The 53,286-nt window shown below is 38.7% G+C and carries 52 protein-coding genes and 1 tRNA gene; 15 read left to right on the top strand and 38 right to left on the bottom strand.

What is annotated here, in order from left to right; translation table 11 throughout:
- The 3 genes from ACVRZH_RS04510 to ACVRZH_RS04500 form a co-directional block, all read right to left on the bottom strand.
- Positions 1–287 (bottom strand): phage terminase large subunit (locus ACVRZH_RS04510; protein WP_447454129.1); only part of this gene is annotated, 287 nt, incomplete at its 3' end.
- The gene (locus ACVRZH_RS04505) at positions 274–753 is read right to left on the bottom strand and encodes a terminase small subunit (protein ID WP_447454128.1); all 480 of its coding nucleotides are present in this window, start codon (positions 751–753) and stop codon (positions 274–276) included. The genes ACVRZH_RS04505 and ACVRZH_RS04510, both read right to left, overlap by 14 nt.
- 85 nt (positions 754–838) lie before the next feature.
- A complete protein-coding gene (locus ACVRZH_RS04500; RefSeq protein ID WP_447454127.1) occupies positions 839–1,207 on the bottom strand; it encodes a hypothetical protein in 369 nt (122 codons plus the stop codon).
- A gap of 22 nt (positions 1,208–1,229) precedes the next feature.
- Here ACVRZH_RS04500 and ACVRZH_RS04495 point away from each other — a divergent pair, with 22 nt between their 5' ends.
- Positions 1,230–2,057 (top strand): Fic family protein, encoded by an 828-nt coding sequence (locus ACVRZH_RS04495; protein WP_447454126.1) that lies wholly within the window; start codon positions 1,230–1,232, stop codon positions 2,055–2,057.
- A 125-nt stretch (positions 2,058–2,182) separates the two neighbouring features.
- Positions 2,183–3,262 (top strand): site-specific integrase, encoded by a 1,080-nt coding sequence (locus tag ACVRZH_RS04490; protein WP_447454125.1) that lies wholly within the window; start codon positions 2,183–2,185, stop codon positions 3,260–3,262.
- 46 nt (positions 3,263–3,308) lie between these two features.
- Here ACVRZH_RS04490 and ACVRZH_RS04485 read toward each other — a convergent pair.
- The 5 genes from ACVRZH_RS04485 to ACVRZH_RS04465 all read right to left on the bottom strand — a co-directional run bounded on the left by ACVRZH_RS04485 (position 3,309) and on the right by ACVRZH_RS04465 (position 6,753).
- Positions 3,309–3,395: transfer RNA gene (locus ACVRZH_RS04485), tRNA-Ser, on the bottom strand.
- Positions 3,396–3,438: 43 nt separating this feature from the next.
- Entirely contained in the window at positions 3,439–4,074 is a 636-nt protein-coding gene (gene trmB / locus ACVRZH_RS04480) for a tRNA (guanosine(46)-N7)-methyltransferase TrmB (protein WP_447454124.1), read from the bottom strand.
- Positions 4,071–4,865, bottom strand: coding sequence for a cell cycle regulator CcrZ (gene ccrZ, locus ACVRZH_RS04475; protein WP_447454123.1), 795 nt, complete (start codon positions 4,863–4,865; stop codon positions 4,071–4,073). The genes trmB and ccrZ overlap by 4 nt, the downstream gene beginning before the upstream one ends.
- A 124-nt stretch (positions 4,866–4,989) precedes the next feature.
- Complete coding sequence (locus ACVRZH_RS04470) at positions 4,990–6,024, bottom strand: ABC transporter permease (protein ID WP_447454122.1); 1,035 nt, start codon at positions 6,022–6,024, stop codon at positions 4,990–4,992.
- A gap of 3 nt (positions 6,025–6,027) precedes the next feature.
- Positions 6,028–6,753, bottom strand: a complete 726-nt coding sequence (locus tag ACVRZH_RS04465) for an ABC transporter ATP-binding protein (protein WP_447454121.1) — start codon at positions 6,751–6,753, stop codon at positions 6,028–6,030.
- A gap of 71 nt (positions 6,754–6,824) precedes the next feature.
- Between ACVRZH_RS04465 and ACVRZH_RS04460 the strand changes: the two genes are divergently transcribed.
- Complete coding sequence (locus tag ACVRZH_RS04460; RefSeq protein WP_447454120.1) at positions 6,825–7,244, top strand: HIT family protein; 420 nt, start codon at positions 6,825–6,827, stop codon at positions 7,242–7,244.
- Positions 7,241–7,555 (top strand): hypothetical protein, encoded by a 315-nt coding sequence (locus tag ACVRZH_RS04455; protein ID WP_447454119.1) that lies wholly within the window; start codon positions 7,241–7,243, stop codon positions 7,553–7,555. Before ACVRZH_RS04460 ends, ACVRZH_RS04455 begins: the two co-directional genes overlap by 4 nt.
- Positions 7,556–7,602: 47 nt before the next feature.
- Here the strand turns inward: ACVRZH_RS04455 and lytR are convergent, their stop codons facing one another.
- The 3 genes from lytR to tsaE are packed head-to-tail and all read right to left on the bottom strand — an operon-like array spanning position 7,603 to position 9,821.
- Entirely contained in the window at positions 7,603–8,850 is a 1,248-nt protein-coding gene (gene lytR / locus ACVRZH_RS04450; RefSeq protein ID WP_447454118.1) for a glycopolymer--peptidoglycan transferase LytR, read from the bottom strand.
- Positions 8,851–8,857: 7 nt separating this feature from the next.
- Positions 8,858–9,385 (bottom strand): GNAT family N-acetyltransferase, encoded by a 528-nt coding sequence (locus ACVRZH_RS04445; RefSeq protein ID WP_447454117.1) that lies wholly within the window; start codon positions 9,383–9,385, stop codon positions 8,858–8,860.
- Positions 9,378–9,821 carry a tRNA (adenosine(37)-N6)-threonylcarbamoyltransferase complex ATPase subunit type 1 TsaE gene (gene tsaE / locus ACVRZH_RS04440; RefSeq protein ID WP_447454116.1) on the bottom strand — a complete coding sequence of 148 codons (444 nt, stop codon included), beginning with the start codon at positions 9,819–9,821 and terminating at the stop codon, positions 9,378–9,380. Before tsaE ends, ACVRZH_RS04445 begins: the two co-directional genes overlap by 8 nt.
- A 120-nt stretch (positions 9,822–9,941) precedes the next feature.
- Here tsaE and mutY point away from each other — a divergent pair, with 120 nt between their 5' ends.
- Positions 9,942–11,096: an A/G-specific adenine glycosylase gene (mutY, locus tag ACVRZH_RS04435; protein ID WP_447454115.1), complete on the top strand. Its 1,155-nt coding sequence runs from the start codon at positions 9,942–9,944 to the stop codon at positions 11,094–11,096.
- 105 nt (positions 11,097–11,201) lie between these two features.
- Here the strand turns inward: mutY and ACVRZH_RS04430 are convergent, their stop codons facing one another.
- The 7 genes from ACVRZH_RS04430 to manA all read right to left on the bottom strand — a co-directional run bounded on the left by ACVRZH_RS04430 (position 11,202) and on the right by manA (position 19,294).
- The gene (locus ACVRZH_RS04430) at positions 11,202–12,245 is read right to left on the bottom strand and encodes a SepM family pheromone-processing serine protease (protein ID WP_447454114.1); all 1,044 of its coding nucleotides are present in this window, start codon (positions 12,243–12,245) and stop codon (positions 11,202–11,204) included.
- Positions 12,229–12,723, bottom strand: a complete 495-nt coding sequence (gene coaD, locus ACVRZH_RS04425; protein WP_447454113.1) for a pantetheine-phosphate adenylyltransferase — start codon at positions 12,721–12,723, stop codon at positions 12,229–12,231. Before coaD ends, ACVRZH_RS04430 begins: the two co-directional genes overlap by 17 nt.
- A complete protein-coding gene (gene rsmD, locus ACVRZH_RS04420) occupies positions 12,713–13,261 on the bottom strand; it encodes a 16S rRNA (guanine(966)-N(2))-methyltransferase RsmD (RefSeq protein ID WP_447454130.1) in 549 nt (182 codons plus the stop codon). The genes coaD and rsmD overlap by 11 nt, the downstream gene beginning before the upstream one ends.
- Before the next feature lie 156 nt (positions 13,262–13,417).
- Entirely contained in the window at positions 13,418–15,919 is a 2,502-nt protein-coding gene (gene leuS, locus ACVRZH_RS04415) for a leucine--tRNA ligase (protein WP_447454112.1), read from the bottom strand.
- Positions 15,920–16,041: 122 nt separating this feature from the next.
- Positions 16,042–17,502 (bottom strand): NCS2 family permease, encoded by a 1,461-nt coding sequence (locus ACVRZH_RS04410; protein ID WP_447454111.1) that lies wholly within the window; start codon positions 17,500–17,502, stop codon positions 16,042–16,044.
- Between the two features lie 205 nt (positions 17,503–17,707).
- On the bottom strand, positions 17,708–18,316 hold the full coding sequence (locus tag ACVRZH_RS04405; protein WP_447454110.1) for a DUF1361 domain-containing protein: 609 nt from the start codon (positions 18,314–18,316) through the stop codon (positions 17,708–17,710).
- Between the two features lie 33 nt (positions 18,317–18,349).
- Positions 18,350–19,294, bottom strand: a complete 945-nt coding sequence (manA, locus tag ACVRZH_RS04400; RefSeq protein WP_447454109.1) for a mannose-6-phosphate isomerase, class I — start codon at positions 19,292–19,294, stop codon at positions 18,350–18,352.
- A 150-nt stretch (positions 19,295–19,444) separates the two neighbouring features.
- Here manA and ACVRZH_RS04395 point away from each other — a divergent pair, with 150 nt between their 5' ends.
- From ACVRZH_RS04395 to ACVRZH_RS04365, 7 genes are all read left to right on the top strand, one after another.
- Positions 19,445–20,257: a Cof-type HAD-IIB family hydrolase gene (locus ACVRZH_RS04395; RefSeq protein ID WP_447454108.1), complete on the top strand. Its 813-nt coding sequence runs from the start codon at positions 19,445–19,447 to the stop codon at positions 20,255–20,257.
- A 576-nt stretch (positions 20,258–20,833) separates the two neighbouring features.
- Entirely contained in the window at positions 20,834–21,823 is a 990-nt protein-coding gene (locus ACVRZH_RS04390; protein WP_447454107.1) for a PTS sugar transporter subunit IIB, read from the top strand.
- A gap of 63 nt (positions 21,824–21,886) precedes the next feature.
- On the top strand, positions 21,887–22,693 hold the full coding sequence (locus tag ACVRZH_RS04385) for a PTS mannose/fructose/sorbose transporter subunit IIC (protein ID WP_447454106.1): 807 nt from the start codon (positions 21,887–21,889) through the stop codon (positions 22,691–22,693).
- Between the two features lie 15 nt (positions 22,694–22,708).
- Positions 22,709–23,620: a PTS system mannose/fructose/sorbose family transporter subunit IID gene (locus ACVRZH_RS04380; RefSeq protein ID WP_447454105.1), complete on the top strand. Its 912-nt coding sequence runs from the start codon at positions 22,709–22,711 to the stop codon at positions 23,618–23,620.
- Positions 23,621–23,745: 125 nt separating this feature from the next.
- The gene (locus tag ACVRZH_RS04375; RefSeq protein ID WP_447454104.1) at positions 23,746–24,120 is read left to right on the top strand and encodes a DUF956 family protein; all 375 of its coding nucleotides are present in this window, start codon (positions 23,746–23,748) and stop codon (positions 24,118–24,120) included.
- A gap of 208 nt (positions 24,121–24,328) precedes the next feature.
- Positions 24,329–25,600: a serine--tRNA ligase gene (gene serS / locus ACVRZH_RS04370; RefSeq protein ID WP_447454103.1), complete on the top strand. Its 1,272-nt coding sequence runs from the start codon at positions 24,329–24,331 to the stop codon at positions 25,598–25,600.
- Positions 25,601–25,611: 11 nt separating this feature from the next.
- Positions 25,612–25,824, top strand: coding sequence for a hypothetical protein (locus ACVRZH_RS04365; protein ID WP_447454102.1), 213 nt, complete (start codon positions 25,612–25,614; stop codon positions 25,822–25,824).
- 73 nt (positions 25,825–25,897) lie between these two features.
- Here the strand turns inward: ACVRZH_RS04365 and ACVRZH_RS04360 are convergent, their stop codons facing one another.
- The 6 genes from ACVRZH_RS04360 to ACVRZH_RS04335 form a co-directional block, all read right to left on the bottom strand.
- On the bottom strand, positions 25,898–27,541 hold the full coding sequence (locus ACVRZH_RS04360) for a zinc ribbon domain-containing protein (RefSeq protein WP_447454101.1): 1,644 nt from the start codon (positions 27,539–27,541) through the stop codon (positions 25,898–25,900).
- A 223-nt stretch (positions 27,542–27,764) separates the two neighbouring features.
- Positions 27,765–28,694, bottom strand: a complete 930-nt coding sequence (locus ACVRZH_RS04355; RefSeq protein ID WP_447454100.1) for an ATP-binding cassette domain-containing protein — start codon at positions 28,692–28,694, stop codon at positions 27,765–27,767.
- Positions 28,695–28,703: 9 nt separating this feature from the next.
- The gene (locus tag ACVRZH_RS04350) at positions 28,704–29,756 is read right to left on the bottom strand and encodes an ABC transporter ATP-binding protein (protein WP_447454099.1); all 1,053 of its coding nucleotides are present in this window, start codon (positions 29,754–29,756) and stop codon (positions 28,704–28,706) included.
- Between the two features lie 8 nt (positions 29,757–29,764).
- Positions 29,765–30,691, bottom strand: coding sequence for an oligopeptide ABC transporter permease OppC (gene oppC / locus ACVRZH_RS04345; RefSeq protein ID WP_447454098.1), 927 nt, complete (start codon positions 30,689–30,691; stop codon positions 29,765–29,767).
- Complete coding sequence (locus ACVRZH_RS04340) at positions 30,691–32,190, bottom strand: ABC transporter permease (protein WP_447454097.1); 1,500 nt, start codon at positions 32,188–32,190, stop codon at positions 30,691–30,693. Before ACVRZH_RS04340 ends, oppC begins: the two co-directional genes overlap by 1 nt.
- Before the next feature lie 70 nt (positions 32,191–32,260).
- Positions 32,261–34,231, bottom strand: coding sequence for a peptide ABC transporter substrate-binding protein (locus ACVRZH_RS04335; protein ID WP_447454096.1), 1,971 nt, complete (start codon positions 34,229–34,231; stop codon positions 32,261–32,263).
- A gap of 281 nt (positions 34,232–34,512) precedes the next feature.
- Between ACVRZH_RS04335 and pbp3 the strand changes: the two genes are divergently transcribed.
- Positions 34,513–35,751, top strand: coding sequence for a D-alanyl-D-alanine carboxypeptidase PBP3 (gene pbp3, locus ACVRZH_RS04330; protein WP_447454095.1), 1,239 nt, complete (start codon positions 34,513–34,515; stop codon positions 35,749–35,751).
- A gap of 178 nt (positions 35,752–35,929) precedes the next feature.
- On the opposite strand, the gene ACVRZH_RS04325 is transcribed toward pbp3, so the two are convergent.
- The 9 genes from ACVRZH_RS04325 to ACVRZH_RS04285 all read right to left on the bottom strand — a co-directional run bounded on the left by ACVRZH_RS04325 (position 35,930) and on the right by ACVRZH_RS04285 (position 45,546).
- Entirely contained in the window at positions 35,930–37,249 is a 1,320-nt protein-coding gene (locus tag ACVRZH_RS04325; RefSeq protein WP_447454094.1) for a DUF1958 domain-containing protein, read from the bottom strand.
- Positions 37,250–37,366: 117 nt separating this feature from the next.
- Positions 37,367–38,782 carry a Fe-S cluster assembly protein SufB gene (gene sufB, locus ACVRZH_RS04320; RefSeq protein ID WP_447454093.1) on the bottom strand — a complete coding sequence of 472 codons (1,416 nt, stop codon included), beginning with the start codon at positions 38,780–38,782 and terminating at the stop codon, positions 37,367–37,369.
- A 40-nt stretch (positions 38,783–38,822) separates the two neighbouring features.
- Complete coding sequence (sufU, locus tag ACVRZH_RS04315; protein ID WP_447454092.1) at positions 38,823–39,257, bottom strand: Fe-S cluster assembly sulfur transfer protein SufU; 435 nt, start codon at positions 39,255–39,257, stop codon at positions 38,823–38,825.
- Positions 39,244–40,476, bottom strand: coding sequence for a cysteine desulfurase (locus ACVRZH_RS04310; protein WP_447454091.1), 1,233 nt, complete (start codon positions 40,474–40,476; stop codon positions 39,244–39,246). Before ACVRZH_RS04310 ends, sufU begins: the two co-directional genes overlap by 14 nt.
- A 2-nt stretch (positions 40,477–40,478) precedes the next feature.
- A complete protein-coding gene (gene sufD, locus ACVRZH_RS04305) occupies positions 40,479–41,741 on the bottom strand; it encodes a Fe-S cluster assembly protein SufD (RefSeq protein WP_447454090.1) in 1,263 nt (420 codons plus the stop codon).
- Between the two features lie 22 nt (positions 41,742–41,763).
- A complete protein-coding gene (gene sufC / locus ACVRZH_RS04300; protein ID WP_447454089.1) occupies positions 41,764–42,534 on the bottom strand; it encodes a Fe-S cluster assembly ATPase SufC in 771 nt (256 codons plus the stop codon).
- A 109-nt stretch (positions 42,535–42,643) separates the two neighbouring features.
- Positions 42,644–43,804, bottom strand: coding sequence for a glycosyltransferase family 4 protein (locus ACVRZH_RS04295; RefSeq protein ID WP_447454088.1), 1,161 nt, complete (start codon positions 43,802–43,804; stop codon positions 42,644–42,646).
- Positions 43,805–43,811: 7 nt separating this feature from the next.
- Positions 43,812–44,537 carry an adaptor protein MecA gene (mecA, locus tag ACVRZH_RS04290; RefSeq protein WP_447454087.1) on the bottom strand — a complete coding sequence of 242 codons (726 nt, stop codon included), beginning with the start codon at positions 44,535–44,537 and terminating at the stop codon, positions 43,812–43,814.
- Positions 44,538–44,703: 166 nt separating this feature from the next.
- Complete coding sequence (locus tag ACVRZH_RS04285) at positions 44,704–45,546, bottom strand: undecaprenyl-diphosphate phosphatase (RefSeq protein WP_447454086.1); 843 nt, start codon at positions 45,544–45,546, stop codon at positions 44,704–44,706.
- A 344-nt stretch (positions 45,547–45,890) separates the two neighbouring features.
- On the opposite strand from ACVRZH_RS04285, the gene ACVRZH_RS04280 reads away from it, so the two are divergent.
- Complete coding sequence (locus ACVRZH_RS04280) at positions 45,891–47,456, top strand: ABC transporter substrate-binding protein/permease (RefSeq protein ID WP_447454085.1); 1,566 nt, start codon at positions 45,891–45,893, stop codon at positions 47,454–47,456.
- On the top strand, positions 47,449–48,192 hold the full coding sequence (locus tag ACVRZH_RS04275) for an amino acid ABC transporter ATP-binding protein (protein ID WP_447454084.1): 744 nt from the start codon (positions 47,449–47,451) through the stop codon (positions 48,190–48,192). The genes ACVRZH_RS04280 and ACVRZH_RS04275 overlap by 8 nt, the downstream gene beginning before the upstream one ends.
- Before the next feature lie 120 nt (positions 48,193–48,312).
- Here the strand turns inward: ACVRZH_RS04275 and ACVRZH_RS04270 are convergent, their stop codons facing one another.
- The 5 genes from ACVRZH_RS04270 to ACVRZH_RS04250 form a co-directional block, all read right to left on the bottom strand.
- On the bottom strand, positions 48,313–49,215 hold the full coding sequence (locus ACVRZH_RS04270) for an SPFH domain-containing protein (RefSeq protein WP_447454083.1): 903 nt from the start codon (positions 49,213–49,215) through the stop codon (positions 48,313–48,315).
- A gap of 197 nt (positions 49,216–49,412) precedes the next feature.
- Complete coding sequence (fakA, locus tag ACVRZH_RS04265) at positions 49,413–51,080, bottom strand: fatty acid kinase ATP-binding subunit FakA (protein ID WP_447454082.1); 1,668 nt, start codon at positions 51,078–51,080, stop codon at positions 49,413–49,415.
- A 2-nt stretch (positions 51,081–51,082) separates the two neighbouring features.
- Positions 51,083–51,448: an Asp23/Gls24 family envelope stress response protein gene (locus ACVRZH_RS04260; RefSeq protein WP_447454081.1), complete on the bottom strand. Its 366-nt coding sequence runs from the start codon at positions 51,446–51,448 to the stop codon at positions 51,083–51,085.
- 143 nt (positions 51,449–51,591) lie between these two features.
- Positions 51,592–51,780, bottom strand: a complete 189-nt coding sequence (gene rpmB, locus ACVRZH_RS04255) for a 50S ribosomal protein L28 (RefSeq protein ID WP_001140949.1) — start codon at positions 51,778–51,780, stop codon at positions 51,592–51,594.
- 246 nt (positions 51,781–52,026) lie between these two features.
- Entirely contained in the window at positions 52,027–52,908 is an 882-nt protein-coding gene (locus tag ACVRZH_RS04250; RefSeq protein ID WP_447454080.1) for a class II fructose-bisphosphate aldolase, read from the bottom strand.
- Positions 52,909–53,286 lie beyond the last annotated feature (378 nt).

The following is a 53,286-nucleotide window of genomic DNA, read 5'->3' as shown; positions in this document are numbered from 1 at the left end:
GGGCTTACTGTCATCTTAAAGCGACTTGTCAGACCAAAGACTCTTAACCCCCACTGAATTTGATTATAGACACTATCTCTAATTGTATTAGCTACCTTTCGAATAATGACAATGTTTGCCGTTTCCCCTTTTATGATGTATTTAATCATCATATAAATCAATTTAAGTGTAACAACTGATGACTTAAAAGAGTTACGCCCGCCTTTCAGGATATTGTAGGGCCTTTTAGACACCCAAACACTCTTGAAATGAGGATTTACATTTTTCTGAATATCAATTATCTTCATCTTCAACCTCCCATCTATCAGCAATCGTTATAGTTTCATTCTCCATCTGTGTATCCATCAACTGTGATCTCAACTTCTCAAGCTCTAGCTCTAGTTTTTCAGACTGTTTAGCCGTTGGGTAGCGTTTCAAGATTTCAGTGATGGCTTTAATAACTGTTGCATTGTCGGCTTTTTTCGTGTGTTTTTCTACTTTCCCTGTTGTTGGATTGAGTATCAAGACCTCCTCATCTCTCTTACCTCTAGCAATCTCAGAAAGAATGGACAGCGCCTCTGTGGCATCCATGATGTTTGATTTATGTAATTCATCCATCTGTTCTTGGATATATGATTTTATGCCAACATTTGCCAATAATTTATGAGACTGACTTCTAGCATAATTTTCAGAGTAACCAGCTTTTAATGCTGACTGTTCAATGTTTCCTGTCTTTATGTACTCATCTGCAAAACGCCTTTGTCTTTCATTCATTTACTACCTCCTTCCCAACAAAAAAATCACAAGCATTACTACTCATGATTTCATTTTATTGTATATCTTTAGGGAATTTTTACGATTATTTTATCAATGGAATATGTTTGTATGTTGAAACAAAGTAATCATCAAACCATTTATTGATGTGTACATATGCTGGGCTTGAGGTTAAGAACAATATATTTTGACAAGCACCAATGACATTTAATCTTTCATATACATAAACTTCCTTTATAGCTTTTAACATTTTTGGGTCTGACTTAGAGATGTAATTGCTTGTTACTAATTTAAGATTGACTAAAAAAGCTGACTGTTCCAAGTCCTGTTCTAAAAAAGCATTATGGATTTTCTGTTCTAAAACCGTTCTATGAGGACTTTTCTTATCCCTTAAAAAATACCACTTGAGCCAATTGATTTCTCTACGGTGAATAACAGAAAGGCGCTCTAACATTAAACACTTATCTACTATACGAATGTATAGAGACATACTATCTAATGAGTTCTTAAAAATCTCTACCCTAGAGGATATAAGAAAAATTTATGACCAACTGACAACTGGAGAAATCGCAATAGAAGATTCTTTAGATGGGCAACTCTTTCGCTCTAAATTTGTTTCAATTACTAATAACAATGATAAAATCGAACATATTGCCCCATCTACTGAACCAGCCATCACCAATATGCTTAACAGTTGGTTAACGTTCATTAATAATCGCAGATTTCCATTTCTCATCAAAGCTTCCTTAGCTCATTACTTCTTTGAAAATGTCCATCCCTTTTATGACGGAAATGGGAGAACGGGTAGGTACATTTTATCCAAATACCTTTCAAGAAAACTCGACAAATTCTCAGGGTTGATTATTAACAAAAAAATCAACGAGAACAAAACAAGTTACTACAAAGCTTTTTCTGATACAGGACATTACTTAAACCGTGCTGACGGCACTATGTTTGTTCATATGATACTCAAATACCTTATCAAAGGACAAAACGAAATTATAGCAGTCCTATCTGATAAAAAAGCAGGGCTAAGCTTCTATCAAGACAAAATACGTCATTTAAAACTGACTTTACCTCAATCTGAGGTACTTTATCTAATCCTACAATCTCAACTATTCACAGACAATGAACTTGAGGTCTTAACCCAATCAGAACTATTAGAAATTCTAAAACATACCGAATATTCACAACGCTCTATCAAGCAAGCTTTAAAAGACTTAGAAGAAGCGGATTTCATATACAGAATTTACAATAATCCTATAAAATACCTCATCTCTAAATCTTTTTTTAACCATAGCTAAAAAAATCCCTCACACTCTCCATCGCTAAATTTTGAGTGTAAGGGTATCAACGTATAGTAAAAACCTGCTTTGCAGTAGGTCTCTTTACTATACCCATTTTAACAAAAAAGTGAGGTAAATACAATATGGCATTTTATCGAAAACTAGATTCTGGTTGGGAATATCGTATTACTTATCGAGATAACCACGGTAAGAAACGTGAAAAGTCCAAGCGTGGATTTAAAACCAAGGCACTGGCTAAAGCTGCAGCTCAACAAGTAGAACTAGGACTAAATACTACTTTTGCTGATTTGCTGGATATTACTGTCTTAGATTACAATAAACGATGGGCTGACATTTATAAAAAACCTCATGTTACCCTAAAAACATGGCAAACTTACAAAAAGAATTTCAAGCACATGGAAAAGTTATTTGGAAATCGTAAGCTAAAAAGTATCACCCATACCTTTTATCAACAAATTCTCAATGAATTTGGCAAGACAGTAGCACAATCAACACTTGAAAAATTCCACTACCAAATCAAAGGTTCCTGTAAAATGGCTATCCGAGATGGTGTCATCAGAGACAACTTCGCTGAAGGTGCCATTGTCAAAGCACAAAAAGTTGGAAAAGCAGAATCTGAAAAATTCATGGAGGAAGATGAATATCTAAATTATCTCAACTTTGCGAAAGACAAAATTAAGCATGCATCATATCTGACCACCTTCCTAATCGGTGTAACTGGACTACGCTTTGCGGAGGCTCAAGGACTGACTTGGAAAGATGTTGATTTTGAAAATGGCTATATTGATGTCAATAAAGCATTTGACTACTCTATTTCTCAAGACTTCGGACCAACAAAAAACGAACAGTCCATTCGACAAGTCCCTATTGATCGTAACAGCTTAAAAATACTAAAAAACTATAAAGAAAATTACTACCAAGAAAACAAGTTAGGTCGTATCTGCTTCGGTACGTCAAATAACGCCTCAAATAAGGCCATAAAAAAAGCGACTGGGGGAAATTATACCAATCACTCTTTAGGGCACACATATGCCTCTTATTTAATCGCTCAGGGCGTGGATTTAATTTCTGTTTCCAAACTGCTTGGCCACGAAAATCTCAACATCACCCTCAAAGTTTACGCTCACCAGATTGAAACACTGAAAAATAAAAACGATGATAGGGTAAAAGACATTTTTCAAAACTTGCATTTTGACGGGTAAAAAGCGGGTGAAACCCCCTTAAAGCCCATGAAATCAATAGGATAAAAGGAGAGGAGGGGATTCGAACCCCCGAGCCCCGTTAAGGACTACACGCTTTCCAAGCGTGCGCACTCGGCCACTATGCGACCTCTCCATAAAGAGTAGGATCTCCTACTCAAATCTTATTATAAAGGCTGTTAAAACTTAGCTTCTACACGATAGATCACTTGCCCTTTTTTAGAGAAGCGTTCTTCATATTCAGTCATGACATTATCAGCATAGTCACTAGCGTGAAGGTCTAACCAAACCTGTTTAAGTGTCATACCATATTGTGAAAAACTCGCCAGACTATATTCAAACAAGCCTCTGTTGTCTGTCTTGAAATGTATCTCACCATTTTCAGGTAAAATGTGCTTATAGGTATCCAGAAACGTTTTATAAGTCAAACGGCGTTTTTCATGACGTGTTTTAGGCCAAGGGTCAGAAAAATTTAAATACATCAAATCAACTTCACCTTCAGCAAAATAGTTGGTCAGACTAGATCCATCAACCAACAAGAGCTTAATATTGGGCAGATTAGATGCCAACACCTTATCTAAGGCATAACTCAATACAGAACGTTGAATATCAATGCCAATATAATTGATATCTGGATGCTTAGCAGCCATACCTGTTATAAAACGTCCTTTCCCAGAACCAACTTCAATGTGGACTGGATTGTCATTACCAAAGACCTCTTTCCAACGCCCTTTCGCTTCCTCTGGTTTCAAAATCACATACTGAGGATTATTATCAAGATGCTCTTCGGCGCCTTTTCGTTTTCTTACTCTCATGTTAACTTTCTAAAGTTTTCTCTAAATTTTCGTAAATCGTAAATTTCTTGATTGACATGCTCCATATCACGAATTTCAAAGAATTTTAAAATTTGTGACAAGAAGGATAGTTGCCCATACCAGTATACTTTACGCAAGACTAAGTCATTGTATTTGTAGCCATAAAAACTAAGCCATTCTCTCCAAAAACGCTGAGGAACATAGTGACTGAGTAAATGTGCCACGTCATACATACGATCTGTCAAACGTACAGAATCCCAGTCAACCAGATAAATCATGCCACTAGTTGTAATCACCCAATTGCTATGACGGACATCCCCATGAACAATTGTTGCATGATCAGACTTAAATTCTGGTAAGCTACGCTTCAATTCATTCACGATTGACTGTAAATAGGAATTTTCTTGAAGTTGCACAGGGGCGTTTTTTTGCCAGTCAACCAATAAATCATAAGGATTTTCAATGTGATAATTGAGTTGTAACAATTGATTGACCAAAGGGCGTGAGGTATGCATTCGCTGTAAAATTTGTGTGATTTGCTTGCTATTCATATCTGCTCTTGTCAGCAAGCGTCCATCTAACCACTCTTGAGCGCTCATCGTATCACCATTACTTAAACGCTTTGTCCAAAGCAACTGAGGTGTGATTTGCTCCTTAGCTAAAGCAGTCAAAATAGGAGTGGTATTCATCTTCACAAAGACACGCTCACCACTTGGATAAGTACCTATATAAGCCTGTCCACTTTTTCCTTTCAAGGGTTGTAAGGTTAATTCTTGTTCAGAAACTGTCATAGGCCCTCCTCCAATCTTACAAACTAGGAAACACTTGACTTGCCCAAGTAACTGAGTTTATTCTCAAAGTCATTTTGTGGCAATCAAAATATTTACTTATTTTATTTTACTTTTTTTATATTCCTTAGTCAATCATCTTCTTCAACTTATAAGGCAAATAGAGATAAAGAATGCTCATCATTCCTAAAAAGAACAAGAGTAAAGGCAACAAAGACCATAACCAGACCCCTTGAATCACAACCAGTATCATACCAATCCATCTCAGAAATAGTAATAAATTCGCCTTTTTTAATGCACTATCTGTCGGAAAAAGTTGTGTCATGTACTGATAATCGTAATGTCCATACAAGACTAGCAACTGAAAAAGTAAGAGATAGTTAAAAAGCAAGGCTAAACCTGCAGCAATCATGACTTGCTTGATAAAAGCAATGGCTAACAGACTTAATCCTGTCAAACGCAGTGCCAAGGACAAATAATCACCACTTCTTAAAAAAGCCTGTGTGTAAAGGGTAAACCATACCCTGTCCTGTCTTTTAGGAATGGCAGTGATAACTCTATCTAAATAAGCACGGCGTTTAGTGCTTGTCGATACTCCCTTGACCGTCGTAAATAAGGCAAAAAACTTCAAAATCACTTGCTGACGTTTTTTTTCACCCAGAATAGCTTTATCCCAATCAAGCCTTTTTTCTATCATTAACTGCTGCAACCTGCGTTGAAACACAAGCCACTTTAAACATAGCTGGACAAAGACCAATACGAAGATATAGAACCAATTCCATCCTAAAGCTAATAATATGGGTAAAATTAAAGTCGTTACAAGGACTTGTAGCGTACCCCAAAAGATAAAAGCTCTTTTTCGAGCCAGTTTTAACTCATCTAATAAAGCTTCTTCTTTTGGCAACAAAAATAACTTATCCGACGGTTCAACAAAAGTAGCAAGACGTCCAAAACTCAAACAGACACCTAAAACAGCTAATAAACAAAGATAAACCGGCAATGTTTGTTTGGGGAAATGCGTCAATAATTCTCGATATTGAAACAAGACAAACCCCAATAAAAACATGACAACCAAAACAAAGTGGTCATTCAAAACATATTTCAGATATTTCAAGCATAGCTCAACAAATCTGGTGCGTCGCTTCTGAAAGATTGTTTGCATCTCTTACACCTCTCTTGTTAAAGCCATATAAATATCATTCAAACTCGCAGCCTCTTGCCCAAATTGTTGACGTAGTTCAGAGAGAGTCCCTTGAGCTCTAACTTCTCCTTTGTGCAAAATGACGAAACGGTCGCACATTTTTTCTGCAGAATCAAGCACATGTGTACTCATCAAAATTGCTTTCCCTTTGGCTTTTTCAATTTCTAATAGACCAATTAAATCAGCAATTGCTAGAGGATCTAACCCCAAAAACGGTTCATCAATGATAAACAAACTCGGTTCAACAATAAAAGCACAGATAATCATAACCTTCTGCTTCATCCCTTTTGAAAAGTTAGCCGGAAACCAATCCAATCGATCCGTCAAACGAAACATCTCCAAGTAAGGTTGAGCTCGCTCTAAAGCTATGTCTACAGGAATATCGTAACTCATGGCAACTGTTTCAAGATGTTCTTTGAGGGTCAACTCGTCATAAAGACTAGGGGTCTCCGGAATGAAACCAATTTTTTGACGATAACCTTTGACGTCAGTAGCCAAACTCAGATCATCTATCGTGATACGACCGTCATAAGGGGTTAGTAGCCCAATAATTTCACTAATTGTTGTGGATTTACCTGCACCATTTAGACCAATCAAACCAACCAGCTCACCATCTCGAACATCAAAACTAATGTTTTTCAAGACAGGAATATTAACATAACCTCCTGTCACATTTTCAATTTTTAACATGACCTTTTTTCCTAACTTTGATATACTATACTTACATTATATACTAAAAAAAGGAAACACGGGGAAAGAAGATGGATAATTGTATTTTTTGTAATATTGTTGCTGGCAACATTCCTGCATCTAAAGTTTATGAGGATGATAAGGTTGTCGCTTTTCTAGATATTACCCAAGTAACTAAAGGACACACACTGGTTATCCCTAAAGAACATGTCCGTAATATTCTTGATATGGATAGTCCAACAGCTAGTCACCTCTTTTCTGTTGTTCCAAAGATTGCGCGTGGTCTTCAAAAAGCCACTGGTGCTAGTGGCTTAAATGTGTTAAACAATAACGAAGAAATTGCTGGACAAACTGTTTTTCATGCCCATATCCATCTTCTACCACGTTTTTCAACTGAAGATGGTTTAGCAGTAACTTTCAAGACAAACGAGCCTGATTTCACCCTTTTATCACAACTATCTCAAAACATCGCTAACGAGGTGACAGAATGAAACTCACTAAATTACTTAAGCTAACTCTTCTGGGAGCTGGTGCTTATTATCTCTACCACAATCGCCAACACATCAAACAAGGTTGGGATAGCACAAAATCCGAAGCAGCCGACACAAAGAAGACCTTTCAGGCTGCTCAACAAAGTTTCAATCAGATAAAACAAGACGCCAATACGATATTGCAACAACAACCGTTATTGTCAGAAATAGGGGAGGACTTAACCTATCACTTTCAGTCATTTAACAACGAAACACAAGCACGACTCGCTGAAATCCAGTCAGTGCTAGACAAGCATCAGTCAACAGAATAAAGCAAAGGAGAGGTGAACTAAGATTCAACCTCTCTTTCGTATTTATTTTATTGAGGCAGTCCAGGAGTTGCAGGGACTTCACTTGTCTCAACTACTGGAGCTCCCGTTTCAGCTGGAACTATCTCTGGTGTGACCACTGGGGTTGTTGTCTCTGGAGCTATCACTGGTGTCTCCACAGAAACAGGAGGAGCGACCTGCCCATTGCTGACACTCACATCTGATGGTATAACAACAGGAGATGCTTCGGGATCACTCGTCTCAGAACGCAAAACCGCTTGTTCGCTATCATAAAAGTGATCGTAAAGAACTGCTGTCGTTTTTAATTTCTTTAGTCGTTCCTGACCTAAAGCTTTTCGGATATCATTTTGTACATCAAGCAAATGTTTTTCAGTAACTAACTGATAACTACCACCATCGATAGTCGCATCTTCGCCGTATAACTGTGCATTTTTAATTTTTTTCAAAGCATCCTTGTAGCTCAGCAACTGAGGAATTGTGCGACTGGAGATTTCAATATCTGTCTGCATATTTCGACTAACTGCTGACAAAATTTTGCGATAACGGCTAACGCTATCCAGTGCTAAAATTTTAGCCATGATTTTCTGAATGACTTCACGTTGACGTTTTTGACGACCATAGTCACCTTCAGGGTCATCATATCTCATCCGTGCATAGACCAACGCTTGTTCGCCATTGATTTTATGGGTACCTGGTTCAACTGTTGCTTGAAATTCAGGTTCCCAATCACTGATTTTAATCGGGAAGTCGAAATGATTGGTAACAGTGATACCTCCTACTGCCTCAACAAGTTGAATCAAACCTTCCATATTGATCATCATGTACTTATCAATTTTGATGTTCAATAAATCTTGCACGGTAGCAATAGCCATTTCAGCACCACCCGAAGCATAGGCTGCATTCAACTTGGCCTCAACACCAGTCATTTCATTCTCTTTATCACCAGATAACTTGATTAAAATATCCCTTTCCAAACTGGTTACCGTTGTTTGTTTGGTCTTAGGATTAACCGTTACCAAAATCATCGAGTCACTATTGCCGACCCATTTTTCTTTACGCTCATTCGAACCTGTGTCAACACCCATAAGGAGTATGGTAAAGGGTTCTGTTTGGGCAATAGCTTGACTGACTTGATTACCTGTCCTGAACTCTTTGTAGGTTTTGGATAATTCTGAGGTTGAATAATGATAAGCTGTCGTCACATAAATACCTATTGCAATGGCTGTGATCATTATCAGAGCAGCTAACATTAACATTATTTTTCTACCAATACTCATACATCTTTTAATCTATCAGCCTACCCATCAGATAGACATCCAGAAACTCCCCATTCTTTGTTTTTGCACCACGCTTTTTGGTACCCTCAACGGTAAAACCATATTTTTGATAAATATGAACGGCTTTTTCATTACGCACCTGAACTGTGAGCTCTAAGCGACGAATACTTCCAGAGGCTTCTGCCCAAGCAATGGCTTCTTCAAGTAAAATTTGCCCGAGACCATGTCCCCAATACTCTTGTCTCACTGCTATAAACACATCACCAATATGATTAACGCGATAGCGTTGGTCAGCAGAAATATTTAATACTCCGACAACCAAATCATCTATCGTTGCAATAAGACACACTTGATTATAACTATTTTGTCTTTGAATCAAACTATCTGCAAGTTGGTCAACGGTTAAATGAAAAGAACCTTCATCAGCACTGAGATACTCTGTTTCAGACGCAACCTGAGTTAATAAATCGTGGAGACCTTTGGCATCTGTTGCCTCAGCTTCTTTGAAAATCACTTCCTGAGCTTTTTTAGCCATTTTCAACCTCCTCTACTAATGCTTTAGACTCTTTCCCTGTTGCCCTGAAGGATAATGAACGACCATCATCTGTCTTAGTTAGTGTAATTTCTAAGTAATCATTTGGTAAGGCATCACCTAACAGTTGCCCCCATTCGATAACCGTTACACCCTCTGCATAAATAAAATCATCTAAGTCAATAGAGTCAGGATCATCACCTAATCTATAGACATCTAAATGATAGAGAGGTAGGTTGCCCTCATATTCTCTGACAATCGTATAGGTTGGGCTTTTGATCATTTGTTGAACACCTAAGCCTTTACCAATCCCCTTCGTCAGCGTGGTTTTACCGGCACCCAAATCACCAGTTAAAACAATAACTTGACCAGACCTTACTTTTTGACCGATCAAGGTCCCTAGCATTATTAATTCATCTTCATTTCTTGTTTCAAACATACTGGTATTATATCAAAATAAAAAAACTTCTGCCATGTTTTTTCGACAATTCAAGTCAATCAAATCTCCTACAAAATGTTAGTTTTGTCTTTATCAGTGTCTCTATGGTATGATAGTTTTATGAAAACTTACGATTTTGAACAATACGGCATTACGATGTGGGATACACCTAAAATCCAATCCTTTCGGCGAACATTACTAGCCTGGTATGATAAAGAAAAACGCGATTTGCCTTGGCGTCGTACAACTGACCCCTATCGTATCTGGATTTCTGAGATCATGCTGCAACAAACACAAGTTGTGACTGTCATCCCTTACTATGAGCGTTTCTTAGAATGGTTCCCTACAGTGTCAGACCTTGCCTATGCTCCAGAAGAAAAATTACTCAAGGCTTGGGAGGGGTTAGGCTACTATTCTCGCGTTAGAAACATGCAAAAAGCAGCTCTACAGATTATGGAGGACTTTAATGGTGTTTTCCCCTCAACGCACACAGACATCAAATCCCTAAAAGGTATCGGGCCCTATACTGCCGGCGCCATCTCCAGTATTGCTTTCAACCTGCCAGAACCTGCTGTGGACGGTAATGTCATGCGTGTTATAGCACGACTCTTTGAAGTCAATTATGATATCGGTAATCCTAAAAATAGACACATTTTCCAAGAAATTATGGAAGTCTTAATAGACCCCGATAGACCTGGGGATTTTAATCAAGCGCTTATGGACCTAGGAACAGACATTGATTCTGCCAAAAATCCGAGACCCGAAGAAAGCCCAATACGCTTTTTCAGTGCTGCCTACCTCAATGGCACAATGGCTAAATACCCTATTAAAAAACCAAAGAAAAAACCGAGACCTATTCACATTCAGGCTTTTATCATTAAAAATAAGAATGGCGAATATTTACTTGAAAAAAACACGCAAGAACGATTATTAGGGGGGTTCTGGTCATTTCCAATCATGGAAACAAGTCTCATCAGCCAACAGTTATCTCTATTCGATGACAAACCCTCTCCGATAGAGAAAACTGTCTCACTAAAACAGCAATTCGAGGAAACTTATCACCTAAAACTTGACTGGTCTGACAAAACCTATCCAGCCATCACCCATATCTTTAGCCACCAAAAATGGCATATTCACCTCTTAGAAGGTACCCTCTTAGAGACATCTAAAGTTAACAATGATAATCTTCATTGGGTGAAAAAGCAAGATTTCCATAATTATCCCTTTGCAACACCTCAGAAAAAAATGGTTGATTTATATTTGAAAAACAAGTAAAAATCACTAGTATAACAAAATAGGGAGTAGGACAACATTGATTTCAAAGAAATCACTATGTCATCCCGCTCCCTAAAAGGTTGGATTTTTCTTCCAACCTTTATTTTATGCCGTCTTTTTCAAATAAGCAATAGCTTCTTCTAAGCTGGTGACAGGAACAATTGTCATATCTGTTCCAAGCTCTTCTGCCATCGCCTTGGCCTCATCATAATTACTCTTTGCATCAGGATCCAACTTCAACTGCTCTTTTGTCACTGGATTATTTGGCACAAAGAAGATATCTGCACCAATCTCATGTGCCGATACCACCTTAAGACCTGCACCTCCAATATCACCTACAGTACCACCTGGTTCAATCGTTCCAGTTCCCGCAATCACTCTACCCTTTCTCAAATCTTCATCAACCAATTGATCGTAAATATCCAAAGTAAACATCAAACCAGCACTGGGACCACCAACACCGTCTGTGAAAAATTCAATCGGTACAGGTGTATCTACAACTGTTTTATCCACTAATCCTATACCAATCCCATTTTTACCATTTGATAACTTGATAATCTTGCCGTCAGCCTTATGTTCCTTCTTATCACTGATATAAGTTACTGTGACAGGATCACCAATCTTAAACGATGATACATAATCAATCAGTTCTTTTGAACTCTTAAAGCGTTTATCATTGATAGCTATAACAGTATCTGCAAGGTTTAATACATCTTTGAACGTTGAGTTTTTCATCACAGAGAGAACATAAACTCCCATATAAGTTAACTCTGGTTTTTCACCTGCCAAACTTAAGGCTTCATAGATGGCATTATTTTGTGATGTTTCCATATAAAACTGACTCACGCGCCAAAAATCATCACCACTCAAACCACCAGAAACATCTTCCTGAGGCGAAATCTCAGTATAGGGCGTTAGCCAAGCATAGATGATTTGAGCAAGAGTAGCTTCACTAACAGTGACAGCCACAAAATTGTACGACCCTTTCTCAAGATCTTCTTTATCATCAACTTTTAACACTTCCCGAATATCGTATGCTCCACCTGGCATCTCCATATAATAAGGAAGAGGATAAAACAAGCTAAAAATAACAAACACAAAGGATAGAATCCCTACAATCCACCATTTATTACTATTCTTTTTCTTCACGTCGTCTCTCCACTTCTTTTACAACACTCTCTGGTACAAAATCAGCAATAGGCGAGCCAAAATGCATTAGCTCTCTAACTGCACTGGAACTCACATAACGATAGGCTGGTGCAGTCAGAAGGAAAATCGTTTCAATCTCATCAACCAAATACTGATTATAAAAAGCTAAACTTGCCTCATACTCCAAGTCTTTGGCATTTCTCAATCCTCTAACCAAGTGCGTTACTCCAAGCTTCTTCGCAGCATCAACAGCCAAACTATTGCTAATCGTCACCACCTTGACATTTGGCAAATCAACTAGAGCTGCCTCTAACATACTTTGGCGCACCTCAATAGGAAAATAACCTTTCTTAGCCTGATTATAAAATATCCCTACATAAAGTGTCTCAAATAGGACACTAGCTCTCTTGATAAGATCTAAATGTCCTAGTGTCACTGGATCAAATGACCCCGTAAATAATCCAACCTTACCTGACATAGACTGTCACCTTACTTATCCCGTATACTTTTTCTTTCCATATGCCAAAAGCACTAATTTCTTCTGGTAAAACAACCGATTTGTCCGTCTCACACACAATCATCACATCATCAGACAACAACTGTCTCTCCTCTAATGCAGTCACCATTTCTACGATATTTTCCTTAGCGTAAGGAGGATCAAGTAAAACTAAATCAAATGTCCCTCTAAGTCTATCGAGTGCCTGTTCAGCTGATGCTTTCAAGAGGTCAAACTGGTCTGCTGACTTTGTCATCTTAATATTGTCTAAAATAATCGCTTGGGCTCCACTGTGCTTTTCAACAAGAACAGCCTTTGCCATTCCTCTTGAAATGGCTTCAATAGCTAAACTTCCCGAACCAGCATACAAATCAAGGACGCGTCCACCTTCAAAGTAAGGACCAATCATGTTGAACATGGCTCCTTTGACCTTATCTGTCGTCGGTCTCGTATTGGTTCCAGCTAACGTTTTTAAGGGGCGTCCCCCAAATTCTCCTGCAACAACTCTCATAGCCACAATTATACCACAGTCAAGCTCAGATTTCATCAGCCAAGGTATAAGTTTAAAAAGGCAGAATTTAAATAAAACAAAAGCGGCCATGCTTTTTCACAGTACAGTGATATGGCACGAACGCTTTAAAAATCCAATGAAACTCTCTACTTAATGAGTTTAGTTCTATTTGACTACGAGGTTAACCAATTTATTTGGCACAGCAATGACTTTAATGACTTCCTTGCCAGCGATTTCCGCCTGAACTTTAGCATCTGCTAATGCTGCAGTTTCCAATTCTTTTGGTGTTAAATCTTTAGCAACAACCAAGCGGGCTTTTACTTTCCCCTTGATTTGCACAACAATCTCAACATCATTTTCAACTAATTTGCTCTCATCATAACTTGGCCACGCAACATAAGATATAGATTCTCCGCTATCTGTCAGACCTTGCCATAATTCTTCTGCTAAGTGTGGTGCGAATGGCGCAATCAATTGCACAAAACCTTTGGCGTAATCAACATAAAGACTATCCTCTTTATTGGCAGCATTGACAAAAATCATCAACTGAGCAATAGCTGTATTAAATTTAAGAGTTTCGATTTGCTCGCTTATAGCTTTAACAGTCTCATGATAAACCTTGTCTAAAGCACCATTATTTTCTGAGACAATTGGTTTACTTGTCAAGAGACGATACACACGATCAAGGAATTTACGACTGCCTTCCAAACCTTCTTCAGACCAAGGAATTGAGGCATCTAATGGTCCCATGAACATTTCATAGACACGTAGTGTATCTGCACCAAATTGCTCAACCACATCATCTGGATTGACAACATTCTTCAACGATTTAGACATCTTGGCAGGTGCTTGCTCAAGTTCCTCACCCGTTTCAATATGGAAGAAGGAACCATCACGTTTTTCAACCTTATCTGTTGCCACAAGAGCTCCGCGACCGTCACGGTAACTTGTCCCCAAAATCATACCTTGGTTAAAGAGTTTTTGGAAAGGTTCCTTAGTCGGTACCACACCTAAATCATAGAGGAACTTGTGCCAGAAACGAGCGTAAAGCAAGTGAAGAACAGCGTGTTCTGCACCACCAATATAGATATCAACCGGCAACCAAGCTTTCAACAACTCTTCGTCTGCTAGTTTTTCAGTATTTTTAGGGTCAATGTAACGCAAATAATACCAACTAGAACCCGCCCATTGTGGCATAGTATTTGTTTCGCGACGACCTTTAACACCATCTTCACGTGTCACATGAAGCCAATCTGTCAAATTAGCAAGTGGGCTTTCACCCGTCCCTGACGGTTTAATATCACTTGTTTTAGGCAATACCAGAGGTAAGTCGCTTTCTGGAATAGCTGTTGAAGTTCCATCTTCCCAGTGAATAATTGGAATCGGCTCACCCCAATAACGTTGACGACTAAAGAGCCAGTCACGTAGGCGATAAGTGATTTTTTCTTCACCAACACCTTCTGCTTCAAGCCATTCGACCATTTTAGCAATAGCGTCCGCTTTATTGAGACCATTCAAGAAATCTGAATTGATGTGTTCACCATCTTCAGTATAGGCAGCCTCCTGAACATTACCACCACGAACCACTTCTGAAACAGGAAGGCCGAAGGTTTTGGCAAAAGCCCAGTCACGCTCATCGTGGGCTGGTACAGCCATGACGGCACCTGTCCCGTAGTTTGCCAACACATAGTCTGCAATCCAAATCGGAACTTCTTGACCATTGACAGGGTTAATCGCATAAGCTCCTGTGAATGCCCCTGTTTTCTCCTTAGCTAAGTCAGTACGCGCCAAATCTGATTTGAGACTAGCTTGATGCTTGTAATCTGCAATAGCATCTGCTTGCTCTTTGGTCGTAATCACATCAACCAAGGCATGCTCTGGTGCAAGAACAGCATACGACACACCAAACAAGGTATCAGGGCGAGTTGTGAAGACAGTAAATGTCTCGTCTGTGCCCTTAACCTTAAATGTCACATTTGCTCCTGTTGACTTACCTATCCAGTTGCGTTGCATATCTTTGATAGACTCTGGCCAATCAAGTTCTTCCAAATCAGTCAATAAACGTTCCGCATATGCTGTGATTTTTAACATCCATTGACGCATGGGCTTACGAACAACCGGATACCCTCCACGCTCAGAAGTCCCATCTGGTAAAACTTCTTCGTTGGCAATAGCTGTTCCCAATTCCTCAACCCAGTTGACAGGTACTTCAGCTTCATAGGCTAAGCCTTTTTCATATAGTTTTGTGAAAATCCATTGCGTCCATTTGTAGTAATCAGGATCAGTTGTGTTAATTTCTCTATCCCAGTCATAAGAAAAACCAAGGGCATTGATTTGACGTTTGAAATTTGCAATGTTTTCAGCAGTGAAATCCGCAGGATCATTACCCGTATCCATAGCATACTGTTCAGCAGGGAGACCAAAAGCATCCCATCCCATTGGGTGTAACACATTAAACCCTTTTGCACGTTTGTAACGGCTTAAAATATCTGTTGCTGTGTAACCTTCGGGGTGTCCAACATGAAGTCCTGCACCAGATGGATAAGGAAACATATCTAAGGCATAAAAATTAGGTTTTGCAGCATCAGTTCCCGTTTTAAAAGTGTGATTTTCCGCCCAAAACGTTTGCCATTTAGGCTCAATTTCTCGATGATTGTAAACGACCATAACTCTTCTCCACTCATATAAATAATCTTATTCATTATACCATCTTTTCAATAAAAAATATACCTTGATAGTAAGTCAGATATACAAATTAAAAAGGCAACCATCACAGTCACCTTTTCATGTTATAGAAACGCTAAAATAATAAAGTTAATCACAAATAAAGCTGTTGATCCCCAAAGAATCGGATGAATTTCTTTTGCTTTGCCATTTACCACTTTCACCAAACAATAGAAGATGAACGCAACAGCAATACCATAAGAAATACTAAATGAGATAGCCATAAAGAAGGCTGCAAAGAAAGCTGGCAACGCTTCTTCAAAATCACTCCAATCAACATCCAAGAAAGATGAGACCATCATGACCCCTACAATAATTAAAGCCGGAGAAGTTGCCGCGGCTGGTACAACACCTACCAAAGGCACTAGCAACGACGATAGTAAAAATAACACTGCTGTCGTTACAGCTGTTAAACCTGTGCGTCCACCTGCTGAAATACCTGCTGCACTTTCAACATAAGTTGTCGTGTTTGATGTTCCAAATACCGCACCGATAGACGTTCCAATGGCATCTGCAAACAAAGCCTTATCCATTTTTGAATTAAAGCCAGAACCATTTTCCAACGCTTTTTCATCCTCTTCTGAAAAAATACCTGTTTTACGACCAGTCCCGATAAAAGTACCAAGCGTATCAAAAGTATCTGACAAACTAAAGGCAAAAATAGTCATCAGAACAAGAGGTAGACGATTCGCATTGTCAAAAAGAGAGGCCAAGCCATCAAAGGCTGCTAAGAAAGTCACACCTAATTCTGAAAAAGCTGTGCCAAGGTTATTGTTTGAGAAATCAACGGTTGATAAATCAACGACACCTGCTGGAATACCAAGCAAGGTTGTTACAACAATACCAATCAAAATACCGCCACGTACATTTTTGAGCACCAACACAGCTGTCAAGAACAGTCCAAAGACAGTCAAGAGAACAGCAGGGTCAGTAAAAGTAGAAATCCCTGGTACAACACCACCACCAGCAAAAACAGAGAAAACGCCATTTTCAAAAGTCTGAGCCGTTGTTTCAGCAACAGGTGTATTGTTGATGCTAATAATATCATTACCTGACGTCAAGAAGGTGATTAAGTTTGAATTTTTGAAACCAAGATAAGCCACAAAGATACCAATACCACCACCAATAGCGTGTTGTAAACTGACTGGAATAGCTCTGATAATGCTTTTACGCACTTTGGTAATCGTGATAAAGACATTAAACAGACCACATAGCAATACCATAGCTAAGGCTTCCTGCCAAGTAAAGCCCAGTCCAATAACAACGGTATAAGTAAAGAAGGCATTAAGCCCCATACCTGGCGCTAAGGCATAAGGGACATTGGCAAATAAGCCCATAATCAAAGTTGATACTGCGCTAGCAACAATAGTCGCTAGGAAAACGGCTTGAGACGGCATTCCAGCAACACTAAGAATACTTGGGTTAACAAATAAAATATAGCTCATGGCAAAGAAAGTCGTCAAACCTGCCATTACTTCTGTTGAGACAGATGTCCCATGTTCTTTCAGTTTAAAAAACTGTTCCATATTGTTTTTCTCCTCAATACGAGAACAAATTTAATGTCTGTTCTCTTAAAATACGCTATTTACGAACGTTATATATATTATAAAACATTTATGTTCATTTTTCAAGTTATTTTTAAAAAGAGTTTTCTCAGAACAAAAAACAAATAACAAGAGGCAGTAACGAATGACTGCCTCCTTATTATTTGTTCCAATTTCCTCTTATTTGTTAAAAATCCTCTTTATCGAGCAACACCAAAGTCATTATCTGAAAAAAGGTAAAAATAGCTATAAACCAAAAACTTTCAGGCTTAAAAACGGCTCTTATTTCAGTCAAAACAAGCTCTGGTCTCAATAGGACATCCCAAGAATTTAATCTTGCATAACGCCCTATATGAATGGCGATACTTGACACTAATGATAACCCGAGTATAAAGAGATAGCGTAGATAAACAATACTAATATTAAACCGCTCCATGATAATACGAACACTGACAATACCCGAACTTAAGGCTAATAAGATACTAGATACAAAAATCGCAAAATGAATCAGGGCCGTGTGTTGACTTAAAATATTACTCGCCCATGAGAAATAAACAATATCTGTCAGCATATAGAAAGTATTAGGGTAAAAAATAAACCATCCCAACACTGAAATAACAGATAATAGCTTGTTGAATACCTTATTTTTTCGTTTAAAATGACTAAAGTAAGCAAAATCTACAGCTAGCAAAGCCAAAAACATATTCCAAACCAAGTTAGGACCATACGGATTGACATAAAAAACAGCCGCTGTGATTAGCACAAAGAAGCAATGAATAAGCGTTAATTTTCGCACGTACTTCCTCCCGTGAGACTTTTTCCATAAATTCTAGTTTGGATGACTAGCAATCATCTCCAATTCTCCTTCAAAATGCCACATTTTTACATCATTAGGAAGGATAAAGTGTTCACCCTTTTCAATTGGATAACTCACTTCATCAATAACCATAACACCTTTTCCATCCAAGACACTGATCAACAGATAATCTGCGGTCGCTGTCATATCAACAGAACCCTCTATTTCCCATTTATAAACAGTAAAGAATGGATTCGATACTAAAGTTGTTGTTTCCAAGTCTTTTAATTTTAAAACCGCTGGCGTGCTATTAGCCGGCACTCCTAATGTCAAGACATCGATAGATTTGTCAATGTGCAATTCACGTAGATTTCCCTCATCATCTCGTCTATCAAAATCATATACACGATAGGTGGTATCACTCGATTGCTGTGTTTCCAAAATCATTATGCCTTTCCCAATGGCATGCATCGTACCACTAGGTACAAAGAAAAAGTCTCCCTTTTTAACTGGAACGTGGGTCAATAAATCATCCCAACGTCCAGACTCAATCATCAGGCGTAACTCTTCCTTCGTCTTTGCCTCATGTCCATAAATGATTTCAGCACCTTCTTCAGCTGATAATATATACCAACATTCTGTCTTACCTAATTCCCCTTCATGCTCTAAACCATAAGCATCATCTGGATGAACTTGGACACTTAACCAATCATTAGCATCTAAAATTTTAGTTAGCAATGGAAACACAGGGCTTTTTGGATTTCCAAATAAAGCAGGATTTTCCTCATATACGCGATCCAGACCTAGTCCTGCAAACTTACCATTTTTTATCGTTGAAACACCATTTGGATGGGCAGAGATTGCCCAACACTCACCAGTCTTATCACTTGGAATGGTGTAGCCAAACTCATCTTTTAATCGACGGCCACCCCAGATTTTTTCCTGCATTACAGCTTCCAAAAACAATGGTTCTATCATTTTTTCTCCCCTCTTACGTAGCTTTCAAAATATTTAAAACTTCTTTGATTATAACATACTTAATACTGTTTGTGATGACAAAACCCAGTATTAGACAATAATAACTGATTAGAGCTTTAAGATAAATAAGTTTTTTGCTATAATAACAACATGACACAAAAAATTATAGCAATTGATTTAGATGGCACACTGCTACGTAGTGACCACACCATTTCGGAATATAGCGTCAATGTTTTGAAGGCTATTCAAAAACAAGGGCATCAGATCGTTATAGCTACAGGTCGTCCCTATCGTATGGCTATCGAGTATTACCGTCAACTTGAATTGACTGGTCCAATGATTAACTTTAACGGTTCTTTAACACATATCCCAGGTCAAAAATGGGCTTTTGAACACAATGTCCGTATTGAGCGTGATATTCTTTTTAACGTTTTAAAAAATCGCTCTACTTTTGAGTTGGATTTTGTTGCCAGCGAATACCGCAAAAATGTCTATCTAGCCTATGATAACCGCGCTACAATTGATCCAAAGTTATTTGGACTAGATGAAATCACAGATGACATGACCCTGCACATTAACAAGGTCACAAAGGACCCCAATGCCCTATTAACGCAAACAAGGGCAGCTGACAAATATCAACTAGCCGATGACATCAAAGCCTTTTTAAACCACGCTGTAGAAGTTGACTCTTGGGGCGGACCACAAAATATCTTAGAGTTTTCACCTAAAGGGGTCCATAAAGCTTATGCTTTAGAGCATCTCCTAAAAACAATGAACAAAACAAGACAAGATTTAATCGCATTTGGAGATGAACACAACGATACTGAAATGCTAGGATTTGCCTCTATAGGGTACGCCATGAAAAATGCCAACCCACTTCTTTTAAACTACGCTAAAGAACAAATTACTTATACTAACAACGAAGACGGGGTCGCAAAAACATTGGAAAAACTCTTTCTATAAAAAGATTAACCTGATTAGTCACCTAAAACAGTACGTTCAAAAACACTATAAACGTTTTGAAACAGGGTTCTTGCACCCTAGATTTCAAACGTTTTTTGTTTTATGAGAGAATAACAGTCATTTGAGAAAGAGCTATTTGTTTATTTTTGATTATTTTGTTCAGTTTTCAGATTGTTTGTTATCGCTTACTTTGTTTTCAAAACAGTTTACAAACAAGATGGCATCTCTGATTTTCTAGCCAATCTTCTTTAACGATAGTATCAATTATTTCCTATTAAAATAAGGACTTTATTTAAATTGTATATTTATCACTAATTAGTATGATATTGTGAATAAAATATCTGATTAGGCAAGAAAAAATGGAATATAGTAATATACTATATAGCCTATTTTTTCAATTCTTGTGAACAGATTTCATTTTTTAGGAAAAAAGACTTGACTTTTCGGTGAAAACGTTTTACACTATATAGGTTCTTGAATTTCTTTGATTTGACTAAGGATTTGCTTTATGTAATAAAGTGGGAGATTATCTTTAGTCAGCTCAATGAAAAATACACAAAAGGAGGAAAATCAAGAATGGGTATCGGAATCGTTATCGCAAGCCATGGCGAGTTTGCTGCAGGTATTCATCAATCTGGTTCTATGATTTTTGGCGAACAAGAAAAAGTTCAAGTTGTTACTTTTATGCCAAGTGAAGGTCCAGATGATTTATATGCTAAAATCAATAACGCCATTGCACAATTCGACGCTGATGATGAGATTTTGGTTTTGGCTGACCTTTGGAGTGGTTCACCATTTAACCAAGCTAGTCGCGTTGCAGGAGAAAATCCTGACCGCAAATTTGCAATCATCACAGGTCTTAACTTACCAATGCTTATCCAAGCATATACAGAGCGTATGATGGACGCTAATGCAGGCGTGGATAAAGTTGTTGCAAACATCTTAAAAGAAGCTAGAGAAGGGGTTAAGGTTCTTCCAGAAGAACTTGAACCAGCTCAAGAAGCAGTTCCAACTGCCGCTCCAGCTGTTCGCCAAGGTGCTATCCCAGAAGGAACAGTTATCGGTGATGGCAAACTTAAGATTAACTTAGCTCGTATCGACACTCGTCTCTTGCACGGACAAGTAGCAACAAGTTGGACACCAGCTTCTAAAGCTGACCGTATCATCGTTGCTTCAGATACAGTTGCCCAAGACGAATTGCGTAAGCAGTTAATCAAACAAGCAGCACCAAGTGGTGTGCGTGCCAACGTTGTACCAATCAAAAAATTGATTGAAGCAGCAAAAGACCCTCGCTTTGGTAACACACATGCACTTATCTTGTTTGAAACACCTCAAGAAGCACTTCAAGCTATTGAAGGCGGTGTGCCAATCACTGAACTTAACGTTGGTTCTATGGCTCACTCAACTGGTAAAACAATGGTTAACACTGTATTGTCAATGGACAAAGATGATGTTAAGACATTTGAAAAATTACGTGATCTTGGTGTTAAGTTTGATGTCCGCAAAGTGCCAAATGATTCTCAAAAAGACTTGTTTGACCTTATCAATAAAGCTGATATCAAATAATTGTATTTAGATTTAGATAGTGGTAACAACTATCACTATCAGATATAACGAAAGGATTTAACTATGTCAGATATTAACTTGATTTCTGCAATTTTAGTGGTCTTTGTCGCTTTCCTAGCAGGTATGGAAGGTGTCCTTGACCAATTCCAATTCCACCAACCAATCGTTGCATGTACCCTCATCGGTCTTGTAACTGGTAACTTAACTGCAGGTGTTATGCTTGGTGGTTATCTTCAACTTGTTGCCCTTGGTTGGTCAAACATCGGTGCAGCTATCGCACCAGATGCGGCTCTTGCTTCAGTAGCCGCTGCTATCATCTTCATCAAGGGTGGTGACTATTCAGAAACTGCTATCGGTGTCGTACAAGGTGTTGCTATTCCTCTTGCTATTGCAGGTCTTTTCCTTACAATGCTTGTTCGTACTATCTCAGTTGCCCTTGTTCACGCTGGTGACGCTGCTGCTGAAAAAGGTGACTTTAACGCTATCGAACGTTATCACCTTATCGCTCTTAGCCTTCAAGGACTTCGTATCGCTGTTCCAGCTGCGCTCCTTCTTTTCATCCCAGCTGATGCTGTAAAAGCAGGTCTTGAAATGATGCCAGCTTGGTTATCAGGTGGTATGCAAGTCGGTGGTGGTATGGTTGTTGCCGTAGGTTTCGCTATGGTTATCAACATGATGGCAACTCGCGAAGTATGGCCATTCTTTGCTATCGGTTTTGCTCTTGCAGCTGTTAGCCAATTAACACTTATCGCTCTTGGTACTATTGGTGTTGCCCTTGCCTTCATCTACCTTAACCTTTCTAAAAAAGGTGGCAACGGTGGTGTTTCTGGTTCAGGTGACCCAATCGGTGATATCCTAGAAGACTACTAAGAAGGGAGAAGAAACATGTCAGAAAAATTACAACTTTCATTAAACGATCGTAAAAAAGTATGGTTCCGTTCACAATTCCTTCAAGCTTCTTGGAACTTTGAACGTATGCAAAACATGGGTTGGGCTTACTCAATCATCCCAGCTTTGAGAAAACTTTACACTAAGAAAGAAGACCAAGTGGCAGCTCTTAAACGCCACATGGAGTTCTTCAACACTCACCCATACGTTGCTGCACCAATCCTTGGTGTAACACTTGCCCTTGAAGAAGACCGTGCTAACGGTGCAGACATCGACGATGCTGCTATCCAAGGTGTGAAAATCGGTATGATGGGACCTCTTGCCGGTATCGGTGATCCAGTCTTCTGGTTTACAGTACGTCCAATCCTTGGTGCTCTTGGTGCATCTCTTGCCGTAACTGGTAACATCGTTGGACCAATTATTTTCTTCGCTGCTTGGAACATCCTTCGTATGAGCTTCCTATGGTATACACAAGAATTCGGCTACAAGTCTGGTAAAGAAATCACTAAAGATATGTCTGGTGGTCTTCTCCAAGATATTACAAAAGGGGCATCTATCCTTGGTATGTTTATCCTTGCCGTTCTAGCACAACGTTGGGTATCAATCAACTTTGCTTTCAACGTATCTGAAGTGCCTTTAGATGAGAAAGCTTACATCCACTGGGATCAACTTCCAGAAGGTTCTGAAGGTATCCGTCAAGCCTTTGAACAAGTTGGACAAGGTTTATCACAAACACCTACTAAAATAACATCATTCCAACAAAACTTGGATGGTCTTATCCCTGGATTTATGAGCTTACTTCTGACATTCCTATGTATGTGGTTACTTAAGAAGAAAGTATCACCAATCACAATCATCATCGGATTGTTTGTTGTTGGTATCCTTGCTCGTGTCTTCAATATCATGTAATTTGATAAACACTGAAAAGTCTAGGACACTGTCCCAGACTTTTCTTGATGACTATACAATAACTAACTTCCCTATCCATTAATCGATAGCTACTATGTTATAATAATACTAGAAGAGAGGACATCATGGCACAATCACTAAACAAAGAAGTATTATTACACACAACAGGCGTATCATACCTTGGCATTGGAGGACAAGTCGGAAAATTTTTGATTGGTGACAAAGCGATCGAATTTTACCCAGATACCAATGTTGAGCGCTATATCCATATTCCTTGGGTCAATATCCTAGAAATCGGGGCTAATGTCTCTAACAAAACGGTTAGCCGCCACTTTGAAGTCTATACAGACCAAGGCAAATTTATCTTTGCAAGCAAGGATTCGGGTAAAATTTTAAAAATCGCTAGAGACAAATTAGGCAATGATAAGGTTGTTAAATTACCAACCCTATTACAAACTATTGGGAAAAATTTTAAAAATCTATTTGCCAAAAAATCTTAAATCCTGTATAATAATAGCAACGGATAAGTAATCTTAGGATGCTTTTCAGAAAGTCTGCGGTCGCTGCAAGCAGATAAGCTATTAAGATGAAATTCTACCGTGTCTAATCATATATAAAATCAAGTGCACAGATTGTGAAGCTGGATGGAACCGCGCTCAAGCGCTCCAGCATGAAGCAATCTGTGCTTTTTTCAATAAGGAGGAAACTATGCTAGACTTGAAACGCATTCGTACAGATTTTGAAACAGTTACCAATAAACTGGCAACACGTGGTGTTGATACAGCACTATTGGTAGAATTAAAAGAACTCGATGAAAAGCGCCGTGATTTATTAGTCAAAACAGAGACTCTTAAAGCTGACCGTAATACTGCATCAGCAGCAATTGCTACTGCAAAACGTAATAAAGAAGATGCCAGTGAACAAATCGCTGCCATGCAGGCTTTAGGAGCTGATATCAAGGCTATTGACGCTGAATTAGCAAGCATTGATGAGAAGGTTACTGCCATCATCACAACACTTCCAAATACACCACACGATAGTGTGCCTGTCGGAGCTGATGAAGAAGAGAACGTCGAAGTTCGTCGCTGGGGAACACCTCGTCAGTTTACCTTTGAACCAAAAGCACACTGGGATTTGGGAGAAGATCTAGATATCTTAGACTGGGAACGTGGTGCTAAGGTCACTGGAGCTCGCTTCCTCTTCTACAAAAAACTAGGAGCCAAGCTAGAACGTGCGCTCTATAACTTTATGCTAGACGAGCATGGCAAAGAAGGCTATGAGGAAATCATCACACCTTACATGGTCAATCATGATTCCATGTTCGGAACAGGACAATATCCTAAGTTTAAAGAAGATACCTTTGAACTCGATGAGACCAATTTTGTTCTTATCCCTACTGCTGAAGTACCTTTGACCAACTTCTACCGTAATGAAATCCTTGATGTCAAAGACCTACCAATCTACTTTACGGCAATGAGCCCATCATTCCGTTCAGAAGCTGGATCAGCTGGTCGTGACACACGTGGTCTCATTCGACTCCACCAATTCCATAAAGTGGAAATGGTTAAGTTTGCAACACCAGAGCAGTCTTACGACGAATTAGAAAAAATGACTGCTAATGCTGAAAATATTCTCCAAAAACTCAACTTGCCATACCGCGTCCTTGCATTATGTACAGGAGACATGGGATTCTCTGCAGCAAAAACTTACGATTTAGAAGTATGGATTCCAGCTCAAAATGCCTACCGTGAAATTTCAAGTTGTTCAAATACAGAAGACTTCCAAGCACGTCGTGCTCAAATTCGTTATCGTGATGAAGACGGTAAAGTCAAATTGTTACACACCCTCAATGGTTCTGGGCTTGCTGTTGGCCGTACTGTTGCAGCTATCCTTGAGAACTATCAAAATGAAGATGGCTCAGTGACCATTCCTGAAGTATTACGTCCTTATATGGGTGGTGTTGATGTTATTCGTCCATAGTAGGTAATGAGATGAAACAAACAGTAATACTCCTTGAGATTATCCTCATCGCTCTCTTTATCGCAGATATGATGTTTCATTTCATGTCTGCAACTATTGCAAATCCTTTATTATTTATCCTTTTAGCAACCAGTTTTTATCTCTTTAAACCATACTTTATATGGTCCGATTTAAACAAGCGCCGTCGTGAGATGAAAGATAAGGAAAACAAAGAGCATCTATAGACATTCAAGTTAACGATTATAACAGTAAATTAAAACCGTATGAGCAAATCCAACTCAGCTCATACGGTTTTAATTATTTTTTCCTCAGAGTTCCACCAGATGACGGCTGTTGAGACTCCACATCTCCTCCTAATGCCGTCTGCCAGACAATAGGTGTTAAAGTATTACCATTCAAACGGAAACCAAAATCATACGTTACATCAGTACCACCAAGACCACTTTCAATTAATAGAGCTTCCTTATCCCCAGTCAATCCAGTATAAAGATAGACTCCAGAACTGACTTCCTTAACTTCCTCCACTTTAGCAGAGTAGGAGACGCTAGGTTTATTTCGATCATCATATACTACAGTTTTAAGGATCGTTCCATCTTCTGATAAGCGAATTGTCACACGTGATTTATCTATTTTTGAACGTCCCTCCCATTCACCAACTACACCTTCTGGAAAAACAGAGATTGCCTTCACCTTATTTTCTTCATTGACAATACCTATATCACTATTGCCAGTGGATTGGAATATGTAGCCATTAGTAGTTTTCTTGAGAATAGCTACACCACTAATCGTCTGAATAATTTCTCCCTGTGTTTTTTTAACAGGATCTGTTGCTTTATCGTAATAGTAATTATAAACAGCACTATAATCTAAAGCATAACTTTCTTTACCAACCTGACGAATATTATTTATCCAAATGTTTGGAATATTAAGTCGTGTAGCTAAACGACCATCTGTAAATAGTTTGGCTTCCACACTTTTCTTAAGTGCCTTGTAGAAGCCATTATTGGAACCAGATTCAAACAAAGAAAGATTTGTCGGATCTTTTTTAGTATTGATATAGGGGAAAAATTGATTGAAGGCATCTACGAGATATCGTCCAGCCTCATCCTTATCCAATAAATGAGCTACATCTAACTGAACTTCAGCACCATTTTCAATCTGAGAAAGAAGTCGTTTTTCACTCATGATATTACCATCAGTAAAGCGTTTTTGAACATAAAGTTCACCATCAGTCGTTATCGGAAAATGATCTAAACTTAATACGCCATCCGATAACTGTCCTATCACAGTCTTATCAAGCATCACTTCAGCATCAGTTAAGTTACTAACAATTTTAAAAGACTTGAATTGAACAGCCAAATCTATTACAGGATTCTTGCCATCATAACTTTTACTAAATTCAAGCCTTTTATTTTGGTAGACACCCGACAAGGTCGCCTCATAGTGAGCAAGAGGTAAGCGATCTAATTCATAACTGAATGTGTCTGAATCACTTGTCACAACCTTCTTTTGATTTAACAAAATATCCATCTGAGGTATATTAGTCTTCAGAGTTAAACTAAAAGGTTTCATCGCAATCCGATAGTCCGAAAATAGCCAATATCGTTTTCCAATAGAGGTCACATAAAGATTATCTTGCTCCGTTGCCACTGACAAGTCTTTTTTCAATTGTTCAGCTTCATCAGAAGATAAGGTTGGAAACTTTGCATACTTAGCCTCATCCAAGGTCACATATTCTTTTGTATCCGCCCAAACAAGATAAGGTTTTAAATCAGCTATATCGACATCTTCTCTCTGTCTCGCCGAAACATAACTTGCAATCACATTAGCTTTTGAAAAATATAAGTCACCCGCCACTAGACCAGCAAAACATAAACCTGCTAACGCCAATAATAAGTACTTCATTTTTTTAGAGATTATAAACTGTTTTAATGAGCTCATTACTGCCAACTCCATTGCTTTAATACATCTATTATATCAAAACAACTATTTTCTATGCTAATTTGATAAGGTTTTCTCTTATTTTTTATCCAAAAATAACACTATACTTAACAAAAAGCATAAAATAGTTGCTTTAACCATAACATTAGTTAAACTAAATCACAATAAAACAAAAACAATGACACCTAGAATTTTTTTCTAGATATCATTGTTCAGTTTTATATTATAATTTTAAATCCTTACGGTATTTCGCCAGCTCTTGATCATTTCCCCAGACATAGTGTCCTGGTTTAATTTCAACCATTTTCGGCTTATCAACACTGTAATCATGTTGCTCTGGATCATAAACTAAGAGTTCTTTCTGACGTTCCAAAATCGGATCTGGAATTGGAACAGCAGATAAGAGAGACTTGGTATATGGATGTACCGGATTACGGAACAATTCTTCTGTCTCAGCAACCTCAACAATGATTCCTTTGTAAATTACGGCAATGCGATCAGAGATAAAGCGAACAACAGATAGGTCATGCGCAATAAACAGATAAGTCAACCCAAGTTCACGTTGGAACTTTTTAAGGAGGTTAAGAACCTGTGCACGAACCGAAACATCTAAGGCAGAAATCGGTTCATCAGCAATAACAAGCTCAGGTTGCATAACTAAGGCACGAGCAATCCCGATACGCTGACGCTGACCTCCTGAAAATTCATGAGGGTAACGCGTCAAGTGTTCAGGAAGCATCCCAACCTGGTTAATCATGGTGCGGACTTTCTCTTGACGGTCTGCATCATTTTCAAATAGATTAAAATTGTATAATCCTTCAGAAATGATATAATCAACAGTCGCACGTTCATTCAAACTAGCTGCTGGATCCTGAAAAATCATTTGAATTTTACGGATATACTCTCTCTCTTTTTCTTTAGAGAGCTTTCCGTTGATTTTTTCGCCCTTATAAAGGATGTCCCCAGCACTAGTCGGATTTAACCCAATAATAGCTCGACCAATCGTTGTCTTACCCGAACCTGACTCACCTACAAGCGAGAAAGTCTCACCCTTGTTGATAAAGAAGTTAGCATTTTTAACAGCGACAAACTTTTTCTTACCTTCACCGAAGGAAATTTCTAAATCTTTAATTTCTACTAATTTTTCAGTCATTTCCTACTCCTATTTCATCATGGTATGGCGGATTTTGTCATGAAGGTTTTGAATCACGCTTGGTTTTTCAACAACAGGTGCATCAGGATGCAAGAGCCATGTTTTTGCCCAGTGTGTATCACTCACATTAAAAATCGGTGGATGCTCTTCAAAATCAATTCTCATGGCATAATCTGAGCGTAAGGCAAAGGCATCACCTTTCAAAGGTGAGTAAAGCGATGGTGGCGTTCCAGGAATAGAGAACAATTCACCATCTGCACTCGCTAACTGTGGCAAGCTAGACAACAGGCTCCATGTATATGGGTGACGTGGATCATAGAAGATATCTTCAACTGTACCAAATTCAATCACTTCACCTGCATACATTACCGCTACCTTATCAGCAATACTTGCTACAACACCTAAATCGTGAGTGATAAAGATTGTTGTAAAGCCATATTCTTTTTGGAGTGCTTTCAACAAATCAATAATCTGAGCTTGAATAGTGACATCCAATGCTGTTGTTGGCTCGTCACAGATTAAAATATCAGGCTTACATGCCAAAGCAATCGCGATAACAATACGTTGACGCATACCACCAGAATACTGGAATGGGTATTCATCAAAACGTTTTTCAGCTTCAGGAATACCGACACGATTCATATAATCGATAGCCATGGTTTTAGCCTCTTGTGCCGTTTTACCTTGGTGTTTTATGATAACCTCTGAAATCTGCTGACCAATCGTAATGATTGGGTTTAGGCTGGTCATCGGATCTTGGAAAATCGTTGCGATTTTCTTACCACGAATCTCTGACCAATCTTTGTTTGACTTTAAGGTAGTCAAATCTTGACCACGATAAGTTACTTTACCACTAGCAATACGACCATTTGATTCTAACATACCAGTAAATACTTTTGTTAGAACAGATTTACCTGAGCCCGATTCTCCTACAAGAGCAAGCACTTCACCTTCTCTAATTTCAAGAGAGACACCACGAATAGCTGTCAAGACACGGTCACGGACGTCAAACTCTACGACCACATCTTCAGCAGTTAATATTACATTTTTTGATTTTGTCATATTTCCTCCTATCTATGTGAACGAGGGTCACTAGCATCCGCTAAGTTTTGACCAACAATAAAGAGTGATAGAGACACTAGTACTAAAATTGTCAATGGAATCCAGAATAAGTAAGCATTCGTTGTCACGTTTTGTGAATAATTAGAAATAAGTCGTCCCAAACTTGGTGTCGTATACGGCAAGCCTAAACCAAAGGCTGATAAAAACGCCTCAGTACTAACGTAAGCAGGTAATTGCATTGATACCATTGTCACGATAACAGACACTAGCTGAGGTAAGAGGTTTTTAGTTACAACCTTGGTCACAGGCGTTCCAAGCGTCCGACTAGCAAGGTTATACTCTAAATCACGATAACGGAATATCTGAATTCGAATAGCATAAGCAACGCTAATCCAACCCGTTAGGGTCATTGCCAAAATCAACTGCCAGAAACCTGCGCCAAACGCATAAGTCAATACAATAATGGTTAACAAGTATGGGATGTTCGAGATAATGTTGTACACCTCAAGCATAATACGGTCAACTGTCTTTGAAATTCCCCAGAAGCCACCAACAATAACACCAATAGTGACATTGATGAAGGTAGCAATAAAGGAAATCAATATCGAGTTACGAGCACCAAACCATACACCATCAAAAAGCGAATGACCATTTTTATCTGTTCCAAACCAGTAAGTCGCATTAGGAGCGTTATAACGTGCCGAGAAATCGTTAATCTTACTCACATCTTTAAAATCATAGTTTGAGAACATCGGATAAAAGAAGCTCATACCTAAGATAAGGACCAAAATCACCAACATTATAGGTGTTGATTTCTTCATCCAAAATTGACGGAATACTGCTGTCCAATAAGAATAATGTGGGGCATCAATGACCTCAGAGGCAAAGTCATCACGCTCGACAAATTCAAATTTTTGTTTATCAATTGTTGACATTACTTACCTCCCCCATTTGTTAATTTAATACGTGGGTCAACCATAGTCATCATGATATCTCCCAATAAAACAGCAACAATACCTAGAGCTGAGAAGATGAAGGTTAGACCAATAACCATATTGTTGTTGGCTGCAGAAATACCATCAATCAGCATCTTACCCATACCTGGGAAGGCAAATACTTTTTCAGTCAAAGTCGCACCGACAATAACAGATAAAATTGCTCCCGGTATACCTGGAACGATTGAAACCATGGCATTCTTGAAAATATGCTTATTCGAAATTTCCCTTTCATTTAGACCTTTAGCGCGAGCAAAACGAACATAGTCACTCAACTGTTGGTCAATCAAATAACGACGGAACCAAATAGCCAAACCTGGTATACCGTAAGAAGCCAAAACAATAGCTGGCCCTAAGTAAGAAAGTGCACTATCAGCACCTAAAATAGGAAAGACATCTGGGAAACCTACTCTACTTAATAAATAACGTAAGATATACAAAGTCGCAATACTTGGGAAAGCCATCAAGAAGGTCAATAGATAAGTTGAACCCTTATCAAAAGGCTTGTCTTTGAAACGTGCCATGTATGATCCCCAAGGCAACCCAATAATGTAGGTAATAGCTAGACTAATCAAACCGATAATCGCTGAGCTTGCCAACATAGATGGGTCTTTACGGACATAGCGAACGCTAGCATAAGAGTCACCTTTACCAAAGTTGGCGATTTCTTGACGGTCCAATTTGCTTGGCGACTTATAGGTACGTGTATAGATATCAATAGTTGTTGACTTGGTTTGTCCACTAGGAAGCGTCAACTCTCTCATTTCTTTTTGACCTTGTCCATCACTGATAACATGTGTTACAGGAATGTTAGAGAATGTTGGGTAAGACAAACCTAAATCAAGCGTGATAAAATTCTGATGAATAAACGGGAACTGGCTATTAGCATAAAGTAAATATTTATGCTCTGTTCCTGAACCTACGACTGCCCAACCAATTGACGGATCATTTTCAATTCGTACATAACGTTCCAAGTCTGGGTTAGTTTTGTCTTTTATTCGCCAAGGATGGTCAATCTTAATTAAATTGGCGTAGAATTTTACTACACGCTCATAGATAGGAATTTCACGGGTAGCGTAAAAACGCTTGCTATTAGGCAATTGATGTAATTCCCAACCACTTCCTTTAGACGCAACATAATCAACATATATTTTTTCATTTGTTGAATTCACTTCAGTGGTAACGCTATTATCAAGGGCACTAGCTGCTTTTTGCAACTCCTTTGAGTTGAGATAATTGATGTAACCCATTTTCTCAAAGACTGTATTCTCATAATTAGCCTTTTTATCTGCTTCACCCGACATTTTGTTGTAATTCGTATCTTGTTTGAAAATCAATTTACGAGGTACTAGGGTAAAAATAATAGTATACATCAATGTTGTCACTAAAAAGAGTGATACTAATGACCTTAAAATACGATTGAAAATGTATTTTTTCATTCTATCCTCCAAATCTCAAAAGAACCTTCCCTATGATTAGTAGAGAAAGTCCTTTTGAAAAACGTTTCTTTTATTCTACGTGATCAGCAAGTGACTCTTGGTACTTAGCATTAGATTCAGCTTTTGCTTTCAACCATGCTTCACGAGCTTTTAAGTAATCTTCTGTTTTAACGGCTTCGTCTTGTAACTTAAAGCGTTTGAACGACTCATCACCTTTAATACCTGCTACAGCATAGCTACCAGAGAACGGCACTAACTTAGATACACCAGGTGTTCCACCATTACTGTATGATGTGATGAAGTAAGCATTATCAAGAAGATATGCTTCTGCTTCAGCATATTTAGTATAGCGAGCAACAGTATCAATTGTTTCAGCCTCTGCAACTTTAAGTAATTCTTCAAACTTGTCAAGACCTACTGTCTTAGTTAATTCATCATTTGGTACCATTCCAAGAACACGAAGTTGCTCACCTGATGATGCTTTAAAGATATCTAGGTAAGTTGATGGATCTTGGTAGTCTGGTCCCCAACCTGAAGCTGTTGAAATGTCAAAGTCATTTTGTTCTGGTGTTTCAGTATAGTATGTAATGTTGTAGTATTCTTCATCATCAAGTGGATGTAAGTCAATCACAACATTATCAGTACCAAGTGCTTCTTCAATTGTTTGTTTGAATGAAGAAGCCATCTGCACATTCACTTCACGTGATTGAGAAATAGGCATATCAAGGTGGATTGGGAATTCTACACCTTCTGCTTCAAGAGCAGTTTTCGCTTTTGCGAATTCAGCTTTTGCTTTGTCTACATTATATAAACTATTTTGCCCACCTGCAAGACTAACATCCTTCCACTCATCACCATACTTCATGATGTCTTCTTGGACAAGTTCTCCAAAGTTTTTCTCTCCAATTGTTACAAAATCAGTTGGAATTAAAGTGTTACGAACAATATTTAGAGCCGCATCTTTACCAACGTTTTGTGATGCGTAGGCCTCTTTGTTAAAGGCAAATGTTAAAGCTTGACGGAAGTCCTTGTTAAGGATAGCTTTCTTAGTTGATTCTTTTTGCTTATCCGTTGTTTTTGCTGTGTGCTCATAAGCTGAACGGTTGAAGTTAAAGGTACCATAATAGGTAGCGGATTGTTGTAAACCGTAGCGGATGTAATCGCCAAACTCTTTCTTAGTGGCATCATAAGTTGGTGAGTTAGGGAAAACACGAGCGTTAGAATAGTTGCCTTCTTTGAAACCTTTAATCAATGAATCTGGGTCTGAACCATCATAGTAAGTGAACTTAACATTTTCAATGTGAACATTGTCAGCATCCCAGTAGTTAGGGTTCTTAGTATACTCAAGAGATGATTTAGCTGTTAAAGCTGAAAGAAGGTACGGACCACTGTAAAGGATACTATCTGGAGTAGGAGCTCCGTAGTCTTTACCTTTTGACTCCAAGAATTCAGCGTTAACTGGGAACATGATACCCATTGTTAATTTAGAATTCCAGAAGCTTTCTGGCTGTTTCAATGTGTATTGAACAGTCTTTTCATCAAGTGCTTTTACACCTACTGTACTGAAGTCTTTTGTTTCACCTTTAACATACTCATCAAGACCTACGATTGAGTTTTGAACAAGGTAGAGCGCTTCAGAGCTGTTATCTGCCGCATGTTTCAAACCAGTAACAAAGTCTTCAGCAGTGATTTGTCCATATTCTTCACCATCTACTGTGAACCACTTAGCATCTTCACGGAGTGTGTAAGTATAAGTCAAACCATCTTTTGATACTTTCCAATCTTCAGCAAGTGATGGTACAAGGTTACCATACTCATCATTTTCAAGAAGACCATCAACAAAGTTTGCAACAAGGTCACCAGTAGTGGTTTTGTTTGAGATACTGTAATCAAGTGTTTCTGGGTCAGATGTGTAAACATAAGTATATGTTGATGCTGCTGACTTGTCAGATGCTTGTTTTGCACCACCACATGCCGCAAGTACAGAAGCAGATAATAAGGTTACGCCAGCTAGGGCAAATAATCTATTCTTATTTTTCATATAAGATACCTCTTTCCAATTTCTAACAGACCTTCAATTTTGTGTCTATGAAGAACATTATACCACAAATTTTTTTAAAAGAAAGCAATTTGTCAGAAAATTTAGCCTATTATGATGTTTTTTTAGTGTTTATTTGAAAATTTTTGATTTTTTCTATATTTTTTTCATTTTTTCAATGATTTTACAATTTATTCTTATGACCCATTCATGCTATGATATTTTTCCTAAATTCTAGTTTTTATGTTATCATGAATAGAGATTAAGAGAAAGAGGGGATTCCCTTGAAACGAATTATTGCAAGTCTTTTGGTTATTCTAAGTGTTTTGACCACTTCTTCGGTTTTGGCTGATGATTTTAGTGTGCCAGCAAAAAATGCCTACGCCGTTGACGTTGAAACTGGTAAAATTTTATACGAAAAAAACAGCCTTTCCTCTGTACCTGTCGGACCAACTAGTAAACTTTTGACAGCCTATATTATCTATAAGGAAATCGAAAAAGGTCACATCAAGTGGTCGGATAAGGTAACTATTTCCGATTATCCTTATGAATTTACCCTTTTAGAGGTCAGCAACGTTCCTTTAGAAAAACGTGAATATTCTGTTAGAGAATTGTTCACCGCAATGCTTGTCACCAGCGCTAATAGTGCTACTATAGCCTTAGCAGAACATGTCGCTGGTTCAGAGCATCAATTTGTTGACATGATGAATCAACAACTCAAGGATTGGGGCTTTGATAGTGCTCGCATGGTGAACGCTACTGGATTAAGTAACACTTATTTAGATAAAGAACATCTCTATCCTGGAACATCGCCAGATGATGAAAATACCATGAGTGCTAAAGCTCTAGCAACTGTCGCATACAGACTTTTAATAGACTATCCAGAAGTCACCAAGATAACCACGTTAACTGAAGCTAAGTTTGACGGTACACCTATCTATACCTATAATTTGATGTTACCTAAAATGCCTTATTTCAGAGGTGGTATTAATGGTCTTGCAACAGGTATGACTGAACAAGCTGGGGCATCTTTTGTCGCATCAGGTCAAACAAATGGTATGCAGGTTATTACTGTCATTTTAAACGCTGATGGTGGACAAGAAGACGCAAATGCAAGATTTACGGCAACTAACGAGCTTCTTAATTATATTGCTAAACATTATTATCCCATCACCATCCTAAAAAAAGGCAAATCTTTAGATAAGGCCAAGGCTAGTCTATTAGACGGTAAGAAAGAAACGGTTAAACTCATCTCAAAAAAAGCCTTAACTGTCATCAAATCAAGTGCGGACACCAGTGATCCCAAGATTGACTATGTTCCTCCAACGGATACTATCTATGCCCCTATCTCTAAAGGCCAGATTTTAGGACAATTCACCTACCAAGACGAACATATTGTCGGAGAAGGTTACCTCACCTCACCACCTGCTGTTGATGCCATAGCTACAACAGCTATTGAAAAGAGCTTCTTCTTAAAAGTCTGGTGGAACCACTTTGTAACTTATGTCAATGAAAACTTATAATCGTGCTTCTACTATCATAAGAATTTCAAATACGATCAATTGTTATCAGTTAAAAACAAGATAAAACATAAAAAGCTTAAAGTCAAATGTTTAAAATCTGACTTTAAGCTTTTTCTCATTAAATAATAGATGCGTACGACTCATCCTATAACGACACAAACAACTACCGGAACACAGCTTACTTATCTCGACGTTGTTTTAGTTCATGAAGAACAAACAAGACACCACATAACCCAAAAATCAATAGAGCAATGCCTGCAACCAATTGTGGTATTTTCGAGAAAAATCCATTTGACTTCGATGTGTCATCTTTTTGACCATTATTTCTTGAACTACCAAAATCCAAAAAGCCTTTTGACTCAACAACAGGGCTACCTGATGGTACAGACAGGTAACCATTAGGCTCGGATAGCATAACCTTATCACCTTCTACAACCAACTCAGGATTTTCTTCTCCAGTTTTCACCAACCCATACAGGTCTTCTTGCACTTCATAGGTTTTACCATTGATATCTTGACGACCTTTTTCCAATAAGCGTTCACGAGTATACTCCTTGAAGGTCTTTTCTAAGAGAGCATTGACATAATAATGACGAACAAATTCACCTTGTGGATCTCCCCACTGACTAGCACCTAATACTACTGTAATCAAGCGAGTATCACCACGCTTTGCCGTCACGATAGAATTATAACCTGCAGAAGGACTTGAACCTGTTTTTAAACCATCAACCCCTTCGATCCCCATAGGGTCATTAGGTAAAGAATGATTGTAAGAATCAAAAGTTTCTTCATAAGGCGTACCTTGTTTGACTGTCGTCTGCACATCATCTGTAAACTGTAAAATCTCTGGATGTTCATTGATTAAATGATACGCAAGTGTGGCTAAATCTTTGGCAGTCGTCACATTAGGTAAATGATGATCGTAACCTTCTGGTGCATAGTAACCTTCGAAAGCCGATACAATCGCACCTGTACCATTATGAAAAACAGTATTGGTCATCCCTAAGTCTTTGGCTGTTTGATTCATCAAAGCAATAAACGAGGCATCATCTCCATCATGAATCAGATGAGCTAACATCAGTGTCGTAACGTTTGACGAGGGAACCAAAGTCATTGTGAGTAATTCTGATACCGTGTACGTTACTCCCTCTTTAATTTTATTGTTGCTGAGAGCATAGATGTCTGCAATAGCTTGGTCGTTAGCCGTAGCAACAACCTCTGTATCCATTCTAATCTTTCCTTCTTTAATCGCTTTCATGGTCAAGTAAACAACCATTGTTTTTGTTGTACTAGCAGGGTCTCTTTCCATGTCAATATGATCAGCCCATAAAATCCGACCACTTTCTGCATCGACAACGATTGAGGCTTTTGGGGCTAGTTCAGGCGTTACCTGATAGCCTGCTTCTTGAGTAATACTGGTAATATCTTCTGCTTGCACTAAAGGAGTAAATAGACCCAATATTATCGCGCTCAATACAACTAAACTAATTTTTTTCATTCTTTCCCTTCACTTCTTTCAAATTGACTCCTCCTATTCTACCATAAAACCATCAGTGAAACTACTTTCATGTCGGATAACATAAAAATGCCAGTCATAAGACTGACAGCTATCACATTAGCCCACTGAACCTTCCATCTCATAGGCAATCAGACGGTTTAGTTCAACAGCGTATTCCATTGGGAGTTCTTTTGTAAAAGGTTCCACAAAGCCCATTACAATCATCTCTGTCGCTTCACTCTCACTCAAACCACGGCTCATAAGGTAGTAGAGTTGCTCTTCTGAAATCTTAGATACTTTGGCTTCGTGTTCTAAGGCCACTTGCGAGTTGTGAATTTCATTGAACGGGATGGTATCCGATTTTGATTGGTCATCCATGATAATGGTATCACACTCAATATGACTGACAGATTTCTTTGAATTTTTAGCAAAGGTTACCTGACCGCGATAATTCACTGCACCACCACCTTTAGCAATGGATTTAGACACAATAGAAGATGACGTGTGTGGAGCATTGTGAATCATCTTAGCGCCTGTATCTTGATTTTGACCGGTATTAGCAAAAGCGATTGATAACATGGTCCCTCTAGCACCTTCACCATCAAGATAAACCGATGGGTACTTCATGGTTGTTTTAGCCCCTAAATTACCATCAATCCACTCGACAGTAGCGTTTTTCATAGCACGCGCGCGTTTTGTCACCAAATTATAGACATTATCTGACCAGTTTTGAATGGTCGTATAACGCATATAAGCACCTTCTAAAGAGAAGATTTCAACAATAGCTGCGTGAAGACTATTGGTCGAGTAGGTCGGAGCTGTACAACCTTCAACATAGTGTACACTAGCCCCCTCATCTACAATAATCAAGGTACGCTCAAACTGGCCTGTATTTTCATTATTAATACGGAAATAGGTTTGCAGAGGAATATCAACCTTGACACCTTTTGGCACATAGATAAAAGTACCACCAGACCACACCGCTGAATTAAGTGCTGCCAACTTGTTATCTGTTGGCGGAACTAATTTGGCAAAGTATTCTTTGAACAAATCAGGGTACTCTTTAAGGGCTGAGTCAGTATCCGTAAAGATGATACCAAGTTTTTGAAACTCTTCTTTCATGTTATGATAAACCACTTCAGATTCATACTGGGCAGAAGCTCCTGCAAGATAAGCACGTTCAGCTTCTGGAATACCAATACGCTCAAAGGTTTCTTTGATTTTATCTGGCACATCATCCCACGATCGAGCAGGTTTATCAGAGGGTTTTTGATAGTAAATCAGATCATCAAAATCAATATCCGACAAATCTGGTCCCCAATCTTGCATGGGCATCTTGTGGAAGGTCTCTAGGGATTTCAAACGAAACTCCAACATCCACTCAGGTTCATTTTTAGCAGCTGACAGTTGTCGAATAACTGCCTCATTTAACCCCTTACCTGTGGAATAAATGGGTTCAACATCATCACGAAATCCAAATTTATATTCACCGAGGTCTATCGGCTTGGGTTCTACTTTTTCGTTTTCAGACATAGGTCTCCTTTCTGTCTCTAGCTTATTCATTCTTAATCACTTATTCTACTTCTTTATCCAGTGCTTTTTTGAGGGCATTCCAAGCTAATGTAGCACATTTTATCCGTTGCGGAAATTTAGCAACACCAGCTAAAAAAGCAGCGTCACCAAGTTCTTTTTGTTGCTTATCTTCCTGACCTTGAACCATTGCAGAAAACATATCTGCCAATGATAAGGCCTCAGCCACAGTCCGACCTTTCACACAATCTGTCATCATACTGGCTGATGCTGTTGAAATGCTACACCCATCACCAGAAAAAGCTATTGCCTCGATAGCCCCCTCGCGTAATAAAACAGAGAGGGAAATGACGTCCCCACAGGTCGGATTATGAAGAGATATAGGTTCGACACCATCTAATTCTCCTCTGTTATGGGGGTGTTTTGAATGGTCTGCCACCACTGCCATGTACAAACTATCTAATCTAGAAAGTGCCATTGAAGAACTCCTTTGTCTTATGGATTGCATCAATCAGTCTATCACAATCAGCCTTCGTGTTGTAAAGATAAAGACTTGCTCTAAGGGTGGCATTGACCTCCAAATAACGCATCAAGGGTTGAGCACAATGGTGACCAGCCCTAACAGCTATACCTTCATAATCCAGAGCTGTCGCCACATCATGAGGATGAAGACCGTCTATATTAAAACTAATGACACCAGCATGACCTTCCGAAAAAGCAGAACCATATACCGTCACACCGTCAAGCTCTTGGAGCTTTGGCAACAAATAGGAAACTAACTCTTGGTCGTGCTGACGAACCTTGTCCATCCCAAAATCTGTCAAGTAATCAATAGCTGCACCAAGTCCAATCGCTCCTGCAATGTTTGGCGTCCCTGCTTCCAACTTCCAAGGCAATGACTTCCATGTCGCTTCTTGCTCGAAAACAAATTCGATCATTTCGCCACCAAATTCAACAGGGTCCATTTGTTCGAGCAATTCTTTTTTGCCATATAAGACACCGATACCTGTAGGTCCTAGCATTTTATGGCCTGAGAAAGCAAAGAAGTCACAATCAAGCTCTTGAACGTCGATTGTTAAATGGGGTGTTGATTGGGCACCATCCACCACCAGATAGGCACCAACGTCATGAACACGTTGTGCAATTTCTTTAATCGGATTAACACACCCAAGAACATTTGACACATGGGCAAGACTGACGATTTTTGTTTTTGACGATAGCTTAGACTCAAAATCAGCCATATCCAGTTGGCCATCTTTCAAGCCTATATAACTTAATTTAGCACCTGTCCGTTGGCAAACCTGCTGCCAAGGAATGATGTTTGAATGGTGTTCCATAACAGAAATCAAAACCTCATCATCAGGTGTCAACCATTGACCAGCAAACTGTGCTACCCAGTTTAAACTGGTCGTCGTTCCTCTAGTAAAGATAACCTCTTGAGTTGACGCTGCGTTGATAAAGGAACGTACTTTCTCACGCGCTCCTTCATAAGCTCTAGTTGCCCTTTCTGCTAACGTATGCACTCCTCTGTGAACATTGGCATTATCCTTCTCATAATAGGACAAAATAGCCTCTAGGACTTGCTCTGGTTTTTGCGTTGTCGCAGCATTGTCCAGATAAACGAGTGGTTCATCGTTGACAGCTTGATGTAAAATCTTAAACGCATTTTTTATCTGTTGAGCTTTTTCTTCTAACATACTTATCTCTTGTCCAATTTCTGATCAATCACCGCAATCATGTCATCCCGGACTGATTTAACAGGGATTTCTGTAATCACTGCACCAAGGAAACCACGAATGACTAATTGTTCAGCGGTAGCTCTGTCCAATCCACGACTCATCAAATAATACATGTCCTCTGGATCAACTTGTCCGATAGAGGCAGCATGCCCAGCGGTAACTTCATTCTCTTCAATCAAAAGGATTGGATTAGCATCACTTCTTGCCTTATCTGATAACATCAAGACTCGGCTTTCTTGCTGAGCATCAGCTCCCTTTGCCCCCTTGATGATATGTCCAATACCATTAAAAGTCAGGGTGCCACGTTCTAAAATAACTCCGTGTTGCAAAATATGCCCTATTGAATGATGACCATAGTTGGTCACTCGTGTATCAATACCTTGTACTTGACGACCTGTTGACACAGCAACAACTTTTAAATTGGCATGACTACCGTTACCGACAAGGTCACTATCGAAATCCGCAATCACATTGCCTTCATTCATCACACCAAGCGCCCAGTCAATCATCGCATCTTGGCTATGACGACCACGACGGCTAATATAGGTTGTAACATTGGTACCGAGACGGTCAATGGCTGCATATTTTATTTGGCTACCAGATAAGGCAATCACTTCAACACTGATATTAGCTGTCGTACTCACATCACCATCACCAATGGTCTCAAAACGTTCCAAATAGTTGAATCGGCTGTTTTTACCCGCAATAATGAGAATATGCTTATTGAATGACACATCTGATTCGGAATCCTGCAAGAAAATTCCCTCAATCGGTTGGTCTATTTCGAGATTATCCGGAATATATAAGACAGCAGCGCTGTTAAAATAAGCCGTATGATAAGCTGCCAATTTATCCTCGTCAAAAGAAACCGCTGTGCCAAAGTATTGTTCGACAATCTCTGGTATCTCTTCTAAGGCAGAATAAAAATCTGTGAATACAACGCCTTTTTCAATCAATGCAATAGGCAACTGCTCTAAAACAGTCTGTGTCCCCACTTGCACCAACTTAGGATTATCTCCCAAGGCCATAAAATCAGGGACATTGGAGATACTCTCAGTCTCAGATAAGCTGCCATCTCCTAAGTTCCAACGGTGAAATTTAACACGTTCAATCACAGGCAGAGCTAATTCCGACATCTTATCAAAAGCTGCCAGACGTCTTTCTTGTAACCATAACGGCTCTAGCTTACTCTGTGAGAAGTTTACTATCGTCTCTCTCGTCATATAATCTCCTATCACTCACCTCTTAAACGTCTTCAGTGTATTCTAAACCAAGTTCTTCAGCTAACTTGGCATAACCTTCCTTCTCAAGACGCGCTGCCAACTCTGGTCCACCCGACATCACAACACGTCCTTCCATCATGACATGCACAACATCAGGCGTGATATAGTTTAACAAGCGTTGGTAGTGGGTAATAATCATCGCACCAAAGCCCTCCCCACGCATGGCATTAACACCCTTTGATACGACTTTCAAGGCATCAATATCAAGACCAGAATCAATCTCGTCAAGAAGGGCAAATTTAGGCTCTAACATCAACAGTTGTAAAATCTCATTACGCTTCTTCTCACCACCAGAGAAACCTTCGTTGAGATAACGTTCCGCCATCTCCTCCTTCATACCGAGAAGTTCCATTTTTTCATCCAATTTGGCAATGAAATCACGGACAGAAATTTTCTCATCATCCTCTTTACCTGCATTCATAGCTGCACGGATAAACTCAGCATTGGTAATTCCTGGGATTTCTGAAGGGTATTGCATGGCCAAGAACAAGCCTAAACGAGCACGTTCATCAACTTCCAACTCTAAAATATTTTCACCATCAAAGTAGATCTCGCCCTCAGTCACCTCATAATTAGGATTACCCATGATAGCAGCAGACAGGGTTGATTTCCCCGTCCCGTTAGGACCCATGATGGCTGCGATTTCACCTGATTTCAAGGTTAGATTGACACCTTTTAAAATTTCCTTATCCTCAATCGATACATGTAAATTTTTGATTTCTAAAACAGACATATTAACTCCTTCTCACTCATGAAAGGCATTTAGACTAAACGCTCTCAAGTATCATTTACCCTCTATTATAACAAAAAAAAAGGCCTTACGACCTTTAATCTGCTTATCCTCAAGACTTTCTTCTTTGGTTCCGTCCATCAATAACTTCCTGACGATAAGCACTGTTGCCAATGAATTTTAGTGTATTCATCAAAGGTTTACGATTAGAACCCATCAGTCCAATATTCTCGATGAATAACTCTACACCAAATAAAAGACCTAGCACGAGTAGGACACCACCTACACGACTAGATACATTTAACAGCAAAGCAGCCAAGGAGAATAACATTGCTATGCCATAAACCACCAAAACTGCACCACGATGGGTAAAGCCCATTGATAAAAGCCTATGGTGTAAGTGCAAACGATCTGGCTCATAAAATTTTTGACCTGCTAGTTGTCTCCGTAATATGGCAAATAAGGTATCAACAATCGGAACACCTAAGATCAATACAGGCGATACAACCGCTACCGCTGTCGCATTTTTCAATCCCTGTAACGATAAGACCGCTATCATAAAACCAATGAATAAAGCACCCGTGTCTCCTAAATAGATAATTGCAGGGTGATAATTATAAGGAAAAAAACCTAAAATAGCGGCAATCAAGACAAAGATGGTCAAAGTCGCATAGAGATTAGTTTCAAAAAGAAAGAAATTTGAAATCAACCCCATAGTGGTTAAACAGATAATAGATACCCCAGACACAAGGCCGTCCAATCCGTCCAAAAAGTTAATGGCATTGGTAATACCAACAATCCAAATCACTGTCAAGACAAACGTCAACCATGGACCGAAAGTAAGAAGCGGTCCTCCGAAAGGTATCTTAAAACTATCAAATTGAAAATCAGTGTAGTAGGCGATAATCACTCCAGCCAATAAAAGTCCTAACATTTTTGCCTTAGCACTCAACTCTGTCATATCATCAACAACACCTGTTAGTGCTACCAAAGTCCCCGCAATTGCAACAGGTAAAATATAATGAAAATAAGATTCGGGCAATCCACTATGACTTGTAATCATCGGCATCAAAATAAGACTTGCAATCAAGAAGGCTATCACAATAGCCAAACCACCTGCGCTCGGCATAGGAACTTTGTTGATGCGTCTTGCATTAGGATTATCAACTGCACCAATTTGAAACGCAAAAAAACGCACTAAAGGTGTTAAAACCAGGCTAATCAACAAAGTACCAATCAACACCAATACAAATTCAAGTGTAAAAGGAACCATATCAACCTTACCTTATCGCTCTCAGATCCGAAAGCGCATCGTACATCAGCAATTGAACACCATGTTCTTGCAAATAAGCCCTAGTCTTAGAGCTAATCTTAGCGTGTTCAACCATACGTGATAACATCAAATCAGCATAATAACTTGGCTTATTTTCCAAATTGACAAGAACAGTCATGTGATAACCATCCTTGGCCTTATACAATTCGGATGCCTCTACTTCATAGTCGACTGTATCAACAAAACGTTTAACATCTTTGAGGGTTTTAAAATGAAGAACATAATGAATATAGTCTGGAAGCTCTTCTTCCGGTTCTAAATCAGCAGTGTCTTGATCAGCATTTTCCGCCGCTTCCACAGCAGCCAGATGATCTAAGGCCTCCACATTGCCCTTATCCCGCATGGTTTTCTCCAAAGTCTTGAAAAATTCTTCTGGCGACATGTGAGATAATTCCTCTAAATGCCCCAAATCCTCCAAGTTTAACTCTTGACCAATCTCAGTCTTTGTGACAAACACATCCAACCTATCTTTACGCGGTGTCACCCTAAAACTCAGCATTCCAGAGTTTTTGAAAGTTTCTGGCAAATCCAGTTCATCCATGACAGCATAGAAAAACTCTTCCGTCTTCTCTTGGGGCACTAAAAAGTCCTTCAATTCCATACCACGTTCTTCTAAGTCATCCATACTAATAGTGATTTTAAGCGTTGTATCACTAATTTGTTTCATTTCCATATTTTTACCTATATAATCCAAAGGATACTTGTCAAACATTTACAAGTATTAAAGTGTGATTATTCTATTATACAAGAAAAAAGGGCTATTATCAAGAATAGCCCCTGTCTATCAGGCTAAATGCCGCAACACTTAATAGCTCAGAAAATAAGCATCTCACTAATATCTACGCCACCAAAAAACGAATCAGTGAAAATAGCAATAAAAATAACCCCAGTGCAATGCGATAGTAACCAAATACTTTAAAATCGTATTGTTTAACAAAACCTATCAAAAATTTAATGGCATATAAACTAACTAGAAAAGCTGTCACCATAGCCACAATCAAAATCATCACCTGAGGTAGCATTAGAGTATTACCTTTGACAAAAAATTTGACTGTCTTAAGTAAACTTGCTCCCAACATGACTGGAATACCTAAAAAAAAGGTGAATTCCGTAATCACTGGACGACTAACTCCAAGAAGCATTGCACCCATTATCGTCGCTCCAGAACGACTTGTTCCCGGCATCAAGCTCAAAACTTGGAACAAACCTATGAATAAGGCTGTTTGATAGCTTAATTCATTGAGACTATTGACTTTAAAAGCTTTACCTTCATTACGATTCTCTAACCAAATAAAAGCTACTCCATACAAAATCAGCATCATAGCCACTGAAGTAAAATGATGAAAATGAAAATCAAACCAATCATCTAACGGTAAACCAATTATCATAACTGGTAATATAGCCACAATAACTTTTACCCACAGTTGCCAAGTTGCTTGGACCTGCTCCTTTGTTTTACTGGTCTTGAATGGATTTAACTTATCAAAATAAATCAGCACAACTGCCAAAATAGCGCCCAGTTGAATGACCACATTAAAGAGTGTCAGAAAAGCCTCATTTTGTTGTTTAAACGTGACAAATTCTTGAACAAGAATAAGGTGCCCTGTACTCGAAATGGGTAACCATTCCGTAATGCCTTCAACAATCCCAAACAAGATTGCTTTCAATAATTCAATAACCAACGTAATTCACTTCCTTTTGACTAGTTTTTTCTCCATTATAACAAATTTATATAAAAAAGGACAAACTTATCAAAAAGATAAAAATATTCATTTCTGGCATTAAAATGATAATTCTTTCAAGAAAACGATTTCTTTCAATTTGACAATCATTTATTTTATTTTTGTCTTAAAATAACACTCTTGACTTGTATAAATATTCAAAAAATAAGAGTTTTATCTATTGAAATATAGCTTTTTTTACTGTAGAATAGTAAGAAATTTATTTTGACTGTTCTGTAACAAAGACGTGAATAAATACTATCGGATTCAAAAAGGAATCTAATTACACCTTAAAGGAGTTCACCATGAAAAAATTATGGGCAATTATGTTAGTTATACTAACTATCATCAGTGGCTCAATAACCACTCAAGCAGATGATGATCAATATCTACGTGTCGGAATGGAGGCCGCTTATGCACCTTTTAACTGGACACAAGATAACAACGATAATGGTGCCATCATTATTGAGGGTACTCAACAATATGCTAACGGCTACGATGTTCAAATGGCCAAAAAAATAGCGCAATCCTTAGGAAAAGAACTTATTATCGTCAAAACATCTTGGTCAGGACTAATTCCCGCTCTCACATCAGGAAAAATTGATATGATTGTTGCTGGCATGAGCCCAACAGATGAAAGACGACAAGAAATTGACTTTTCAGATAGCTATTACACTAGCGAACCTGTTCTCGTTGTCCGTTCAGATAGTCAGTTTGCCAAGGCCACTCAACTATCTGACTTTGCAGGTGCTAAAATCACATCCCAACAAGGGGTTTACCTTTATGACCTCATCCCTCAAATCAAAAACATTCAACAACAAACTGCTATGGGGGATTTCGGTCAAATGCGTCAAGCCCTTCAATCTGGAGTCATCGATGCTTATGTCTCAGAAAGACCAGATGGACTTTCTGCAGAGATGGCTAATAAAGGTTTTAAAATGATTAACCTAACCGATGGTTTTGAGGTTAGTGAATCAGACGTTAGTCTCGCTATAGGTATGCGTAAAGGTGATAAACGCCTTGATACTGTTAATCAAGTGCTAGCTGATTTCCCTAGAGACAAGCAATCTCAACTAATGGATAGTATGTTACCACTTCAGCCGGTTTTAAGCGAAGAAAACACCGAACAATCATTTATCGGCCAGTCTTTCGCTATCTTAAAACAAAATTGGCGACAACTATTGCGCGGAACAGGAATGACTTTGCTCATTTCGATGGTTGCTACCATTGCAGGTACCATTATCGGACTCTTAATCGGTGTCTTTAGAACTGCACCAAAAGCTGAGAATAAGACAGCTGCCTTCGGTCAAAAAATACTTGGTTGGCTTATTTCAATCTATATTGAAGTCTTTAGAGGGACTCCGATGATTGTACAGTCCATGGTTATCTACTACGGAACTGCTCAAGCCTTTGGCATTAACCTTGATCGTACACTCGCCGCAATTTTTATCGTATCTATCAATACAGGTGCCTATATGAGTGAAATCGTTCGTGGTGGTATTTATGCTGTTGACAAGGGACAATTTGAAGCAGCAACCGCTCTTGGCTTTACTCATGCCCAGACCATGCGTAAAATTGTTTTACCACAAGTGGTTAGAAATATTCTTCCAGCAACAGGAAATGAATTTGTTATCAACATCAAAGACACATCCGTATTGAATGTTATCTCAGTTGTTGAACTTTACTTCTCTGGAAACACTGTTGCCACACAAACCTACCAATACTTCCAAACCTTTACTGTAATAGCTGTGATATACTTTATCCTAACCTTCACGGTGACACGTATCTTACGCTATATTGAAAAACGATTTGATACAGATACTTACACTACAGGTGCCAACCAAATGCAAACGGAGGTGCTCCATGACTAATACCATTTTAGAAATTAAACACCTAAAAAAATCCTATGGGCAAAATGAAGTTCTAAAGGATATTTCTCTGAGCGTCAAAAAAGGAGAAGTTATATCCATTATAGGATCATCAGGTTCAGGAAAATCAACATTCCTACGTTCTATCAATCTTCTGGAAATTCCTACTGAAGGTGAAATCTTGTATCACGGTGAAAATGTATTAGCTAAAGGATATGATCTAGCTACCTATCGTGAAAAATTAGGTATGGTCTTCCAATCATTCAACTTGTTTAATAACCTCAATGTCTTAGAAAACGCCATTGTAGCACAGACAACTGTTTTAAAACGTGATAGGAACGAAGCCGAACAAATCGCCAAAGACAATCTGATTAAGGTCGGGATGACTGAACAATACTGGGCAGCCAAACCAAGTCAGTTATCAGGTGGTCAAAAACAGCGTGTTGCTATTGCACGTGCCCTCTCTGTCGATCCCGAAGCCATACTCTTTGACGAGCCCACTTCAGCTCTTGACCCAGAAATGGTTGGCGAAGTGCTCAAAACCATGCAAGACCTTGCCAAATCAGGACTGACAATGATTATCGTCACGCATGAAATGGAGTTCGCTCGTGATGTTTCAGACCGTGTTATCTTCATGGACAAAGGCCTTATCGCCGAGCAAGGACATCCAAAAGACATTTTTGAGAATCCTCAAGAAGAGCGTACTAAAGAATTCTTAAAACGTTTCTTAAAAGGCTAAAACATTAGAGCTGGACAAAATCCCAGCTCTATTTTTTTATTTGCATCTCAACTCCGATTTATAGATTATGCTTTCAAACATAATTCACCAAAGAAACACATTCCCAACAAAACAATTTTCTTACTTATCCGCTTTCAACGCTGATAAAATTTGTGTACGGATATCATCTACACCATTTGGATTGTTTGGTAAGAATAGTGTATTTGTTCCTTCTTTGCTCGCAAAATTATTAAGCGTATCAAGATATTGGTTGGTCAAAAGTATAGACATGATTTGTTCTTCAGTCAAGCTAACATTAGCTTCCTTCAATTCTTGAATAGAATCAGCTAAACCATCAACAATGGCTTTACGCTGTTGGGCAATACCAACACCATGAAGACGATCTTTTTCAGCTTCAGCTTCAGCAGCTGTTACAATTTTAATCTTATCAGCATTTGCCAATTCTTGTGCAGCCACACGTTTACGTTGAGCTGCATTGATTTCATTCATAGACTGTTTCACTTCAGCATCAGGTTCAACTTTTGTAATCAAGGTTTTCACAATGATGTAACCATAAGTTGACATTTCTTCAGCCACTTGATGTTGGACTTCTAAAGCAATCTCATCTTTTTTCTCAAACAATTCATCAAGAGTGAGTTTTGGCACTGAAGAACGAAGAGCATCTTCAATATAAGATTTGATCTGTTCTTCTGGACGAATTAATTTATAGTAGGCATCGGTTACATTTTGCTCGTTAACACGGTATTGTGTTGCAATATTTAAGGTTACAAACACGTTATCATTGGTTTTTGTTTCAACGACAAGGTCACTTTGTAACAAGCGAAGTTGAATACGAGCGGCAATCTTATCAATCCCAAAAGGAAGACGAATATGAATACCTGATGTTGACGTTGCATGATACTTACCAAATCGTTCAATAATCACAACAGTTTGTTGACGAACAACATAAAGCGCACTACCAACAACGATAAGAGCAACAAGGACTAACAATAGTAGAAAGAATAATGATACAATAGTAGGCATTTCCAAAGCCCTCCTTCAAAATTATTACCAATGATAAGTCAATCCATCTCATCACTTGATGAATTAAGTATAACACAATTAGACCTTCAAAAGTCAACTATATCTTAAATGGTCTATTTTTAACCCTGAATGGTCAAATATAAGCATTACTCAAAAAATACCAGAGCCAATCACTTGCTCTGGTATTTTTTAACATCTTACTCCACACTCATCAAATATGGATACACTGGTTGGTCTCCTTGATAGATCTCGACTTCTATATCATCATACTTTGCTTCTAAGTAAGCCACAAGCGATTCAGCCGTGTCTTGACTACCTTCTTCACCAACATAAATCGTCACAATTTCACTATCTTCATCAACCATTTTATCAAGAGTTGCTTTCAGAGACGTTTCCATATCAGCATGAGAAACAACAATCTTACCATCAACCATGCCCAAAATATCATTCTCGGCAATAGCAATGCCATCGATAGTTGTATCTCTCACAGCCGTTGTCACACTACCGCTAACAACCTCCGAAAGACTAGCTGTCATAGCTTCAACATTTTCTTCCAAACTAGATTCTGGATTAAAGGCTAATAAACTCGTAAATCCTTGGGATACCGTACGTGTTTCAACAACTGCAGCCGGAATTCCTACAACCTCAGCTGCACTTTGAGCAGCCATAAAGATATTTTTATTATTTGGTAAAATAATGACGTGCTTAGCATTAATACTCTCAATAGCTTTAACAATATCCTCCGTTGAAGGATTCATTGTTTGGCCACCCGAGATGATATAATCAACTCCCTGTGACTTGAAGATTTCTGACAAACCATCACCAGCAACAACTGCTACTAATCCGTATTGCTTAGGCTCACCTTTAACTTCTGTCTTATCTTGAACTTTAGCTAACTCAGCCTCATGTTGCCCACGCATGTTGTCTACTTTAACTTTAATAAGGGCACCATACTGCAAACCAGCTTGCATCACAAGCCCTGGATCTTCTGTATGGACGTGTACCTTAACAATTTCATCATCATTAACAACTAAAAGCGAATCTCCTAAACCGCTAAGATATGATTGAAATTCCTCATAATCAAAATCCTTGACATAGGTTGGACCTTGTTTAAGGCCCACCATAATTTCTGTACAATAACCAAATGTAATATCCTCAGTCGCCACATGACCAGCAACAGATTTATGATGTTCAGCGTTAATCATTTCACTCATGGTTGCTGGAGTTGCCTTAAAATCTTCTGAAGCGATATATTCACCTGTTAATGCCGCTAAGAAACCTTCATAAATATAGACAAGCCCTTGTCCACCAGAATCCACAACACCAACTTCTTTTAAAACCGGGAGAAGTTCAGGAGTCTTAGCCAGTGCTCGCTTGGCTCCGTCAAGCGCAGCTCGCATGACTTCAATGGCATCATCTGTCTCCTCTGCCTTTTTGAGTGCAATGGTTGCGGCACCACGAGAAACAGTCAAAATAGTCCCCTCGACAGGTTTCATAACTGCTTTATAAGCTACTTCAACGCTACTCTGAAAGGCTTGAGCAAGGTCTTTACCATCTAACTCTACTTTATCTTTTATGCTTTGTCCAAAACCACGGAATAATTGCGAGGTAATGACACCTGAGTTACCACGAGCTCCCATTAAAAGCCCCTTAGCTAAAATCTGACCAACCTCACCAACAGTATTAGCTGGTTTATCGGCAACTTCTTTAGCCCCATTATCCATCGTCATACTCATGTTTGTACCTGTATCACCATCTGGCACTGGGAAAACATTGAGGGAGTTCACATATTCTGCCTGTTTGCTGAGCCTTGTTGCAGCAGCCTGCACCATCTCTTGCAATAAACTTGTTGTAATTTTTGACACTGTTATTCTCCTGAAACCTTAATATTTTGAACGAAAATATTCACCTTATCTGCTGAAATACCTAGTTGGTTTTCAAGGTTAAACTTGACACGCTCTTGAATATTTTTTGATACTTCACTGATTTTGACACCGTAGCTTAATACTGTGTAAACATCTACAGCAATACCCTCATCTTCAGTCGACTTCACAACAACACCTTTAGCGTAGTTTTCTTTACGCAAGAGAGCCTGAAAATTGTCTTTCAAAGCACTCTTACTTGCCATACCAACGACACCGAAAATCTCTGTTGCGGCACCACCAACAACAGTTGCAATGACATCGTCTGATAGTTCAATTTGACCATCCTTTGTGTTAATTTTTACAGTCATATCTCGTCCTCTTTTAATATTCTTGACCACTGGGGTAACTAAAACAGTTTTTGTCACTCTATTCTATCATATTATAGGATAAATGTAAAAAGTTAGAAGTTTAGACAAAAGAAAAAACCAGCAAGCTGGTTTTGACATTCTTATTAAACGCGTTCTACTTTTCCTGATTTAAGCGCACGAGCTGAAACCCAAACTTTTTTTGGTTTACCATCAATAAGAACAGTTACTTTTTGAAGGTTAGGTTTTACTGTACGTTTTGTTTGGTTCATCGCGTGTGAACGGTTGTTACCAGAAACAGTTTTACGTCCTGTGAAATAACATACTTTAGCCATGTTACATTTTCCTCCTATATTAATCACTATTTACGGATGTGCTAGCACCACATACCATAATATTCTATCAAAAAGATGGCGACTTGGCAAGTGTTTCTTTTTTCAAAATTACACCTTTAATTGGTCAGGATAGATTTGAAAGCTTTAAACTAGATTTCCATTCTGATTTCTAAATATATAGTATCAAACTAGCTAGATAGAAAAAGCCTACCAATAAAGGTAGACTTGATATTAAATTTGCGATGATTATGCTTTGTTAGCTGAACCGAAAACATCAATGCGCTCTTCAACAGCTTCTTGAACAGCCTTGATACCAGGAGCCAAGAACTTACGTGGGTCAAAGAGTTTTTTCTTGTCGTATTCTGCTTCATTAGCATCGTAGTTACGTGCAAATTCACGAGTTGCGTTAGCAAAGGCAATTTGACCTTCTGTATTAACGTTAACTTTCGCAACACCAAGACGGATAGCTTCTTGAATTTGCTCATCAGGAATACCTGAACCACCGTGTAATACGATCGGGAATCCTGGAACTGCTTCAGTTAATTTTCTCAAGTGATCAAGGTCAAGACCTTCCCAGTTTGCTGGGTATGGACCATGGATATTACCGATACCTGCTGCTAAGAAGTCAATTCCTGTAGCAACCATAGCAACAGCATCCTCGATTGGTGCTAATTCACCAGTACCAACGATACCATCTTCCTCACCACCGATTGTTCCAACTTCAGCTTCTACTGAGATACCTTTAGAATGAGCTAATTCAACAACTTCCTTAGCTTTTGCAAGGTTTTCTTCAACTGGAAGGTGTGAACCATCAAACATGATTGATGTATATCCTGCTTCGATACACTCAAGAGCATCTTCATAATGACCGTGGTCAAGGTGAATAGCAACTGGAACAGTGATGTTCATTGCTTCTACAAGGTTAGCAATCATGTTGCGTGCAACACGGTAACCACCCATGTATTTAGCAGCACCCATAGAAGTTTGGATAAGAACTGGTGCTTGTTTAGCTTCTGCTGCACGTAAGATGGCTTGTGTCCATTCAAGGTTGTTAGTGTTGAATCCACCAACAGCGTAACCATTTTCACGAGCTGCTTGGACAAATTTTTCTGCTGAAACGATTGGCATTATATAGGCCTCCTCATATTTTTGTGAGTTATCACTCACTACAAGTTCATTTTATCACATTTTATCAAAAAATACTAGTTAATTTCAAAATTTAAACGCTTACTATATCTCTTCATTGACAACTAAAAGTTCTAAAATGAAGTTAGCCACTTGATGGCATAAAAAAACACCTCGATGAGGTATACTTGTAGTCAACCAAAACAAGAGAAACCCCCTCAAGATGCAAAACCATTATACGCCAAAAGAAAACATGGCTCTATAATTTCTGTAGTGGGTAACTCCACCATAGAGATTATAGGGCCTTTTGAGTATCAAAAAGTCCCATATGACCTATAATGAAAAGCAAGCAAACCATCATTAGAAAGCCTCATATGGAAT

The sequence above is a fragment of the Streptococcus fryi genome, assembly GCF_053206505.1.
The sequence above is the reverse complement of the archived record's forward strand: the minus strand, read 5'-3'. Positions and strand labels throughout refer to the sequence as shown.

What these genes read in the sequence shown, in the direction of transcription:
- ACVRZH_RS04505 (WP_447454128.1), bottom strand. Translation starts at nt 753, where the DNA reads ATGAATGAAAGACAAAGGCGTTTTGCAGATGAGTACATAAAGACAGGA.
- ACVRZH_RS04500 (WP_447454127.1), bottom strand. Translation starts at nt 1,207, where the DNA reads ATGTTAGAGCGCCTTTCTGTTATTCACCGTAGAGAAATCAATTGGCTC.
- ACVRZH_RS04495 (WP_447454126.1), top strand. Translation starts at nt 1,230, where the DNA reads ATGTATAGAGACATACTATCTAATGAGTTCTTAAAAATCTCTACCCTA.
- ACVRZH_RS04490 (WP_447454125.1), top strand. Translation starts at nt 2,183, where the DNA reads ATGGCATTTTATCGAAAACTAGATTCTGGTTGGGAATATCGTATTACT.
- trmB (WP_447454124.1), bottom strand. Translation starts at nt 4,074, where the DNA reads ATGAGAGTAAGAAAACGAAAAGGCGCCGAAGAGCATCTTGATAATAAT.
- ccrZ (WP_447454123.1), bottom strand. Translation starts at nt 4,865, where the DNA reads ATGACAGTTTCTGAACAAGAATTAACCTTACAACCCTTGAAAGGAAAA.
- ACVRZH_RS04470 (WP_447454122.1), bottom strand. Translation starts at nt 6,024, where the DNA reads ATGCAAACAATCTTTCAGAAGCGACGCACCAGATTTGTTGAGCTATGC.
- ACVRZH_RS04465 (WP_447454121.1), bottom strand. Translation starts at nt 6,753, where the DNA reads ATGTTAAAAATTGAAAATGTGACAGGAGGTTATGTTAATATTCCTGTC.
- ACVRZH_RS04460 (WP_447454120.1), top strand. Translation starts at nt 6,825, where the DNA reads ATGGATAATTGTATTTTTTGTAATATTGTTGCTGGCAACATTCCTGCA.
- ACVRZH_RS04455 (WP_447454119.1), top strand. Translation starts at nt 7,241, where the DNA reads ATGAAACTCACTAAATTACTTAAGCTAACTCTTCTGGGAGCTGGTGCT.
- lytR (WP_447454118.1), bottom strand. Translation starts at nt 8,850, where the DNA reads ATGAGTATTGGTAGAAAAATAATGTTAATGTTAGCTGCTCTGATAATG.
- ACVRZH_RS04445 (WP_447454117.1), bottom strand. Translation starts at nt 9,385, where the DNA reads ATGGCTAAAAAAGCTCAGGAAGTGATTTTCAAAGAAGCTGAGGCAACA.
- tsaE (WP_447454116.1), bottom strand. Translation starts at nt 9,821, where the DNA reads ATGTTTGAAACAAGAAATGAAGATGAATTAATAATGCTAGGGACCTTG.
- mutY (WP_447454115.1), top strand. Translation starts at nt 9,942, where the DNA reads ATGAAAACTTACGATTTTGAACAATACGGCATTACGATGTGGGATACA.
- coaD (WP_447454113.1), bottom strand. Translation starts at nt 12,723, where the DNA reads ATGTCAGGTAAGGTTGGATTATTTACGGGGTCATTTGATCCAGTGACA.
- leuS (WP_447454112.1), bottom strand. Translation starts at nt 15,919, where the DNA reads ATGGTCGTTTACAATCATCGAGAAATTGAGCCTAAATGGCAAACGTTT.
- ACVRZH_RS04410 (WP_447454111.1), bottom strand. Translation starts at nt 17,502, where the DNA reads ATGGAACAGTTTTTTAAACTGAAAGAACATGGGACATCTGTCTCAACA.
- manA (WP_447454109.1), bottom strand. Translation starts at nt 19,294, where the DNA reads ATGATAGAACCATTGTTTTTGGAAGCTGTAATGCAGGAAAAAATCTGG.
- ACVRZH_RS04395 (WP_447454108.1), top strand. Translation starts at nt 19,445, where the DNA reads ATGACACAAAAAATTATAGCAATTGATTTAGATGGCACACTGCTACGT.
- ACVRZH_RS04390 (WP_447454107.1), top strand. Translation starts at nt 20,834, where the DNA reads ATGGGTATCGGAATCGTTATCGCAAGCCATGGCGAGTTTGCTGCAGGT.
- ACVRZH_RS04385 (WP_447454106.1), top strand. Translation starts at nt 21,887, where the DNA reads ATGTCAGATATTAACTTGATTTCTGCAATTTTAGTGGTCTTTGTCGCT.
- ACVRZH_RS04380 (WP_447454105.1), top strand. Translation starts at nt 22,709, where the DNA reads ATGTCAGAAAAATTACAACTTTCATTAAACGATCGTAAAAAAGTATGG.
- ACVRZH_RS04375 (WP_447454104.1), top strand. Translation starts at nt 23,746, where the DNA reads ATGGCACAATCACTAAACAAAGAAGTATTATTACACACAACAGGCGTA.
- serS (WP_447454103.1), top strand. Translation starts at nt 24,329, where the DNA reads ATGCTAGACTTGAAACGCATTCGTACAGATTTTGAAACAGTTACCAAT.
- ACVRZH_RS04365 (WP_447454102.1), top strand. Translation starts at nt 25,612, where the DNA reads ATGAAACAAACAGTAATACTCCTTGAGATTATCCTCATCGCTCTCTTT.
- ACVRZH_RS04360 (WP_447454101.1), bottom strand. Translation starts at nt 27,541, where the DNA reads ATGAGCTCATTAAAACAGTTTATAATCTCTAAAAAAATGAAGTACTTA.
- ACVRZH_RS04355 (WP_447454100.1), bottom strand. Translation starts at nt 28,694, where the DNA reads ATGACTGAAAAATTAGTAGAAATTAAAGATTTAGAAATTTCCTTCGGT.
- ACVRZH_RS04350 (WP_447454099.1), bottom strand. Translation starts at nt 29,756, where the DNA reads ATGACAAAATCAAAAAATGTAATATTAACTGCTGAAGATGTGGTCGTA.
- oppC (WP_447454098.1), bottom strand. Translation starts at nt 30,691, where the DNA reads ATGTCAACAATTGATAAACAAAAATTTGAATTTGTCGAGCGTGATGAC.
- ACVRZH_RS04340 (WP_447454097.1), bottom strand. Translation starts at nt 32,190, where the DNA reads ATGAAAAAATACATTTTCAATCGTATTTTAAGGTCATTAGTATCACTC.
- ACVRZH_RS04335 (WP_447454096.1), bottom strand. Translation starts at nt 34,231, where the DNA reads ATGAAAAATAAGAATAGATTATTTGCCCTAGCTGGCGTAACCTTATTA.
- ACVRZH_RS04325 (WP_447454094.1), bottom strand. Translation starts at nt 37,249, where the DNA reads ATGAAAAAAATTAGTTTAGTTGTATTGAGCGCGATAATATTGGGTCTA.
- sufB (WP_447454093.1), bottom strand. Translation starts at nt 38,782, where the DNA reads ATGTCTGAAAACGAAAAAGTAGAACCCAAGCCGATAGACCTCGGTGAA.
- sufU (WP_447454092.1), bottom strand. Translation starts at nt 39,257, where the DNA reads ATGGCACTTTCTAGATTAGATAGTTTGTACATGGCAGTGGTGGCAGAC.
- ACVRZH_RS04310 (WP_447454091.1), bottom strand. Translation starts at nt 40,476, where the DNA reads ATGTTAGAAGAAAAAGCTCAACAGATAAAAAATGCGTTTAAGATTTTA.
- sufD (WP_447454090.1), bottom strand. Translation starts at nt 41,741, where the DNA reads ATGACGAGAGAGACGATAGTAAACTTCTCACAGAGTAAGCTAGAGCCG.
- sufC (WP_447454089.1), bottom strand. Translation starts at nt 42,534, where the DNA reads ATGTCTGTTTTAGAAATCAAAAATTTACATGTATCGATTGAGGATAAG.
- ACVRZH_RS04295 (WP_447454088.1), bottom strand. Translation starts at nt 43,804, where the DNA reads ATGGTTCCTTTTACACTTGAATTTGTATTGGTGTTGATTGGTACTTTG.
- mecA (WP_447454087.1), bottom strand. Translation starts at nt 44,537, where the DNA reads ATGGAAATGAAACAAATTAGTGATACAACGCTTAAAATCACTATTAGT.
- ACVRZH_RS04280 (WP_447454085.1), top strand. Translation starts at nt 45,891, where the DNA reads ATGAAAAAATTATGGGCAATTATGTTAGTTATACTAACTATCATCAGT.
- ACVRZH_RS04275 (WP_447454084.1), top strand. Translation starts at nt 47,449, where the DNA reads ATGACTAATACCATTTTAGAAATTAAACACCTAAAAAAATCCTATGGG.
- ACVRZH_RS04270 (WP_447454083.1), bottom strand. Translation starts at nt 49,215, where the DNA reads ATGCCTACTATTGTATCATTATTCTTTCTACTATTGTTAGTCCTTGTT.
- ACVRZH_RS04260 (WP_447454081.1), bottom strand. Translation starts at nt 51,448, where the DNA reads ATGACTGTAAAAATTAACACAAAGGATGGTCAAATTGAACTATCAGAC.
- rpmB (WP_001140949.1), bottom strand. Translation starts at nt 51,780, where the DNA reads ATGGCTAAAGTATGTTATTTCACAGGACGTAAAACTGTTTCTGGTAAC.
- ACVRZH_RS04250 (WP_447454080.1), bottom strand. Translation starts at nt 52,908, where the DNA reads ATGCCAATCGTTTCAGCAGAAAAATTTGTCCAAGCAGCTCGTGAAAAT.